Source organism: Pseudomonas sp. FH1 (genome assembly GCF_000510895.2).
In the GTDB taxonomy this organism is placed as follows: domain Bacteria; phylum Pseudomonadota; class Gammaproteobacteria; order Pseudomonadales; family Pseudomonadaceae; genus Aquipseudomonas; species Aquipseudomonas azotoformans_A.
On record NZ_AOHM01000006.1, the window covers coordinates 110,450 to 164,555 of the forward strand.

At 60.2% G+C, this 54,106-nt stretch carries 62 protein-coding genes, 1 tRNA gene and 2 pseudogenes (2 of these 65 cut by a window edge); 24 read left to right on the plus strand and 41 right to left on the minus strand.

What is annotated here, in order from left to right; all coding sequences use genetic code 11:
* On the plus strand, window positions 1-192 hold the 3' end of the coding sequence (locus H096_RS03235; RefSeq protein WP_191982990.1) for an AraC family transcriptional regulator. It extends 696 nt beyond the left edge of the window; 192 of the gene's 888 nt are visible here — the last part of the coding sequence; the start codon falls outside the window, past its left edge; its stop codon occupies window positions 190-192.
* A 41-nt stretch (window positions 193-233) separates the two neighbouring features.
* Here H096_RS03235 and H096_RS03240 read toward each other — a convergent pair whose 3' ends face one another.
* Genes H096_RS03240 through H096_RS03265 form a run of 6 tightly spaced genes read right to left on the minus strand, consistent with a single transcriptional unit; the run spans window position 234 to window position 6,157 of the window.
* Entirely contained in the window at window positions 234-1,976 is a 1,743-nt protein-coding gene (locus tag H096_RS03240; RefSeq protein ID WP_033896777.1) for an ABC transporter substrate-binding protein, read from the minus strand.
* A gap of 32 nt (window positions 1,977-2,008) precedes the next feature.
* Window positions 2,009-2,281: a DUF2160 domain-containing protein gene (locus H096_RS03245; RefSeq protein ID WP_016977309.1), complete on the minus strand. Its 273-nt coding sequence runs from the start codon at window positions 2,279-2,281 to the stop codon at window positions 2,009-2,011.
* Between the two features lie 10 nt (window positions 2,282-2,291).
* The gene (locus H096_RS03250) at window positions 2,292-3,092 is read right to left on the minus strand and encodes a carbohydrate ABC transporter permease (protein WP_003174634.1); all 801 of its coding nucleotides are present in this window, start codon (window positions 3,090-3,092) and stop codon (window positions 2,292-2,294) included.
* A 10-nt stretch (window positions 3,093-3,102) separates the two neighbouring features.
* Window positions 3,103-3,969, minus strand: coding sequence for a sugar ABC transporter permease (locus H096_RS03255; protein WP_010209674.1), 867 nt, complete (start codon window positions 3,967-3,969; stop codon window positions 3,103-3,105).
* Complete coding sequence (locus tag H096_RS03260) at window positions 3,966-5,063, minus strand: ABC transporter ATP-binding protein (protein ID WP_033896778.1); 1,098 nt, start codon at window positions 5,061-5,063, stop codon at window positions 3,966-3,968. The genes H096_RS03255 and H096_RS03260 overlap by 4 nt, the downstream gene beginning before the upstream one ends.
* Window positions 5,063-6,157 (minus strand): ABC transporter ATP-binding protein, encoded by a 1,095-nt coding sequence (locus tag H096_RS03265; protein ID WP_033896779.1) that lies wholly within the window; start codon window positions 6,155-6,157, stop codon window positions 5,063-5,065. Before H096_RS03265 ends, H096_RS03260 begins: the two co-directional genes overlap by 1 nt.
* 248 nt (window positions 6,158-6,405) lie before the next feature.
* Here H096_RS03265 and H096_RS03270 point away from each other — a divergent pair, with 248 nt between their 5' ends.
* Entirely contained in the window at window positions 6,406-8,223 is a 1,818-nt protein-coding gene (locus H096_RS03270; protein WP_033896780.1) for a sigma-54-dependent Fis family transcriptional regulator, read from the plus strand.
* Here H096_RS03270 and H096_RS03275 read toward each other — a convergent pair.
* The 3 genes from H096_RS03275 to H096_RS03285 all read right to left on the minus strand — a co-directional run bounded on the left by H096_RS03275 (window position 8,220) and on the right by H096_RS03285 (window position 11,884).
* Window positions 8,220-9,152: a FecR family protein gene (locus H096_RS03275; protein ID WP_033896781.1), complete on the minus strand. Its 933-nt coding sequence runs from the start codon at window positions 9,150-9,152 to the stop codon at window positions 8,220-8,222. The genes H096_RS03270 and H096_RS03275 overlap by 4 nt on opposite strands.
* Complete coding sequence (locus H096_RS03280) at window positions 9,149-9,691, minus strand: sigma-70 family RNA polymerase sigma factor (protein ID WP_033896782.1); 543 nt, start codon at window positions 9,689-9,691, stop codon at window positions 9,149-9,151. Before H096_RS03280 ends, H096_RS03275 begins: the two co-directional genes overlap by 4 nt.
* 75 nt (window positions 9,692-9,766) lie before the next feature.
* A complete protein-coding gene (locus H096_RS03285) occupies window positions 9,767-11,884 on the minus strand; it encodes a TonB-dependent receptor (protein ID WP_033896784.1) in 2,118 nt (705 codons plus the stop codon).
* Window positions 11,885-12,107: 223 nt separating this feature from the next.
* On the opposite strand from H096_RS03285, the gene H096_RS34185 reads away from it, so the two are divergent.
* Together H096_RS34185 and H096_RS03290 are read left to right on the plus strand one after the other, a co-directional pair.
* Window positions 12,108-12,266 carry a hypothetical protein gene (locus H096_RS34185; RefSeq protein WP_167351269.1) on the plus strand — a complete coding sequence of 53 codons (159 nt, stop codon included), beginning with the start codon at window positions 12,108-12,110 and terminating at the stop codon, window positions 12,264-12,266.
* Between the two features lie 5 nt (window positions 12,267-12,271).
* Entirely contained in the window at window positions 12,272-12,898 is a 627-nt protein-coding gene (locus H096_RS03290) for an XRE family transcriptional regulator (RefSeq protein ID WP_033896785.1), read from the plus strand.
* Between the two features lie 50 nt (window positions 12,899-12,948).
* Here H096_RS03290 and H096_RS34450 read toward each other — a convergent pair whose 3' ends face one another.
* From H096_RS34450 to H096_RS34195, 5 genes are all read right to left on the minus strand, one after another.
* A complete protein-coding gene (locus H096_RS34450; protein ID WP_082461382.1) occupies window positions 12,949-13,446 on the minus strand; it encodes a hypothetical protein in 498 nt (165 codons plus the stop codon).
* 749 nt (window positions 13,447-14,195) lie between these two features.
* The gene (locus tag H096_RS03300) at window positions 14,196-14,465 is read right to left on the minus strand and encodes a hypothetical protein (RefSeq protein WP_033896786.1); all 270 of its coding nucleotides are present in this window, start codon (window positions 14,463-14,465) and stop codon (window positions 14,196-14,198) included.
* Window positions 14,466-14,599: 134 nt separating this feature from the next.
* Window positions 14,600-15,349 (minus strand): hypothetical protein, encoded by a 750-nt coding sequence (locus tag H096_RS03305; RefSeq protein ID WP_033896787.1) that lies wholly within the window; start codon window positions 15,347-15,349, stop codon window positions 14,600-14,602.
* A gap of 478 nt (window positions 15,350-15,827) precedes the next feature.
* Window positions 15,828-16,145: a hypothetical protein gene (locus H096_RS03310; protein WP_033896870.1), complete on the minus strand. Its 318-nt coding sequence runs from the start codon at window positions 16,143-16,145 to the stop codon at window positions 15,828-15,830.
* 5 nt (window positions 16,146-16,150) lie between these two features.
* Window positions 16,151-16,312 (minus strand): hypothetical protein, encoded by a 162-nt coding sequence (locus H096_RS34195; RefSeq protein ID WP_167351270.1) that lies wholly within the window; start codon window positions 16,310-16,312, stop codon window positions 16,151-16,153.
* 193 nt (window positions 16,313-16,505) lie between these two features.
* Between H096_RS34195 and H096_RS03315 the strand changes: the two genes are divergently transcribed.
* A complete protein-coding gene (locus tag H096_RS03315) occupies window positions 16,506-17,363 on the plus strand; it encodes a GGDEF domain-containing protein (protein WP_033896788.1) in 858 nt (285 codons plus the stop codon).
* Window positions 17,364-17,467: 104 nt separating this feature from the next.
* Here the strand turns inward: H096_RS03315 and H096_RS34455 are convergent, their stop codons facing one another.
* The 3 genes from H096_RS34455 to H096_RS03330 form a co-directional block, all read right to left on the minus strand.
* Window positions 17,468-17,944, minus strand: coding sequence for a hypothetical protein (locus H096_RS34455; protein WP_237142505.1), 477 nt, complete (start codon window positions 17,942-17,944; stop codon window positions 17,468-17,470).
* 312 nt (window positions 17,945-18,256) lie between these two features.
* Window positions 18,257-18,898 carry a glycoside hydrolase family 25 protein gene (locus H096_RS03325; RefSeq protein ID WP_033896789.1) on the minus strand — a complete coding sequence of 214 codons (642 nt, stop codon included), beginning with the start codon at window positions 18,896-18,898 and terminating at the stop codon, window positions 18,257-18,259.
* Window positions 18,899-19,785: 887 nt separating this feature from the next.
* Window positions 19,786-20,466, minus strand: a complete 681-nt coding sequence (locus H096_RS03330) for an EcsC family protein (protein WP_033896790.1) — start codon at window positions 20,464-20,466, stop codon at window positions 19,786-19,788.
* A gap of 165 nt (window positions 20,467-20,631) precedes the next feature.
* Here H096_RS03330 and H096_RS03335 point away from each other — a divergent pair.
* Together H096_RS03335 and H096_RS03340 are read left to right on the plus strand one after the other, a co-directional pair.
* Window positions 20,632-21,141 (plus strand): annotated as a pseudogene (locus tag H096_RS03335) (integrase); the annotation flags it as partial.
* A gap of 457 nt (window positions 21,142-21,598) precedes the next feature.
* Window positions 21,599-21,871: a hypothetical protein gene (locus H096_RS03340; RefSeq protein WP_033896791.1), complete on the plus strand. Its 273-nt coding sequence runs from the start codon at window positions 21,599-21,601 to the stop codon at window positions 21,869-21,871.
* A 122-nt stretch (window positions 21,872-21,993) separates the two neighbouring features.
* On the opposite strand, the pseudogene H096_RS34460 reads toward H096_RS03340, so the two are convergent.
* From H096_RS34460 to H096_RS03350, 4 genes and pseudogenes are all read right to left on the minus strand, one after another.
* Window positions 21,994-22,207 (minus strand): annotated as a pseudogene (locus H096_RS34460) (terminase small subunit); the annotation flags it as partial.
* A 74-nt stretch (window positions 22,208-22,281) separates the two neighbouring features.
* Window positions 22,282-22,587 carry a hypothetical protein gene (locus H096_RS03345; RefSeq protein ID WP_033896792.1) on the minus strand — a complete coding sequence of 102 codons (306 nt, stop codon included), beginning with the start codon at window positions 22,585-22,587 and terminating at the stop codon, window positions 22,282-22,284.
* 284 nt (window positions 22,588-22,871) lie between these two features.
* Window positions 22,872-22,967 (minus strand): phage holin family protein, encoded by a 96-nt coding sequence (locus H096_RS34710; protein ID WP_156487830.1) that lies wholly within the window; start codon window positions 22,965-22,967, stop codon window positions 22,872-22,874.
* A gap of 193 nt (window positions 22,968-23,160) precedes the next feature.
* Window positions 23,161-23,251: transfer RNA gene (locus tag H096_RS03350), tRNA-Ser, on the minus strand.
* Window positions 23,252-23,403: 152 nt separating this feature from the next.
* On the opposite strand from H096_RS03350, the gene H096_RS03355 reads away from it, so the two are divergent.
* Window positions 23,404-24,075: a Bax inhibitor-1/YccA family protein gene (locus H096_RS03355; protein WP_025858161.1), complete on the plus strand. Its 672-nt coding sequence runs from the start codon at window positions 23,404-23,406 to the stop codon at window positions 24,073-24,075.
* Between the two features lie 62 nt (window positions 24,076-24,137).
* Here H096_RS03355 and murB read toward each other — a convergent pair whose 3' ends face one another.
* The 8 genes from murB to H096_RS03395 form a co-directional block, all read right to left on the minus strand.
* Window positions 24,138-25,157 carry a UDP-N-acetylmuramate dehydrogenase gene (murB, locus tag H096_RS03360; protein WP_033896793.1) on the minus strand — a complete coding sequence of 340 codons (1,020 nt, stop codon included), beginning with the start codon at window positions 25,155-25,157 and terminating at the stop codon, window positions 24,138-24,140.
* Window positions 25,154-25,618 (minus strand): low molecular weight protein-tyrosine-phosphatase, encoded by a 465-nt coding sequence (locus H096_RS03365; protein ID WP_033896794.1) that lies wholly within the window; start codon window positions 25,616-25,618, stop codon window positions 25,154-25,156. Before H096_RS03365 ends, murB begins: the two co-directional genes overlap by 4 nt.
* Window positions 25,618-26,382 carry a 3-deoxy-manno-octulosonate cytidylyltransferase gene (gene kdsB, locus H096_RS03370; protein ID WP_028616766.1) on the minus strand — a complete coding sequence of 255 codons (765 nt, stop codon included), beginning with the start codon at window positions 26,380-26,382 and terminating at the stop codon, window positions 25,618-25,620. The genes H096_RS03365 and kdsB overlap by 1 nt, the downstream gene beginning before the upstream one ends.
* Entirely contained in the window at window positions 26,379-26,564 is a 186-nt protein-coding gene (locus tag H096_RS03375; protein WP_003174668.1) for a Trm112 family protein, read from the minus strand. Before H096_RS03375 ends, kdsB begins: the two co-directional genes overlap by 4 nt.
* Before the next feature lie 24 nt (window positions 26,565-26,588).
* Window positions 26,589-27,599, minus strand: a complete 1,011-nt coding sequence (lpxK, locus tag H096_RS03380; RefSeq protein WP_033896795.1) for a tetraacyldisaccharide 4'-kinase — start codon at window positions 27,597-27,599, stop codon at window positions 26,589-26,591.
* Window positions 27,599-28,027, minus strand: coding sequence for a biopolymer transporter ExbD (locus tag H096_RS03385; RefSeq protein WP_010209650.1), 429 nt, complete (start codon window positions 28,025-28,027; stop codon window positions 27,599-27,601). The genes lpxK and H096_RS03385 overlap by 1 nt, the downstream gene beginning before the upstream one ends.
* The gene (locus H096_RS03390) at window positions 28,024-28,659 is read right to left on the minus strand and encodes a MotA/TolQ/ExbB proton channel family protein (RefSeq protein WP_033896796.1); all 636 of its coding nucleotides are present in this window, start codon (window positions 28,657-28,659) and stop codon (window positions 28,024-28,026) included. The genes H096_RS03385 and H096_RS03390 overlap by 4 nt, the downstream gene beginning before the upstream one ends.
* A gap of 73 nt (window positions 28,660-28,732) precedes the next feature.
* Window positions 28,733-30,958: a DNA internalization-related competence protein ComEC/Rec2 gene (locus H096_RS03395; RefSeq protein ID WP_241495478.1), complete on the minus strand. Its 2,226-nt coding sequence runs from the start codon at window positions 30,956-30,958 to the stop codon at window positions 28,733-28,735.
* A gap of 135 nt (window positions 30,959-31,093) precedes the next feature.
* Between H096_RS03395 and H096_RS03400 the strand changes: the two genes are divergently transcribed.
* Window positions 31,094-31,609, plus strand: a complete 516-nt coding sequence (locus H096_RS03400) for a DUF2062 domain-containing protein (RefSeq protein WP_033896799.1) — start codon at window positions 31,094-31,096, stop codon at window positions 31,607-31,609.
* On the opposite strand, the gene H096_RS03405 is transcribed toward H096_RS03400, so the two are convergent.
* Complete coding sequence (locus tag H096_RS03405; protein WP_033896800.1) at window positions 31,606-32,976, minus strand: sensor histidine kinase; 1,371 nt, start codon at window positions 32,974-32,976, stop codon at window positions 31,606-31,608. The two genes, H096_RS03400 and H096_RS03405, sit on opposite strands and share 4 nt — an antisense overlap.
* On the minus strand, window positions 32,963-33,691 hold the full coding sequence (locus tag H096_RS03410) for a response regulator transcription factor (protein ID WP_033896801.1): 729 nt from the start codon (window positions 33,689-33,691) through the stop codon (window positions 32,963-32,965). The genes H096_RS03405 and H096_RS03410 overlap by 14 nt, the downstream gene beginning before the upstream one ends.
* Before the next feature lie 206 nt (window positions 33,692-33,897).
* Here H096_RS03410 and H096_RS03415 point away from each other — a divergent pair, with 206 nt between their 5' ends.
* From H096_RS03415 to H096_RS03430, 4 genes are all read left to right on the plus strand, one after another.
* Window positions 33,898-36,651, plus strand: coding sequence for a response regulator (locus tag H096_RS03415; protein WP_033896802.1), 2,754 nt, complete (start codon window positions 33,898-33,900; stop codon window positions 36,649-36,651).
* Window positions 36,652-36,674: 23 nt separating this feature from the next.
* A complete protein-coding gene (locus H096_RS03420; protein ID WP_033896803.1) occupies window positions 36,675-37,664 on the plus strand; it encodes a 2-hydroxyacid dehydrogenase in 990 nt (329 codons plus the stop codon).
* Between the two features lie 71 nt (window positions 37,665-37,735).
* On the plus strand, window positions 37,736-38,176 hold the full coding sequence (locus H096_RS03425; protein ID WP_033896804.1) for a hypothetical protein: 441 nt from the start codon (window positions 37,736-37,738) through the stop codon (window positions 38,174-38,176).
* Window positions 38,173-38,577 carry an META domain-containing protein gene (locus H096_RS03430; protein ID WP_033896805.1) on the plus strand — a complete coding sequence of 135 codons (405 nt, stop codon included), beginning with the start codon at window positions 38,173-38,175 and terminating at the stop codon, window positions 38,575-38,577. The genes H096_RS03425 and H096_RS03430 overlap by 4 nt, the downstream gene beginning before the upstream one ends.
* A 32-nt stretch (window positions 38,578-38,609) precedes the next feature.
* Here H096_RS03430 and H096_RS03435 read toward each other — a convergent pair whose 3' ends face one another.
* On the minus strand, window positions 38,610-39,071 hold the full coding sequence (locus H096_RS03435; RefSeq protein ID WP_033896806.1) for a TlpA disulfide reductase family protein: 462 nt from the start codon (window positions 39,069-39,071) through the stop codon (window positions 38,610-38,612).
* A 115-nt stretch (window positions 39,072-39,186) separates the two neighbouring features.
* Between H096_RS03435 and arsC the strand changes: the two genes are divergently transcribed.
* The 3 genes from arsC to H096_RS03450 are packed head-to-tail and all read left to right on the plus strand — an operon-like array spanning window position 39,187 to window position 40,539.
* Window positions 39,187-39,540 (plus strand): arsenate reductase (glutaredoxin), encoded by a 354-nt coding sequence (gene arsC, locus H096_RS03440; protein WP_028616776.1) that lies wholly within the window; start codon window positions 39,187-39,189, stop codon window positions 39,538-39,540.
* Window positions 39,537-40,151: an NAD(P)H:quinone oxidoreductase gene (gene wrbA / locus H096_RS03445; protein ID WP_028616777.1), complete on the plus strand. Its 615-nt coding sequence runs from the start codon at window positions 39,537-39,539 to the stop codon at window positions 40,149-40,151. Before arsC ends, wrbA begins: the two co-directional genes overlap by 4 nt.
* The gene (locus H096_RS03450; RefSeq protein ID WP_033896807.1) at window positions 40,135-40,539 is read left to right on the plus strand and encodes a DUF2069 domain-containing protein; all 405 of its coding nucleotides are present in this window, start codon (window positions 40,135-40,137) and stop codon (window positions 40,537-40,539) included. Before wrbA ends, H096_RS03450 begins: the two co-directional genes overlap by 17 nt.
* A gap of 40 nt (window positions 40,540-40,579) precedes the next feature.
* On the opposite strand, the gene H096_RS03455 is transcribed toward H096_RS03450, so the two are convergent.
* Window positions 40,580-41,251 (minus strand): DNA-3-methyladenine glycosylase I, encoded by a 672-nt coding sequence (locus tag H096_RS03455; protein WP_028616779.1) that lies wholly within the window; start codon window positions 41,249-41,251, stop codon window positions 40,580-40,582.
* Between the two features lie 67 nt (window positions 41,252-41,318).
* Complete coding sequence (gene ttcA / locus H096_RS03460) at window positions 41,319-42,143, minus strand: tRNA 2-thiocytidine(32) synthetase TtcA (protein ID WP_033896808.1); 825 nt, start codon at window positions 42,141-42,143, stop codon at window positions 41,319-41,321.
* Between the two features lie 262 nt (window positions 42,144-42,405).
* On the opposite strand from ttcA, the gene H096_RS03465 reads away from it, so the two are divergent.
* Together H096_RS03465 and H096_RS03470 are read left to right on the plus strand one after the other, a co-directional pair.
* Entirely contained in the window at window positions 42,406-43,008 is a 603-nt protein-coding gene (locus tag H096_RS03465) for a Yip1 family protein (RefSeq protein WP_016977555.1), read from the plus strand.
* A gap of 128 nt (window positions 43,009-43,136) precedes the next feature.
* Window positions 43,137-43,631 (plus strand): SprT family zinc-dependent metalloprotease, encoded by a 495-nt coding sequence (locus H096_RS03470; RefSeq protein WP_010209629.1) that lies wholly within the window; start codon window positions 43,137-43,139, stop codon window positions 43,629-43,631.
* A 3-nt stretch (window positions 43,632-43,634) separates the two neighbouring features.
* On the opposite strand, the gene H096_RS03475 is transcribed toward H096_RS03470, so the two are convergent.
* The gene (locus H096_RS03475; protein WP_033896809.1) at window positions 43,635-44,798 is read right to left on the minus strand and encodes a CaiB/BaiF CoA-transferase family protein; all 1,164 of its coding nucleotides are present in this window, start codon (window positions 44,796-44,798) and stop codon (window positions 43,635-43,637) included.
* A 157-nt stretch (window positions 44,799-44,955) separates the two neighbouring features.
* Between H096_RS03475 and tusD the strand changes: the two genes are divergently transcribed.
* The 6 genes from tusD (at window position 44,956) to H096_RS03505 (ending at window position 48,392) form a co-directional block, all read left to right on the plus strand.
* Window positions 44,956-45,348, plus strand: coding sequence for a sulfurtransferase complex subunit TusD (tusD, locus tag H096_RS03480; protein ID WP_033896872.1), 393 nt, complete (start codon window positions 44,956-44,958; stop codon window positions 45,346-45,348).
* A gap of 1 nt (window position 45,349) precedes the next feature.
* Window positions 45,350-45,700 carry a sulfurtransferase complex subunit TusC gene (gene tusC, locus H096_RS03485; protein ID WP_033896810.1) on the plus strand — a complete coding sequence of 117 codons (351 nt, stop codon included), beginning with the start codon at window positions 45,350-45,352 and terminating at the stop codon, window positions 45,698-45,700.
* Window positions 45,700-45,978 carry a sulfurtransferase complex subunit TusB gene (tusB, locus tag H096_RS03490; protein WP_033896811.1) on the plus strand — a complete coding sequence of 93 codons (279 nt, stop codon included), beginning with the start codon at window positions 45,700-45,702 and terminating at the stop codon, window positions 45,976-45,978. The genes tusC and tusB overlap by 1 nt, the downstream gene beginning before the upstream one ends.
* Window positions 45,975-46,310 carry a TusE/DsrC/DsvC family sulfur relay protein gene (locus H096_RS03495; protein WP_033896812.1) on the plus strand — a complete coding sequence of 112 codons (336 nt, stop codon included), beginning with the start codon at window positions 45,975-45,977 and terminating at the stop codon, window positions 46,308-46,310. Before tusB ends, H096_RS03495 begins: the two co-directional genes overlap by 4 nt.
* Window positions 46,307-47,308: a glycosyl transferase family protein gene (locus H096_RS03500; RefSeq protein ID WP_033896813.1), complete on the plus strand. Its 1,002-nt coding sequence runs from the start codon at window positions 46,307-46,309 to the stop codon at window positions 47,306-47,308. The genes H096_RS03495 and H096_RS03500 overlap by 4 nt, the downstream gene beginning before the upstream one ends.
* An 88-nt stretch (window positions 47,309-47,396) precedes the next feature.
* Complete coding sequence (locus H096_RS03505; RefSeq protein ID WP_033896814.1) at window positions 47,397-48,392, plus strand: glutathione S-transferase family protein; 996 nt, start codon at window positions 47,397-47,399, stop codon at window positions 48,390-48,392.
* Between the two features lie 47 nt (window positions 48,393-48,439).
* On the opposite strand, the gene cysG is transcribed toward H096_RS03505, so the two are convergent.
* The 6 genes in view from cysG to H096_RS03535 are tightly spaced (at most 54 nt apart) and all read right to left on the minus strand, a layout consistent with a single transcriptional unit that may run on beyond the window.
* Window positions 48,440-49,834, minus strand: coding sequence for a siroheme synthase CysG (gene cysG / locus H096_RS03510; protein WP_033896815.1), 1,395 nt, complete (start codon window positions 49,832-49,834; stop codon window positions 48,440-48,442).
* Window positions 49,835-51,115, minus strand: coding sequence for a serine--tRNA ligase (gene serS, locus H096_RS03515; protein ID WP_033896816.1), 1,281 nt, complete (start codon window positions 51,113-51,115; stop codon window positions 49,835-49,837).
* A 16-nt stretch (window positions 51,116-51,131) separates the two neighbouring features.
* On the minus strand, window positions 51,132-51,506 hold the full coding sequence (gene crcB / locus H096_RS03520; RefSeq protein WP_033896818.1) for a fluoride efflux transporter CrcB: 375 nt from the start codon (window positions 51,504-51,506) through the stop codon (window positions 51,132-51,134).
* Entirely contained in the window at window positions 51,506-52,828 is a 1,323-nt protein-coding gene (locus tag H096_RS03525; protein WP_033896819.1) for a replication-associated recombination protein A, read from the minus strand. Before H096_RS03525 ends, crcB begins: the two co-directional genes overlap by 1 nt.
* A gap of 10 nt (window positions 52,829-52,838) precedes the next feature.
* The gene (gene lolA, locus H096_RS03530) at window positions 52,839-53,462 is read right to left on the minus strand and encodes an outer membrane lipoprotein chaperone LolA (protein ID WP_016975527.1); all 624 of its coding nucleotides are present in this window, start codon (window positions 53,460-53,462) and stop codon (window positions 52,839-52,841) included.
* 54 nt (window positions 53,463-53,516) lie between these two features.
* Window positions 53,517-54,106: the 3' portion of a DNA translocase FtsK gene (locus tag H096_RS03535; protein WP_033896820.1), read on the minus strand. It continues 1,819 nt past the right edge of the window; only the last 590 of its 2,409 coding nucleotides appear in the window; the start codon falls outside the window, past its right edge — the gene reads right to left on this strand; it ends in the stop codon at window positions 53,517-53,519.

The following is a 54,106-nucleotide window of genomic DNA, read 5'->3' on the forward strand; positions in this document are numbered from 1 at the left end:
CAGTACCAGAAACGCGTGCGGCTGTTGCAGGCGCGCACGTTGATGGTGGCCAGTGCCAGCAGCGTGACCAGTGCGGCGTTTGAGGTGGGGTATGAAAGCGCGACCCAGTTCAGCCGGGACTATGCGCGGGTGTTCGGGTTGCCGCCGGCACGGGATACGGCGCGAATCTTGGCCAACAGCCGAGGATTGTAGTGAGCGGGCTTGCCCGCTCACCACAATTTACCCTGGTAGAGTTATTTGCGCGCAGCCTCCCACTGTTTGAGCAAGTCGCCGTAAGCCACGGTCTCGCCCTTCGGCTTCTCGTTGGCCAGTTTCGGTTTCGGCGCGCCCGGCTGGTCGAACCAGTATTGCGCGTCACGCTCGGGGTTCATTTTCGGGCCGCACACCGGTTGCACTTTGGAGCGCTCCAGGCGCGTCATGATCGCGTCCTGTTCCTTGGCCAGGTTGTCCAGTGCTTGCTGCGGGGTTTTCTCGCCGCTGGCGGCGGCGGCGATGTTGCTCCACCACAGTTGTGCCAGGCGTGGGTAGTCCGGCACGTTGGTGCCGGTCGGCGACCATTCGGTACGGGCCGGGCTGCGATAGAACTCCACCAGGCCGCCCAGTTTCGGCGCCATGTCGGTCATGGCCTGGGAGTTGATGTCGGACTCACGAATCGGCGTCAGGCCGACAATGGTTTTCTTCAGCGAGACGGTTTTCGAGGTCACGAACTGCGCGTAGAGCCAGGCCGCGAGTTTCTGCTTCTCAGGCGTCGACTTGAGTAAGGTCCAGGATCCTACATCCTGATAGCCCTTCTTCATGCCCTTTTCCCAGTAAGGTCCGACGGGCGACGGCGCCATGCGCCATTTTGGCGTGCCGTCGGCATTCACCACCGGCAAGCCCGGTTTGACCATGTCGGCGGTAAACGCGGTGTACCAGAAGATCTGCTGGGCGATGTTGCCTTGCGAAGGCACCGGGCCGGATTCGGAGAAGGTCATGCCCGCCGCTTCCGGTGGCGCGTAGGCTTTCATCCAGTCCACGTATTTCTGGGTGGCATACACGGCGGCCGGGCCGTTGGTGTCGCCGCCACGGGTGACGCTGGAGCCGACCGGGTGGCAGTCCTCCACGCGAATGCCCCACTCGTCCACCGGCAAGCCGTTGGGCAAGCCCTTGTCGCCGCCACCGGCCATGGAGAACCAGGCATCGGTGAAGCGCCAGCCCAGGGACGGGTCTTTCTTGCCGTAGTCCATGTGCCCATACACGCGTTTGCCGTCGATTTCCTTGACGTCTTCGCTGAAGAACTTGGCGATGTCTTCATAGGCCGACCAGTTCACCGGCACACCGAGGTCATAGCCGTACTTTTCCTTGAACTTGGCTTTCAGGTCCGCGCGTTCGAACCAGTCGGCGCGGAACCAGTACAGGTTGGCGAACTGCTGGTCGGGCAGTTGGTAGATCTTGCCGTCCGGCGCAGTGGTGAATGAGAGGCCAATGAAGTCCTTCAGATCCAGGGTCGGCGAGGTGAAGTCCTTGCCTTCGTTGGCCATCAGGTCGGTGATGGATTCGGTCTTGCCGTAGCGAAAGTGCGTACCGATCAGGTCCGAGTCATTGACCCAGCCGTCATAGATGTTCTTGTCGGACTGCATCTGGGTTTGCAGCTTCTCCACCACGTCGCCTTCCTGCAGCAGGTCGTGGGTCAGCTTGATCCCGGTGATTTCGCTGAAGGCCTTGGCCAGTACCTTGGACTCGTACTCGTGGGTGGTGAGGGTTTCCGACACCACGTTGATCTTCATCCCACGGAACGGTTCCGACGCTTTGATAAACCACTTGAGTTCCTCAAGCTGCTGTTCAGCCGTGAGGGTGGACGGTTTGAATTCGCTGCCGATCCATTTTTTCGCGGCATCTTCGTACGCATCGGCCCAGGCCGAAGCGCTCAAACCACTGAGGGCCAGTACGGCGGCCAATGAAATGCTATGTCGCAGCTTATTGTTCTTATTCAACATAGAGACCTCCAGGTTGTTTATTCACAAGGGCATCAGCCCCAACGCATCACACTCAACAGCCATACCAGGGAGAGCGCGGACGCCACCCAGATGCTCCAGTCGGTAGCGCCGATCACCAGCAAATGCAGGTAGGCGCTGCCGAGAAGACCGATAAACAAACGATCACCACGGGTGGTACTGATCGGTAACAAACCACGCCGAGGGATGCTCGGCGAACGCAATTCCCAGGTGGTCATGCCCGCCAGGATCAGGGCTATGGCACCAAAGAACAGCGCGGTGGGGGTGGTCCAGGCCATCCATTCCATCATCGACTCCTCAGACCCGGCCCAGGGCAAAGCCCTTGGCCACGTGGTTGCGAACAAACCAGATCACCAGCATGCCGGGAAGGATAGTCAACACCCCCGCCGCCGCCAGCACGCCCCAATCGATACCCGACGCCGAGACCGTGCGCGTCATTACTGCCGCGATGGGCTTGGCGTTGACCGAGGTCAGCGTGCGCGCCAGCAGCAGTTCTACCCAGGAAAACATGAAGCAGAAAAACGCGGTCACACCGATGCCGGAGCCGATCAACGGGATAAAGATCTTCACGAAGAACTTGGGAAACGAGTAGCCATCGATGTAGGCGGTTTCGTCGATTTCCTTGGGCACCCCAGACATGAAGCCCTCCAGGATCCACACCGCCAACGGCACGTTGAACAGGCAGTGCGCCAGCGCCACCGCGATATGCGTGTCAAACAGACCAATCGACGAATACAGCTGGAAGAACGGCAGCAAGAACACCGCCGGCGGCGCCATGCGGTTGGTCAGCAGCCAGAAGAACAGGTGCTTGTCGCCCAGGAAGCGGTAGCGCGAAAACGCATAGGCCGCCGGCAGCGCCACGCTCAGGGAGATCACCGTGTTCAGGCTTACGTAGTACAGCGAGTTGAGGTAACCGGTGTACCAGCTCGGGTCAGTGAAGATCACCTTGTAGTTAGCCAGCGTGAAGTCCTGTGGAAACAGCGTCAGTCCGCCAAGGATTTCGGTGTTGCTCTTGAAGGACATGTTCAGCAGCCAGTAGATCGGCACCAGCAGAAACAGGATGTAGATCAGCAGCGGAATAACCTTGCGCTTGCTCATGTTGGCGGCCTCAGCGGTTGGCGTCGGAGTGGGTCATGGCGGTGTAGAACAGCCAGGACACCAACAGGATGATCAGGAAGTACACCAGCGAGAAGGCGGCCGCCGGGCCCAGGTCGAATTGACCTACAGCCATCTGGGTCAGCGTCTGACTCAGGAACGTGGTGGCGTTACCCGGCCCGCCGCCGGTGAGGACGAACGGCTCGGTGTAGATCATGAAACTGTCCATAAAGCGCAACATCACCGCGATCAACAGCACGCTTTTCATCTTCGGCAACTGGATATGTCGGAAAACCGCCCAGGGCGATGCACGATCAATCCGCGCGGCCTGGTAGTACACGTCCGGAATCGCCCGTAGGCCTGAGTAGCAGAGCAGCGCCACCAGCGACGTCCAGTGCCATACGTCCATTACCAACACCGTCACCCAGGCGTCCATGGTGTTGGCGGCGTAGTTGTAGCTGATGCCGAGGGCGTTGAGGCTGTAACCCAGCAAACCGATATCGGCGCGGCCGAAAATCTGCCAGATCGTACCCACCACGTTCCACGGGATCAGCAGCGGAATGGCGAGGATGATCAGCACCAGCGACGACCAGCGCCCCTTGGTCGGCATGGTCAGGGCGATGGCGATGCCCAGCGGGATTTCGATCAGCAGCACGCAGGCCGAGTAGATGAACTGGCGCAGCAGCGAGTCATGCAAACGTGGGTCGAGCAGCACCTGCTTGTACCAATCGGCACCGACAAAGTAGCGGCTGGATTGGTCGAAGATGTCCTGCACCGAGTAGTTGACCACGGTCATCATCGGGATCACCGCACTGAACGCCACCAGCAGGAACACCGGCAACACCAGCCACCAGGCCTTGTTGTTCTGCACCTTATTCATGGCTGCACCTCCAGCAGGTAATCGTCGGCGTACACCATCAGCCACTGCGCGGGAAAGCTGATGGAGGCCTGGTCTTCGGGCACCGGTTTGTCTTCGGCCAGGCGCACCTTGAGCACGGCGCCATCCAGGTTGAGGGTAATGATCTTGTAGGTGCCGAGGTCTTCCAGGTGTGTGAAATCGGCCTGCAGCGCGTCAGGGTTGTGCTCGTCCCACACGTGGATGAATTCCGGGCGGATGCCCACCTGCAATTTCTTGTAATCGGTGTTGGCAATGCGTTGCTGCAAGGCTTCGGACAACGGCAGATGGGTGCCGGCAAAGCGCACCCCGCCCGCCTCGGCCTGCACCTCAATCAGGTTCATCCCAGGGCTGCCGATGAAATAGCCGACAAAGGTGTGGCTCGGCCGTTCGAACAGGTCACGGGGCGTGCCAAATTGCACGATTTGCCCGCCGTACATCACCGCAATCTTGTCGGCGAAGGTCGAGGCCTCCAACTGGTCGTGGGTGACATAGACCATGGTGATGTTGAACTGCTCGTGGATCTGCTTGAGCTTGCGCCGCAGCTTCCACTTGAGGTGCGGGTCGATCACCGTCAGCGGTTCATCGAACAGGATTGCCGACACGTCGTCACGCACCAGGCCACGGCCCATGGAGACTTTCTGTTTTTCGTCGGCGGTGAGGTTGCGCGCCTTTTTGCTCAGCAGGTTTTGCAGGTCGAGGACTTCGGCAATTTCCTGCACCTTGCTGTGAATCTTCGCCTCGGCCATGCCCTGGTTGCGCAGCGGGAACGCCAGGTTGTCGAATACCGTCATGGTGTCGTACACCACCGGGAACTGGAACACCTGGGCGATGTTGCGTTTTTCCGGGGTGAGGTCGTTGACCACTTTGGTGTCGAACAACACCTGGCCTTCGGACGGGCTGAGCAGGCCGGAGATGATATTGAGCAAGGTCGACTTGCCGCAGCCCGACGGCCCGAGCAAGGCGTAGGCCCCGCCCTGCTCCCACACGTGGTTCATTTCCCGGATGGCGTAGTCCTCAGGGCCGCTCGGCGTAGGGCTGTAGCTATGCGCCAGGTTCTGCAAATGGATCTCGGCCATCAGGCAACCCTCGCGACACGGCGTCCGGGGGCTTGGACCAAACGGCCCTGACCATCGAACACAAACAGTTTATGGGTGGGGATGTACACGCGGATCGGCGCGTCGACGTCGTATTCGTGCACCCCCGGCAGGTGCAGCACCAGCAGGAAATGCTCGCTGCGCACGTGCAGAAAGGTTTCCGAACCGCTGATCTCCGCGACTTCCACGGTGACCGCCAACTCCAGGTCGTCATCGTTGCTCGGCACCAGGCTGATATGGCTGGGGCGTACGCCGAAACGGAACTCGCCTTCACCAATGGGACGCAGGTCGACGTTCAGCGGGAAGTGCACGAAATTGGCGAAGCTAACTTCATTGCCACTGATGCGCCCCGGCATCAGGTTGATCGGCGGCTCGGAAAACAGCTCGGCGGCCAGCACCGTCTGCGGCTGGTGATACACCTCGGCGGCCTTGCCGCTCTGGATCACCCGGCCTTCGTGCAGGATCGTGGTGGTGCCGCCCAGGGCAAGGGCCTCATTGGGCTCGGTGGTGGCGTAGATGGCAATGGTGTGGCGCGCGGCGAACAGCTCGCGCATTTCCTGACGCAGCTCTTCGCGCAGTTTGTAGTCCAGGTTCACCAGCGGCTCATCGAACAGGATCAACTCGGCATCCTTGACCAGCGCGCGGGCCATGGCCGTGCGTTGCTGCTGGCCGCCGGAGAGTTCCAGCGGGTGGCGCTGGAGGAATTTTTCGATGCGCAGCATTTTCGCGGTTTCCAGCACCTTGCTCTGGATCACCTCGTGGGACACACCGGCCTGGCGCAACGGCGAGGCGATGTTTTCGAACACGGTCATGGTCGGGTAGTTGATGAACTGCTGGTACACCATCGACACGTTGCGCAGGCGCACCGGTTTTTGCGTGACATCCACGCCGTTCATCAGGATGCGGCCGCTGTTGGGCTTGTCCAGGCCGGCCATCAGGCGCATCAGGCTGGTTTTGCCGGACAGGGTGCGACCGAGCAAGACGTTGAAGGAACCCGCTTCGAAACGCAGGGTGGCGTCGTCGATCCAGGTCTGGCCTTCGACAACGCGGGAGACATTTTCCAGGGTCAATGACATGACACGACCTTTTTTATTATTGGAATGAATCTGGCAATCAGCTAGAGCGAGTTTCGTGCCAGAACCGGCAGGTGCTTGATCCGCAAGGAAATGGCAAGAATTCTATGTTCAGGAGTGAACAGAAATGAACAACTCTGGCTGAACAACTGAACACTCAGGGGGTTGACAATGAACAGTACTGAACAACACTAATTAGGCCCCCGCGCCTGCGGGGCCCCATAAAAACAATAAAAAGCAGAAGGTCGCCCATGGCCGAACCCTTGGCTCACGACACCCTTATCCAGGAATCCTGGCGCCGTTGCCGCGCCTTCGGCCTGGACCATCAGAGCACGCCCAGCTTCGACCAACTCCCCGCCGAGGGCATCAGCCAATTGCTGGAAAGCCAGCACTCGCTGGTGCAGACCACCCATCAGGAAGTGCTGCCCTACTACGAGAACATCCTCAGCAATTCCAATTGCCTGATCATGTTGGCCGACAACCAGGGCCAGGTACTGACCAGTTGGGGCACCCAGCGATTTATCGAGCCCAAGCTGGCGCGCGGTTTCAACCCTGGCGCCAGTTGGATGGAGCGCTCCAGCGGCACCAATGCCATCGGCACCGCGCTGGCGTGTGCCCAGGCCGTGCATATCGAACACGATGAACACTTCCTCAAGGCCAACCGTTTCATGACCGGCTCGGCGGCGCCGATCTTCGATGCCCAGCGCGAAATCATCGCGGTGCTGGATGTGTCCAGCGACAGCTACCTGCCGCCCTCCCACACCCTGGGCATGGTCAAGATGATGAGCCAGACCGTGGAAAACCGGCTGATCCTCAACCTGTTTCGCGGAGAGCACTTCCAACTGACCTTCAACACTGGCCTGAGCAACCTCGACAGCCAGTGGGCCGGCCTATTGATTTTTGATGAGAGCGGCCAGGTGCTGTCGGCCAACCGGCGTGCCGACAACCTGCTGGGCATCAGCTTGTCGCGGGTGATGATCGACAGTTTGTTCAAGGTGTCATTGCTGGAGCTGTTGAACCAGCCAGAAGGGCTGCCCTTCTCTCTGCAAGCCGCGGGACGCAACCGTTTCCAGTGCTTGCTCAGACGCCCCAAGCAGATGCCGGTGCAGGCGCGTGTGTTCACCGAGCCGACGCCACCGAAGCCGGCGTCGATTGGCCTCAAGACCTTGCATTTTGGCGATGTGCGCGTGGAAAAAGCCGTGCGCCAGGCCGAACGTTTACTGGAGAAGGACATTCCGCTGCTGATCCACGGCGAGACCGGCGTGGGCAAGGAAGTGTTCGTCAAAGCCCTGCACCAGGCCAGTTCGCGCAGCCAGAAGGCATTTATCGCGGTGAACTGTGCGGCGATTCCCGCTGAGCTTGTGGAATCGGAACTGTTCGGCTACGAAAAAGGCGCCTTTACCGGCGCGAATCAGAAAGGCAGCATCGGCCTGATCCGCAAGGCCGACAAGGGCACGCTGTTTCTAGATGAGATCGGCGATATGCCCCTGCCAACCCAGGCGCGTCTACTGCGGGTGCTACAGGAACGTTGCGTGCAACCGGTCGGCAGCAGCGAGTTGTTCCCGGTGGATTTGCGCATCATCTCGGCCACCAACCGCGCACTGCGGGACTTGGTGCAGGCCGGGCGTTTCCGTGAGGACTTGTACTACCGCATCGGCGGCCTGACCCTGGAACTGCCGCCGTTGCGCGAACGCACCGATAAGCAGGCACTGTTCCAGCAACTGTGGCAGCAACACCGCGAGCCGACTCAATGGGCGGGCCTGAGCGCCGAAGTGCTGGCGCTGTTCGAGCAGCATCCGTGGCCGGGGAACCTGCGTCAGGTGAGCAGCGTGTTGCAGGTGGCACTGGCCATGGCTGAAGAACAGCCGATCCGTGCAGAGCACCTGCCGGATGATTTTTTTGTGGACTTGAAGGTGGAGCCGCCGCTGCCCACCAGTGAATATCTGGATGACAGCATCGACCTGAACCAGCGCTTGAAGGCGGCGGGCGGCAACATCTCCCACCTGGCGCGGGAGCTGGGGGTGAGCCGCAACACCTTGTACAAGCGCCTGCGCCAGCACGAAAGCTAACGCGGCTTGACCACCACCAACAGGTCGGTGAAGTACTCCACCTGGATCGGCAAGTTGTCCGCCAGTGACGACAGCGCCGCCGCCGTGTCATCCAGCTTGAACACGCCGGACACCCGCAAGTTTTGCAGGGCCTGGGGATCGAAGCGCAGCATGCCGTGGCGGTAGCTGGCGAGGGTTTGCAGCACCTCGCTCAGGGGTTGGTCGTTGACCTTGAGCAGGCCACGGGTCCAGGCGTCCGGGTCGCTGTTGCCGATGGATTGCGGCGGCTGGGCGCGACCGTGGTCGAGGACCGAACGCTGGCCGGCGGTGACCTTCACACCGTCACTGGCATCACCTTGGACCGCGACGGTGGACTCGATCACCGTGACCACCGTGGTGCCGTCTGCCGCACGCTTGACCAGATATCGCGTGCCCAAAGCCGTCGCCGTGCCCTGGTCGGTACACACCACGAAGGGCCGTTGCGCATCCTTGGCCACGTCCACCCAGAGCTCGCCTTGCAGCAGTTCGATGACCCGTTGATGGCCGTCAAACTTCACGTCCACCGCCGAATTGCTGTTGAGCTGCAACTGGCTGCCGTCTTCGAGGGCAATCTGGCGGCGCTCGCCAACGCCGGTGCGTTGGTCGGCCATCCAGACCGGCAGGTGTTGCAGGCCCAGCCAGCCGCACAGGACTACGCCGAGCAAGCCCACCACTTGCGCACCGCGTGGACGTCGCGGGGCGAATGCGCGGTTCAGGGCCATGCGTGCGGGTTTGGCCGGCAGCGTATCGAGGCTGCCCCAGAGTGCGCCCATGCGTTCGATGGCCACGGCGTGGCGCGGGTCGGCCGACCGCCAGGCGTTGAACGCCTGGCGGTCGGCTTCGTTGACGTTTTCATCGTGCAGGCGGGTCAGCCACTGCGCCGCTTGCTGGATGATCTGTTCGGAACTCATGCCAGCGGGTCTGCCGGGTGCAGGCTGTGATAACAGTGCACCAAGGCGCTGGAGATATAGTTTTTGACGGTGCTGGAGGACACGTCCAGGCGCGTGGCGATTTCGCTGTAGGTCAGCCCATCGAGGCGACTCAACAGAAACGCTTCACGCGCCTTGGCCGGCAACCCGGCGAGCATTTCTGCGATGCGCTCCAGGGCTTGCAGTGCCACATGAATGGCCGCCGGGTCGGGCATGCCGGCGTCTTCGCACTGGATCACCAGGGCTTCCATGTAGGCTTTTTCGATGCGACGACGACGGGCGCTGTCGATCAGCAACCGCCCTGCCGTGGTGGCCAGGAACGCGCGCGGCTCTTTGATCTGTTGGGGTTCGGCCAGCATCAATACGCGAATGAAGGCGTCATGGGCAAGGTCGGCAGCATGTTGGGAACACCCGAGTTTCTTGCGCAGCCAGCCGTGCAACCAGCCGTGGTGCTCGCTGTACATCGCCGTGAGGGTCTGCTGCCGGACGGAGTCGCCCAGCGCGGCCGGAATGTCATGCATGCGCAAAAAGATCTCAAATGGGAAGAGTTACCAATTGCGCAGACAATGCCAGTAAATCGGGGTTTGGGCAAGGGCTCAGCGCCAGCTCCAAGAGACGCCGGTGTAGATGCCACGGCCATCCGCAGGCGTGGAACGCGCGACGTCCAGGCCTTTATCGTCATACCCCGGCGTTACGGTATTGGCATAACGACGGTTGGTGAGGTTGCGCAGGTCGACCCAGGCTTGCCAATCCTGCTGGGGGGCGTCGTAGCCGAAGGTGGCGCCGAGAAGGGTGTAGGACGCGGCGTAGTAGGAGTTGGCGTAGTCCACCGCCACTTTTGATGAATGCTCGGTGTTGAGGCTGGTGTAGAAACCGGTCGGATGGCTGTAGCGCACTTGCGCCTGATAGTAGTGCTTGGGGATGCCCGGCAAGGTGTTGTCGCCGAAACGGTCGTCATCACGGTAATGGAAGTCACTGAAGGTGTAGGCCTGGCGCAGGGTGAGCCGGCCGTTGCGGCCGCCCTCCCACAACGGGCTCAACAGGCTCAGTTCCACGCCCTGGTGAATCGTCGGACTGGCATTGTTTTCAGCGACGATAGCGTTGCTGGTTGACGTCTGGGCCTGGGTCTCCACGGTGAGCAATTCATGGCGCACTTCGGAGCGGTACAGCGCCAGGTCCCACTGGCCGAGCCATGCTTCACCACGGCCACCGATTTCCAGGGTGGTGGCGGTCTGGTTTTTCAGGCTCACGCCTTCGCGCTGCAGGCCGGTGGCCGCTCCACTGCCTGCCGGGAAGTATTTGTTGGAACCCCAGATCATCGACCACGCATGCGGCGGCTCGACCGAACGGCTCAGGTTGCCGTACACCTGTAGTTGCGGGGTGAAGTCATACCGCAGCCCAATGCGAGGGGCGTAGTCCCAGTCGTGCTGGCTGAGCGGCGCCTGCCCCTCAGGATAGGTAACTTGGGTTTCGCGACGGGTGTAGATCGCCGCCAGGCCGGTGGTCAGCCACAGGTCCGGAACCAGTTCGAGGTCGTTGCCGATATGCAGCACAGTATCGGAGCCCAGGTAGCTGTAGTCACGGGTCTTGGTGCCTGGCGCGTAGCCAGCGGTGTTGCCGGCCGGCGTGCGCACGTATTCCGAGGCACCGTTGTTGGGCATCGCCTGGGTGGTGCGCAGGCCGACGGTGGTTTTGCTGTCGTGGCCGAACAGCGTGTCCTGGCGGATGTAATTGAGGGTGCTGCTGATGTCGGTGTAGGCGACTTTCAGCCGGTTGGTGCCTTCGCGCAGGTCCATCGGGTAGTCGTGGTACGCCAGGCCAACTTCGACCCGGGAGCTGTCATCCAGTTGCAAGGTGGTTTTGTTGGCGATCCAGGTCGACCCCGGTTGCAGGCGCTTGGAATCGCGGGCGGCGTTGAGGCTGTTGGCCGCGCGTGGGTCGTGGCTGATCTGGCTGCGCGTGAGTTTGCCAGGGGTGTCGTTGGTGGTTTCGCGGTAGCGGAAGTAGAAGCGGGTTTCCAGGTCCGGGTTGAACCGGTAGCCGAAGTTCGCCGCCACGCCCTTGCCGGTGGCGGCGCTCTGCCGTTGGTAGCCGTCGGACTCGGAGTCGGTGAGGCCAATGTAGTAGTCGGCATCCCCGAGCACCTGGCCCGAGCTGATTTCGCGCTGGGCATAACCTTTGCTGCCGGCTTCATAGCGCAGTTGCAGCTTGGGCGCGTCGTAGCCGGTACGCGTCACGTAGTTGACGGCGCCGCCGAGGGCCAAGGCGCCCTGGTCAAAGCCGTTGGCGCCACGCAGCACCTCGACGCGGCTTTGCCACAACGGGTCTTTCAGCTCATAAGGTGTGCCGCCGGGGCCGGTCAGCGGCAGGCCGTCGAACATTTCGTACAGGCCGGAGGCATGGGAACCGGGGCTGCGGTTCAGGCCCGAACCACGAATCGAGAGTTTCACCCCTTCGTTGTTCGCCGCCTTGGCGTATACCCCGGCCTGGTACTTGAATACGTCTTCGTTGGTGCTCACCCGCCCCTGCTGCACGCTGTCCATGTCGATGTAATTGGTGCCGCCGGGCACGCTCTTGAGCTGTGCCTCGGCCACTTCCCCCGCACTGGCTTCGCTGCTGGTGACTTCGACCGGGGCTAATTGCAGGTCTTCGGCATGCACCAGTGAGCTTAACGTCAGGGCGGCAAACAGCAACGGAGGGTGGCGCAACAGCATCGGGCAGGTCCTTGGAATTCGGGGGGCACGTGGTGGGAAGGCTGGGACGCCCGCCAGGTCACTCCTTATTAACGGACCAGACCCTTCCGACAACAGTGTCGGATCGGGATTATTTGCTAAGTCCGAAATCGAATTACCACATGCAAACTCAGTATTTAAAGAAATAACCGCCACGCATTACTGTGGAGTCACTGAGTCACCCACGCACCCCGAGATCGCCCCCATGCAAGTATCCGCCACCGTCATCGACTTCACTCTCCACCGTAAACGCCGCCAAGCGCGTGCAGCGGCCGAGTTGATGTGGGCGATGTACGCAGCGCGTGCCGGCCTGGCGGTGTTTGCCGCTCAAGCCGCCTCGTCCAGCGATACCCGCCGGGCGTAAGGCCGATGAACTTCCTGCACGTGATTCCCGAACCACCTGAACCGCTGCCCAAGCCCAGCACTGACGATGATGTGATCAGCCAGTGCGTCGCCCACAACCTGCAACGCCTGCGCAGTAAACGCCATTTGTCCCTGGATGGATTGGCGCGCGCCTGTGGCGTGAGCAGGGCGATGCTGGCGCAGATCGAATCCGGGCGTAGCGTGCCGTCGATCAAGGTGCTGTGCAAAATTGCCAAGGGTCTGAAGGTGTCGGTGGCGGCGTTTCTGGAGGACCGAGCATTTGAGGGGGTGGAGGTGCTGCCGGCGCAACAGAGCAAGCGCCTGGTCAGTGCCGATGGTGCGTTTATCAGCCGAGCGTTGTTCCCCTACGATACGGCGCGCCAGTCAGAGTTCTACGAGATCCGCCTGCGGGCGCTGGGCGAGGAAATTTCCGAAGGCCACGGGCCCGGTATCCAGGAAAACCTGGTGGTGGCCCAAGGGGTACTGGAGGTCAGTGTCAACGATGAGCGCTACCTCCTTTCTACCGGCGACTCGATCCTGTTCTACGCCGATCAGCCCCACCGCTACCGCAACCCGGCAGACAGCGAGGCGGTGGCCTTCCTGGTGATCACTTACCCCGAGCGCCTGGACTGAAATGCAAAACGCCCCGAATCATCGGGGCGTTTTTTAGTGCGCCGGACCTATCAGCAGGTGCAGCACATCATCGGCATGCCGTTGCAGCTCATCATCATCGGCATGGCGCAGTCGTTCATCATTTTGCTCATCAGCATGCAGCAGTTTTTCATCATGTCCATGCTCATGCCCGGCATTGGCATCATTTTGCACATCATGCTGTCACCCATCAGGGTGCATTCCATCACGCACTTCATCATCGGCATTGGCATGCCCATCATCGGCATCATGTTCATGCCAGTCATCATGGCCATGGCATCGGCCGACATGCACATCATCGACATGTTGGCGCACTGCATCATCATCGGCATGCCGCAGTTCATCATCATCGCCATCATTTCGGCGTTGGTCTTGAACTGAGCCATGTCCATGCCGGCGGCCGGCTTCATGGTGCACATCATGGCATCCGCGGCCATTTCGCATTTCATGGTGGCCATCATCATCGGCATGCCCATCATCGGCATCATTGGCATGGCGGTGTTCATTGGCATCTGCATGGCATTCATCATCTTCGAAACTCCGTAATCGACAGGAAATGAGCAAGTTCTGGCGCCGATTCTAAAGCCGGAGAACGGCGACGCAAGACGGCGGCAGAGCAGCAGGAATGGGTGTTTGAAGGGAAGCTTAGTTTAAGGAAACAGCTGCAACGGTTGTAAAGGCGACGATTTCGACACTATTGCAACGTCAATGACTGCTGTATTTCTTCATTTGACGCTATGGATATTCGATAAAGGAATAGCGACCAATCTTAAGGAAATAAACGTTCTAACGGATTGGGAAGAAGTAAAAAATCGACACCTCATGACCTGGGAAGCTAAAACCTAGCCTCCCGACAACGTCATCTAAATCCAGCGTTTAGTTACACTGCACGCTGACATTACTCGCGCTGAACTGTGACCACCCACCTCGCGTAGAGTGAATCACTTGATTTTGGATTCCTGGGTGCGCGGTTGCCTGGGTGCTAACACTTTGACCTCCAGGGCTGTTTTCTGTAGTAAATCTGAAGCTGATATGACAAGTATGGGGCTTATCGTCGGTATTGGTCGCGAATACATCCAATCCGGACTGGTCCTGGCGAACCGCTGTAGAAAACTGCGCATGGGCCAAGGTTGAAAACAATACTGCAAGTGTGCCTATCAGTAATTTCTTCATTGGAAACGTCTCCGTTCATTGATCGAAATACTGTGAAAGCCAAACTGCAGCACAGTACGTACAACTGTAGCTGGTTCGTAGACGCTGTCGCGCCCTCGCAAAATCCTCAACTATCGAAAATTTTCAGCGCCTGCATCAGTTCTTCCGCCTCTGATCCCGGAACAAACCGGAATCCATACATCTCATCAGTGCTGAGGATTTCTCCCAGTACCTCCAGCAATTGCGCCTCAGTCGGGGAATCACGCAGTAACTTGTGCGCGGGCAGTAGCAAATCGGACGAAACGCCTTGAACACTCGCCACATCGATCACGGCAAACAGGATAAAGCGCAAACGAATTTCTCTTTCAGTAGGCCAAACCGTTTTTCGCTTACCCATGGTAAAGGCCTCACATTTCAGAAAAATCCGAGGCTATTGATGACTGAGGGGTGTTTCAAGCATTGGGCTGCAAGATAGGCCAATTCCTACGTGGGAAAGGGAAACACCGCACCTTTATGCTGACGCTGCGCTGTTTATTGCACCGGCAGGAAGTTCATCAGCAACAAACTCTGCGCATAGTTCAAACCGATACGGCGGTAGCGTTCATCGAGCATCTGGGTCAGCAGGTCTAGGCGCGCGACGATCTTGCCGAACTCCACCGCGAAACTGAGGTTGCTGCCCTCCTCCGAAATCTCGTTGGAAAACAGCAGCAGCACGCCATTCGCATCCTGGCGCTTGCTCAGCAGCCAGGTGGCCTTTTCGATATTACGCGCGGCATTGCTGACGAACTGCGGGTTGATCGAATCGGTGATATAGAACTCGGTGCGTCCACCGTGCGCGGTCACGATCATGCTGCCAATGGCATAGATGAAAGCGCCGACCCGGTCGCCCTTGAAGTCCGGCCCCAAGGAATAACTCAGCGCCGCCAGGTCACGACGATCGCCCAGTGCCGGCAGGGATCGACGTTGCTCGATGGCCTGGCGAATCTCCCGCGCTGCGGTCACCGCGTCCGGGTACCCCGACTGCCGCCACTGGCTGGGATTACGCAGATAGAGCTTGTTCATCAGCAGATACAAGCTCTGCAGGTTGTCGCGCATGCCCAGCGTCGCCATGCGATCGACACTGGTCTGGAAGAACTCATCGGGCTTGCCATTGCTGAACTGCTTGGCGATATCCCGGCCCTGTTGCTGGCTGCAACCGGCGGCACAGAGCATCAGCAAGGCTGCCAGCAGCAAAGGCTGGCGAATCCGTCGACGGTTGAAACAAGGAAACGTGCGATCCATCGGCACCCGATCTGGCTCATCTGCCCACGCGGGGGATCGGCGGGGCTGGGACAAGGATAGAGCGGAGAAATCCAGAAAAGTGCGGTGGCCGCAGGCAGATAGTTGTAACCAGAGACCGCTGGGCCGATGAATCCGCCCAAACGTGAAGAATTTTTTCCAGGCTCTATACTGATTGCAACAGTTGCGTGTGTTGTTGGCGATCCAGGGTGGAATCTCAACCTTTGAACGGCCTGGCGCGTTTGTCTACATCGCCCACGGCATACTCACCAGCAGCTGTACATGAGGGTGACGGCAATGAAACATCCAATTCGTGCACAAATGGTTGTTCAAGTGATTTGCCTGCTTTCGGTGGCCCAGCTTTTTTGCTGAGCTGCGTTTCACGGCGTTAAAACCCAGCCGCCGTTGCGGCGGTGGAAGGTATTGCCAACGACAACCCCGCCTCTGGCCCGACAAGTGATTGCCGGGCCAGACCGTGCAGCTACAACAAGACAGTGGCCAGCATGCCCAAGGCGCCCAGGCAAAACCCGATCAATGCGCCTCGTCCGGGGAACTCCTGGAACAGCCCCCAGATCACGACCGGCTCCAGCAGCAATAACGAAGTCACGGAAACCACCGTGACCACCCAGATATCACCCACCGCCCGATAACCCAGCCAATACGCCCCCAACAGACAAAGCCCCGCGAAACACATCACCACTACCGGCATGATGAAGGCTTGCCATGAGCCGTCGCCAGCCTGGGCCAGCCTGGCGGTAACGACCTCGCTGTAGATTGCACACAACTCACCAACGATCATCAAGCCTAGAGCAGAAACTCCGAGTAATTCTTTGGACATATCAAAAACTCCTTCGTATTCAACGCACTGTTTTTCAACGCCCAGCGGGCAATGCCGCAGCCGAGGGTTTCGTCGCAGAGATACGAAGCAGCCTTGAACAGGCCTGAATTGCCGAAGTGCTTTTGCATGCTCATGTCCTTATATAGGGGGTGAGTCTCGGCGCCTCGATAAGACGCTGGCTCCGATCATACGGTTGGCCGGCGGTTTTGAACACTCGGGGCACAATTGGCATGAGCGGCATTAAAAATTTGCAATCCCCCTAGCCGCCTTACGTGATGATCGGGCTATGATCGGCCATCTGAACCGGACGCCCTATGCCCCATGCCCGTTGACCTGCAAGCCCTTTATCCCAAACTGATCCACTTGATGCTGGATACGGTCTTCGTCGTCGACAGCGATAACCAGATTGTCTTCGTAAGTGATGCCTGCGAGGCACTGCTCGGTTACCGCGCCCAAGAGCTCACCGGCACCCTGATCACCGACTACATGCACCCTGAAGACCTGGCGCGCACGCGTGCCTCCATTGTTCGGGTCATGAATGGCCAACCCCATGTCGACTTCCGCAATCGTTACCTGCGCAAGGACGGCAGCGTCGTGCACATCCTGTGGGCGGCCTTCTGGTCCAAGGACGTCGGTGCGCGGATCGGTGTCGCACGGGACGTCACGGCGCTCACCCAGGCCGAGGAAGAACTACGCTTCCTTGCTCATCATGATCCACTGACGGCCCTTACCAATCGCTCGCTGTTCAATGATCGGCTGGACCAGGCCCTGCACGCTGCGCGGCGTCACAACCACACGCTTGCGTTGCTGTTTCTGGACATCAATGACTTCAAGGCCATCAATGATGTCCACGGCCATGCCATGGGCGATCGCGTACTGTGCGTGATTGCCCGACGACTGGAGCGCTGCGTACGCGAAAGCGACCTGGTGGCGCGGATGGGCGGGGATGAATTCACGGTGCTGATCACGGACATCCAGTCGCAGGACGCAGTAGCCGGGAAAGTGGCGCAGATCCTGGCGGTCATGGCTGAGCCGTTGGGCGCTGAGTTTGGCGGGGTGAAGATGCCGTCCTGCAGCGTCGGCGTGGCGTTTTATCCGGGGGATGGAGAGGATGCGGATACGCTGTTGAGTCATGCGGATGGGGAGATGTATCGGGTGAAAAGGTTGCGCTGCAACTGACCGACACCAAGCAAATGCCCCGACAGGTCAGGGCATTTTCAATGCCTTACGCGACTCACCAGAGCTTCTTGGACCAAGAAGCACTCGCGGTGGGTCTGCCTGCATTACTTGGCTTGGCGCAGCACAAGCTCAGACAGACGGGTCTTCACCCGGAAGCAGAATTCACGGATTTGAAATTGATAGGCGGGCATGACCATATAGTTCAAATCAGGACCCAATGAGTCTTTGATTTCCATGTATTTAGCGGTCTTGGCAGCAATGGCTTGGTATTCCGCCTCGTATTTAACGTAGGACGGCTTGTTGTAAACCTTCAGAACATCCAGCTCTTTACGGCATTGCTCGGCGCGAGTTGTTTCCGACTCTGGCTGAGCGGCCTCTGGAGAGGTATGGGCTGGAGCGTCAGCAACAGGGGCAGCCTCATATCGCACGGTGTAATTGGCAGACGACGCAGGTGCGACTTCAGGTGGTACTTCATGGACGACGGCGGGGGGCGGAGTCACTTCAGTTTTTTCTGGAGTTTTCGTAGCGCATCCCGCGAGGGCAAGTCCTACCACTACAACGATGCCACACATTTTATCCATCGGTTTCACCAAGAAGTAATTATGGTTGGCTGAGTCGTTAGGTTCTGGGTAAAAGCAATAGCTCACTCAATGTTCGAGTGTAAATTTCTACCAGACTCAAGGCGCTCAGCCTCTCTTCCTTGAGCGCACAGACGGGTAATAGTAGTAAAAAAACAAAGAGATGACGAGAAAAAGCTCGATCGCAGAGCAGATGATAGGGGCCATGCAAGACATGCATCCGCCAAGCCCTTCAAATAGGCAAAATTTCGGAGCACCTATGCTGAAGGTCCTCAATAACAACGGCCCGGAATGGGGCCGTTGTGATGTTGGCCATTAAGACTTGACCCAATCCAAGTCTACCGCCCCCTGAATACCGTCAACCTGGCCCTTGCTGCTGTGCTGCCACCACTCCCAGCTTTTGCCCTTGGCGCTCCAGGTTTCAGGTACCGTGGGCTGAGCCACCTCCCAATGAGCAATCCACAGCGGGCACTCACTGAAGTCGTACTTGCGCCAGGCCACGCGGTTACTCCAGATGCTGGGAGAGGCGTAAATATGCGGGTATGCCCCCTCCAGCAGCGAAACCCTGACCAGCGTCACCAACTGAAACAGGGCATCGGCCATCTGTTCCGGGCTGGCACCTTCGTTGCGATTGGTCTCGACATCAATCACCAGCCTATCCCGCCCGGCTTTGAACGCCACCTCGGCCAAACGCCCCTTGATGTTGTTCAACTGCTCGCACGGAGTACTGCTCAAGGCACGGAAATAATGATAGACCCCGGCTTTCAAACCGTTTGCCTGCATACCTTGAAAGTTCGTGACAAATTTTGGATCGGTGTAGTCTCCACCCTCCGTCATTTTGGCGATTGCATGGGTGATGCCCGCCTTCGCAACGCGGCTCCAGTCAATATCGCCCTGCCAGCGCGACACATCGATGCCCCGCGCATTGTCGTTTTTTATCGGTTCGTTGCAATTCATCTGTGCGTTCCTGCCATGGATGTCGGGTCAATTCTTTCATCGACATACATCGGCAATGCACTATGGGGATACCGCACCCGGCGATAACGAAATTGCAGGCATAAAAAATCCCGCAAAGCCTCTGGCTCGCGGGATTTCTCGTTCATGTTTGGCGGGAACCCATGGATTCGAACCCTGGAGACGCTATTAACGTCCACCGGTTTTCGAGACCGATTTGCAAACTCCAGCGGGCTGTGGCCTTGAGGGCTCACGGAGTTCCCTAATTCACCAGTAGCAACTAGGCCTTAAAGCCTCACTCCACAAGGGGTGGATTTTTAGTTTTGGAACTGTCAACCCTTCCCCGCCGCCCTGCAGACCGAGCGTTGCCCCCATTGCAAACCTGCTGCTACCCTTTCTGCTCCACAGAGGAACAGCTATGCCGAACTAAGAACTACTCCCTTTCCTGCGGTCCAAAATCACCGAAAACTAACTCGCCCTTGAAGCGGTCATTATGGAACTGACGAGCTGAGTTGAGCAGTGAGGCGTTACGGGAATCACCGAAAAGGTGCGAGGAGTTCTGGACACACTCGACCGGAACGAGGAACTCATCAAGATATTGCTAACCGTTCTCAACCCCCTCTGATTAATCGTGCGGGCGTCTATCTGACGATTCTGTTGCAAACGTCGATTCTTCTAGACTGACCGCAGAAATTCCATTTTTTTGCGAGCCGCTACGCGAAATCTGGTCCCAGCGTACTCTGCTCAACGCAAAAGTTTGACTATCAAGCGAGTACTTTTCTAAGGAGAAAACCATGGCCGACCTTTTCAACAGAATCGGCCAAAAGGTGTCAATCGAGAAGATGTATTAACTCGACGGGCCTCCTGCACCGCCCAGTTAACGCAGGTAGTTACTCCGCAATTGCCTCTTCCTTCAGACTCAAGCGGAAAGTGTCGCGAGCAGTTTTCCCCACGTAGGTGGTGAGAGCGTAATTCGCCGTGCCGCCGACGATGACCCCGATTCCGAACGGAATCACTTTTGCTGCGGCTTTTTGAGTGAACGAGATGCCGATTTTCGCGAACAGTTCCTTAATGACCTGAAGCGTCGGCCCCTTCAAATATTGATACACCATACGCACGCCGGCCTTGCTGGCGATTTTGGTTGCGCTTGAAGACCCCATCTGCTCCAGCGAGCCGTATAACGCGATGATGTACGACATGTGCTTGGCATCTTCGTTGGACATCTTGCCGTTTATTGCCACCGCCAGGCACATGGTCATATCGATCTGCAGCTTCATGCACACCGAGATATCCGCTAGCCCTCCCCCAACAGCGCTCACCACAGTGCCGATACCGGGAATGACACCCGGAAGAGCCGTGGCTGCGCCAGAGGTCGCTGCTAGCTTTGAATAACGGCTGATAATTTTGTCGACAACTGCGTCTTGAATCTTTTCGTCCGTGGCGGACGGCGCCGAGCTGCGTGCCTGGTTTTCATATTGCGTAACCAGTTCGCGGGCGTCCTGCGGGCTGATGGCGATGGCTTCCACCATCTTCATCAAGGAGGAGCTGTCTTCGTCTTTTTCTGTGGTCATGCCGAATTCCTTTCGAGAGATATTTATCAGCTGTTTTCGAGCCTGAAAGCTGACGCGAAGGTTCGCACAAATGATATCAAAATGACACCTAGCTCATGACCATACTCACTACAACAAACCAATTCGAGCAACCAAAATGAAGATCCCTTTCATCAAGGCTATTGCCTGCCTTTCGACTGCAAGCCTGTGCCAAAGAAGAATGTTGTTCTGGGCCAGCTGTTCGACCGATACGAGAGAGAAATCATCCCCGGCAAAGCGCCGAAGACACAGAGTTATAACCTGCTCTGCCTAAAGCAGATGCACAAAGCCATCGGAGCGGTGACGCCGAAGATCATCGCCCAGTACCGAGACGGCCGAACAGCGAAGGTGCGAGCGAACCGCGAGATCTCCTTGCTATTGCACATCTACAAGATCGCACGGGAGTGGGGATTAACCCAGAACAACTCAGCCGCCGCCGTGCGCAAGAACAAAGAGGCAACACAAAATTTTTATGCGACCGAGGAAATCTCGAGCGCGGTGTATAGCATTGCCGCCTCAGAACTACGTGACGCGATGGACCTCGCGTACCTCACCGGATAGCGCCGCGCCGATGTACGGTCGATGCGTGAGGCGGATGCAATCCATGAGTCCCTGCAGGTCGTTCAGGGAAAGACGGCCAAGAAACTGCGCATCCGTCGTAAAGGAAAGATTGTGAACTATGGACATAGCCACAGAGCAGTCATGGTCTGCTGTTGACTCTGATCTCTGATGTCCATACTTCACCTCCATTTTCCCGCGAAAAATCTAGGGGGTGCCCATACGTCATTGCATTGATCCAACCCTCTATTAGCTAGCTGCATCGCATTTGACCTTTTTTCAGCTGACGTCCCTAAGCACTTGCGCATATGCGTAATTTCATGGACTTGACCGGTCGCTTGCATTGACTTGACCAGCACACTGGTTAGCCTTGACCGTCAGAAATCGGCCAAAAGCGGTCGCCCAACTGCTTCACCCTCGCTTAAGGACCAGCCAAGTGATATACCGCGCTTGGGTCTAATGCATGACACAAACAGGCAGTCTCAAGATGCGATTCTCAATTTATAGCGGATTGGTTTTGGTGGGCTACTCGGCGCTCGATTACGGAGATCCCCCGATGGGCGTTGCTTTCGGCCAATTCGAACCTGCCGATGGGTACGCAGCTATCCAGAACCAGTGCTCCACGAACCATCACGACCAGACCGTTCTGGATCTTTCTGTTCAGACCGAAGCGGGTCTGGTCATTCCATGTGCGGGTCTGGCCATCTTGGATTACTCCGAAGAGCTCGCGCCACCGTGCATCGAAGTGAACATTTTCGGCATTCCACATCCGCTCTATGGCGAGCTGTTTCCTCAGCACGTCACCCTGTATGAGCGTCAATTCAGCTAATCGGAATGTCCCGCCGATGTCCGCTTCGGATTGAGGACTCAACCGGCCATTAGCTGTCCTTCACGAAGGGCAGCTTTGGGTCGTTTTCTGACTCTCACGGCGGCCAGAAAACGGCCAATTGAATCGCACTGGATCCGCTCCTGTTGGTGTCGAGCGGCGACGGCGGCCTAATGGGGTCAGCGGTTTCGAGAATCAGCGCTTCGGTTGCAAGCAACTCGACCGTCTTGCCATCCGGTGGAAACACCCGGCGGTTGTTGTCTTTGAGCCAGGTGTGTAGCCCGACGTCCCGCGAATGCGAGCGGCGAAGGCGCATTTGGAGAGGTAAAGCGGCAGCATTTGAAGAAGATCCCGAGAGGAATTGAAAGGGGATTTACGGACATTCCCCCTCCGATTCGATCTGTGAGTTGGAACTACTTGGCGAAGTGGGCTTCCATGTATGTCAGCAATGTCGAGGTAGTCAATTGGCTCTCGGGAAGCACATCATGCTTAACATCTTCATCAGCTTCCTTGTTTGCCACCGCAATAGCGAATTCGCCTGGCTTGCTTTCCATCGTCATAACGATGATTCGGTTTTTTGTGGCAGTACAGTCGAGCACAGCAGAATGGCCGTCTCGAATATACAAAGGTCCACAAGACACCGATGCTCCGTCGTAAAGTTTGGTAAAAACACTGACAGCCTCCGCCGCCGCCATCATCAGCTGTTCACCAATTGCCATGTGTTCACCTCATGCTTATAAAAAACACATGGAAACACATTCCGAGCGATCATGAATAGCCAAAAGCCACTACCAAAATTCACCTTATAAAGTTCAGAGTTTCAACGCGGCCACTTCAATTGCAAATCATTGAATTTCAGTAAGCTGGCGACCCACCTGCTAACGCTTTCCCGCGGGTTTCATGCCCCGCGTCCCTCGGACTCCGCCAGGGTCACCGGCGACCTATCAGTGCTTCGTTTTGATGCAACAAGCTACAGACCTGGTATTACGTGGCCTTCAAAGCATCACGTCTGACCATTCCTTGAGGGCGGCACATCGTACACGCCCAATCGCTTGGCCGCCCAGCGGTCGTACTGGCCGATGGCGACATCAGAATTCATCGATATTGGCGGCGCCAGCTTACTGCTGGACTTAGCAAACAAGAGATCACGATGTGGGTTTACAGGAGGATTGGCGCCACTGCCAAACCATCAAAATAGGCAAAGTTTCGGAACGCCTATCAAAAACCTCCGTTAACTACCCAAACCCCAGAAACACGAAAGCCCCGCATTCGCGGGGCTTTCGTTTGAATCTTGGCGGGAAACCAGGGATTCGAACCCTGGGAACGCTATTAACGTTCGCCGGTTTTCAAGACCGGTGCATTCAACCACTCTGCCAATTTCCCTTGTGCATCACAGGATTATAGTAGCCCATCCCGTCTCAGCGGGCGCCATAATACCCGAATGAAACACACTGTCAAACTCTTGCCATAGCTTGTTACAGAGCGTCTGTTATGATCTTTGCGACTGAACGTTTCAAAACCGAAGGAGTGTCGCCATGCGCGAACAGAATTACGCAGTGAATGGTAACGCGCAGGCTGAGCAGCTTGAAGTCAGCCGCGTGTTGCGCAACACCTATGGCTTGCTCGCCCTTACCCTCGCATTCAGCGGCGTGATGGCGTTCGTGGCCCAGCAGATGCGCGTCGGCTACCCGAATATCTTTGTCGTGCTGATCGGCTTCTATGGTCTGTTCTTCCTGACCAACAAGCTGCGTGATTCGGCCTGGGGTCTGGTATCGGCATTTGCCTTGACCGGTTTCATGGGCTTTATCCTCGGCCCGATCCTCAACCGTTACCTCGGCATGGCCGGCGGCGCGGAAGTGGTCAGCTCGGCGTTTGCCATGACCGCACTGGTGTTTGGCGGCCTGTCGGCCTACGTGCTGATCACCCGCAAGGACATGAGCTTCCTGGGTGGTTTCATCACCGCGGGTTTCTTCGTATTGCTGGCGGCCGTGGTGGCGAGCATGTTTTTCCAGATCAGCGGCCTGCAACTGGCGATCAGCGCAGGTTTCGTGCTGTTCTCTTCGGTGTGCATCCTGTTCCAGACCAGTGCGATCATCCACGGTGGTGAGCGTAACTACATCATGGCGACCGTCAGCCTGTATGTGTCGATCTACAACCTGTTCATCAGCCTGTTGCAGATCTTCGGCATCATGAGCCGCGACGACTGATTGTCAGCGCAATAAAAAATGCCCCGCATCGAAAGATGCGGGGCATTTTTGTTTCAAGGGACTTAATACTGGTTGGGCTCCATTTCCAGATCGACCTTGAAGCGCTCTGCAATGTCGCGCTGGATACGCTGGGCCAAGTTCGCAATATCGTGCCCCGTGGCGTCGCCGTAGTTGACCAGCACCAGCGCCTGCAATTTATGCACGCCAGCATCGCCGTCACGAAAGCCCTTCCAGCCGGCCTTGTCGATCAGCCAGCCGGCCGCTAGCTTCATCTGCCCATCGGCCTGTGGGTACGCCACCAGGTCCGGATACAGCGCCTGCAGCTCAGCCGCCAGCGCTTGGGACACCAGCGGGTTCTTGAAGAAGCTGCCCGCATTGCCCAGCTCTGCCGGGTCGGGCAGTTTTTCCCGGCGGATGCTGCAGATCGCGCGGCTGACATCACTCGGTGTCGCCTGGGTGATCCCCTGCCCCGCCAGGCGCTGCTGCACCGGGCCGTAGTCGAGTTTGAGATGGCTGGCACGGCTCAGGGCAAAGCGCACCCGCAGGATCAGCCAGCGTCCGGTTTCGTGCTTGAACAGGCTGTCGCGGTAGGCAAAGTTGCACTCTTCCAGGCTGAAGTCGCGCAGTTTACCGGTGTGGCGATCCAGGGCGGTCAGGCCGGCGAATACATCCTTGATCTCGACACCGTAGGCGCCGATGTTCTGCATGGGCGCTGCGCCAACGGTGCCGGGGATGAGGCTGAGGTTTTCCAGGCCGCAGAAACCTTGTTCCAGGGTCCACAGCACGAACGGGTGCCAGGCCTCGCCGGCTTCGGCCTCGACCACCACCTGCGTACCGTCGTCGTGCAACACACGGATACCCTGGCTGGCCATGCGCAGCACCAGCGCCGGAATGTCCTGGGTCAACAGCAAGTTGCTACCGCCACCGATCACCAGCAGCGGCACCGCATGAGCGGCTGAATAGGCCAAGGCTTCACGAACATGATCGTCATTGTGGGCCTCGGCGAACAGCTGGGCGCGCACGTCAATGCCAAAGCTGTTGAATGGCTTGAGCGATACCTGCGCAAGCACCTGCAAGGTCATAACCGCCCCTTCAATTCAATCACCAATAAATCACAAGCGCGTTCGATCAGGTCCAGGACCCGTTCGAAGCCTTGTTCACCTTCGTAATACGGGTCTGGCACTTCGTCCACTTCGGCGTCGTAACGGCGCAGGAACAGGTCCAGCTCCGCCTTGCCCTGGCCCGGTTGCATGGCCTTGAGGTTGCGCAGGTTGCTGTGATCCATGGCCAGGATCAGGTCATAGCGTGCAAAGTCGGCGCGAGAAACCTGCTGGGCACGCTGGGCCGACAGATCGTAGCCGCGCACCAACGCCGCGCGCTGGCTGCGTTGGTCCGGCGGGTTACCGACATGCCATTCGCCCGTGCCGGCGGACGCGACCTCGACTTGCCCCGCCAGCCCCGCTTCGCGCAATTTATGGCGCAGCACGCCTTCTGCGGTGGGCGAACGGCAGATGTTGCCCAGGCAGACAAACAGAACCTCCATCAGGCCCCCAGCAGGCGACGGACGCGCTCAAGGTCTTCCGGGGTGTCGACACCGGCGGGCGGCGCTTCCAGCGCATCGCCCACGTGGATGCGTACGCCGTGCCACAGGGCGCGCAGTTGCTCCAGGGACTCGGTGTTTTCCAGCCAGCACGGACCCCAACTGACGAAGTCATGCAGGAAACCGGCGCGGTAGGCGTAAATGCCGATATGGCGACGGTAAGGCACGCCTTCCGGCAACACGTCAGGCTGCTTGGCGAAAGCGTCGCGCGCCCAAGGCAAGGTCGAGCGACTGAACGTCAGCGCCAGGCCATTGATGTCACTGACCACTTTCACCACGTTCGGGTTGAACAGGGTTTCGATGTCTTCGATTGGCTCGGCCAGGGTCGCCATGCGCGCTTCGCCATGGGCGGCGAGGTTGGCGGCCACCTGGTCGATCACGCTCGGTGGGATCAAGGGTTCGTCGCCCTGCACGTTGACCACGATGGCGTCCGGCGCCAGGCCAAGCTGGGTGGCCACTTCGGCCAGGCGATCGGTGCCGGAGTTGTGGTCTTCGCGGGTCAGCACCGCCTCGGCGCCAAAGCCCTTGCAGGCCTCGATGATGCGCGGGTCGTCGGTGGCAACCACCACGCGCTCGGCGCTGCTTTTGCAGGCCTGTTCCCACACCAACTGGATCATCGGCTTGCTGCCGATCAGTTGCAGCGGCTTGCCCGGCAGGCGGGTCGAGGCGTAGCGGGAAGGAATGACAACGGTAAAGGCGGTGGTCATTTATCCAGGCGCTCATCGGTGGTCAGGGTGCGGGCTTCGCTTTCCAGCATCACCGGGATGCCATCACGGATCGGATAAGCCAGACCGGCGCCTTTGCTGATCAGCTCGGTTTTGTCGGCGCTGAGCTTGAGCGGGCCTTTGCAGATCGGGCAAGCGAGGATGTCGAGCAATTTGGTGTCCATGAGTGTTTCCTGGAAAGCAGCGGTTTAAGGCAAAAGACGGGCAGGCAGCAGACGCATCAGCTGCGTGTCGAACCAGGCGACGAACGCCGGCGACGGCAGCGCATCCACCGCAAGGTACCACCAGTCGGGCTGGGCAAAGGCGCGGCACTTCACCGCGTCCTTCTCGGTCATGACCAGCGGCAATGACGGCGTAAAATTCAGGACCTCGGCGCTGTAGGTCGCGTGGTCGGCAAAGCCATGGGGTATCGGCTGCCAGTGTAGCGTTTCAAGGGTAGTGAAGAAACGTTGCGGGTTGCCGATGCCGGCAACCGCGTGCACCTGCTGGCCGGCTGGAAAATGATCCACCGGCTGCCGTTCGCCGGTCAGCAGGTTGACCAGCGCGGTGGGTTGCAAGCAAAAAGCAAAGCCTTCGTCTCGATCACTGGCGGCGCCGTTGTACAGCAACGCGTCGACGCTCTGCAGACGCTCCACCGGCTCACGCAACGGCCCGGCCGGCAGGCAACGGCGGTTGCCCAGGCCACGGGCGGCGTCGATCAGCACCAGTTCAAGGTCACGGGCCAGGCGGTAGTGCTGCAGGCCGTCGTCGGAAAGGATCAGGTCGAGGGTTTCGCTGGCCAGCAGCGCCTTGACCGCACGGCTGCGATCGGGGTCGATCATCAACGGCACGCCGCAGCGCTGTACGATTAACAGCGGCTCATCGCCGGCCACGTCGGCGCTGTGGCTGGCTTCGACCCGCCAGGGCAACTGCGGCGGCTTGGCCCCATAACCCCGGCTGACCACACCCACGCGCAAGCCGCTGCGTCGGCAGTGTTCGATCAGCCACAGGATCAACGGCGTCTTGCCGGTGCCACCCACGGTGATATTACCGACCACCACCACCGGCACCGGCGATTGATAGATCTCGCCCTCTCCCGCCAGGAAGCGAGCACGCTTGCCCTGCACCACCCGGCGATACAAGGACTCCAGCGGCCGCAACAGCGCAAGTGCCGGATGGCCCTCGTACCAGGCCTTGAGCAAACGATCGGACAGGGCCATCAGGGTTGGCCCGCCGCCTCGACGGTGGTCATGCGCAAATGGCTGAAACCGAGCTTGCCGGCAGCGTCCATCGCAGTGATCACGGCCTGGTGCTGGGTCTTGCCATCGGCACTGATCGACAGCGGCAGCTTAGTGTCGCCGCCGGACTCTTTCTGCAAGGCGTCCATCAGGCTGGCCAAGTCGTTTTTCTCAAGCAACTGGTTATTTACCGAAAACACCCCGTCGGCGCTGATGGCGATGTCCAGTTGCTTGACTTGCTGGTCTTCGGCCGGCGAACCGCTCACGGCTTCCGGCAGGTCGACGCGCAGCTCGGTCTGCCGGGTGAAGGTGGTGGTGACGACAAAAAACAGCAGCAGGATAAACACCACGTCGATCAGCGATGCGAGGTTGATATCGACGTTTTCCCGTTGCTTGCGGCGAAATTTCACGCTTTGCCCCCAACCAGGTCCACGTCACGGTCGCCCTGCACCACTTCCACCAGCTTGATGGCTTCCTGCTCCATGCCCACCACCAGCTCATCGATGCGACGTTGCAGGAAACGGTGGAAGAACACTGAAGGGATACCCACCATCAGGCCGGCAGCCGTGGTGATCAGCGCCTTGGAAATACCACCGGCCAGCACGGCTGCGTTGGTGGTCATGCCGGAGCCCATGAACGAGCTGAAGATATCGATCATGCCCAGCACCGTGCCGAGCAAGCCGAGCAACGGCGCCATGGCGGCGATGGTGCCGAGGGCGTTGATGTAGCGTTCCAGTTCATGGATGACGCGGGCGGCGGCTTCCTCGATGCACTCCTTCATGATCTCGCGACCATGCTTGGAGTTGGCCAGGCCAGCGGCGAGGATTTCACCCAGCGGGGAATTGGCGCGCAGTTCCTTGAGCTTTTCCTTGTCGAGCTGCTTGTTCTTGATCCAGGCCCAGACCTGCCCCAGTAAATGCTCGGGGGTCACGCGGCTGGCGCGCAGGGTCCACAGGCGTTCGGCGACGATGCCGAGTGCGGCGATAGAGCTCATGATGATCGGCAACATCATCCAGCCGCCGGATTTGACCAATTCCCACACAGTGAATGTCCCCTCGAAAAAGTGCGCCACTTTACCATATAGGTGCGTTGACCACAGACCCCATCGGCCGCGCCTAAGGTAACCGCTCGCGCCAGAACCTGCGCTGACTGCGCGCAACAACCGGCGGCGTAAAAGCCCCCAACTGCAGACGCACGGCGCCCTGCTCGGCACTGTCATACACCTGGCTGCCCAACCGCCGGTAGCGTTCCATCACCTGTGGATGAGGATGGCCGAACGCGTTGTGGCGCCCTCGCGAGATCAGCACGGATCGCGGAGCAAGCCGTTCCACAAAGGGCCAGGACGATGAGCTGCGACTGCCATGGTGCGGCGCTTGCAGCCAATCAGTGCGCACCGCCAGGGGTGACGCGAGCAAGGCGTGTTCGGCAGCGCGGTCAATATCACCGGTCAGCAGCAGGCGCTCGCCATTGGCCTGCACCTGCAAGACGCAGGACTTCGCGTTGCCGCTGATGGCGTCCGGCCACTGCCAGAGTTCGAAGGTCACGCCGTCCCAGGTCCATCGCTCGCCGCTGACACAAGGTTGGGTGCCGAGCGATGACGGCAAGCCTTCAGTTTCCCCGCCCACCACGCGCTTGATCGGCATGCCCTTGGCAACGGCTGCCGAACCACCGGCATGATCGGCATCGGCGTGGCTGAGCAACAGCATATCCAGCTCCCCTACCCCGAGTTTTCGCAACGACGGCAGGACAACGCGCGCGCCCAGGTCAAAGCTTCCGGAGCGCGGGCCGGCGTCGTAGAGCAAGGTGTGATGACGGGTGCGCAGAATCAGCGATTGGCCCTGGCCGACGTCCAGTTGCACGACCTCTACTTGTCCATGAGGGACCAATTCTCGCGGGGGAAACACCGCCAACAGTAGCATCGGCAATCCGAGCAGACGAAATGGAACACCCTTTGGCAGCAGGAGCAGCACGGTCCCCAGCAGACTCACCAGCCAATAGCCCATCGGCACTTCGGCCGGAATCCAGGCGGGCATTTGCCCGGCGAGCCACGCCAAGCCCTTGAACAAGACATCCAGTGCCCCACCCGCCAACCACAGCAATCCTTCACCCACGAAGGGCAGCCCCAGCAATGCGCTGCCCAACAAAGCCAGCGGCAATACCACCAGGCTGATCCATGGCACCGCCACCAGGTTAGCGAACGGTGCGCTCAGACTGATGGGCAACCCCAACACCAACAAGACCGGAAACAACCCGATGGCAATCAACCACTGCGGCCGGGTCCACGCCTGCCACAGGCTCCACGGCCCCAGACGGCCACCAAACGCCAGGATCAGCACCGCCACCGCCGCAAATGACAGCCAGAACCCCGGCTGCAAACTGGCCAACGGCTCCAGCACCAACACCCCATTGAGCGCCAGCAAAAAAGGCCACCACAGCCCCAGATGACGAAAGCGCAATCGCCACAACAACACCAACCCGACCATCACACAGGCGCGCTGCACCGGCACGCCAAACCCAGCCAGCAAGCCGTAACCCAGCGCCGTGGTGAACGCCAACCCACAGGCCCACGGCAACCACGGCCAGCTTCGGGGCCAGCACCCATAGCGCGCCAGGCTGGCGATCAAACCGTAGATCAAACCCGCGAGCAAACCGATATGCTGGCCGGAGATGACCAGCAAATGCACCGTTCCTGTGTCCTGCAGCACCTGCCAATCAGCGGCGGTCAATCCAGAGCCATCGCCCAACACCAGGGCAATCAGGCCTGCTTCCCGGCCCTGGGCGTCCACCGCAAGCAAGCGCTGACGCACACCGTCGCGCCAGGCATTGGCAGCCGGTGCCAGGCGTTCTCCGTCCTTTACCGTGCCTGTGGCGCCAATTCGCTGGGCCAGCAACCAGGCCTCCTGATCAAACCCATGGAAGTTCAGCAACCCGGACGGCCGTTTCAGGGTGATTGCCAGGCGCCAGCGTTCGCCACTGCGCACGGGCGGCCCGCCATGCCAGGACACCCGGATACGCTTGGGCAACCGGGCATTACGCGACCGACTGTCGGTCAGCACGAAGCGCACGCCATCACCCGTTTGCTGAGGCAAACCGGTAACCCGTCCTTCTACCCAGCGCGTCTGGCCATCCAACACCGGCCTGAGGCGGTCATCCAGCGCCCACTGCGCACTCATGCACGCCCAACTCAGCCCGAACAGGAAAAACGCCAAGGGATACGTGCGAAACGGCAACAACATCAAGGCCAGCACCAGCAAGGCAATCAGCCAACCGGTCGTCGGCAATGCCGGTAAAAAGCGCAAGGCCAGCAACCCCAGCGCAAACGCGCACATCCCTGTCCTCATGGATCATCCTTTTCCAGTGATCCACTCAGTCTTAGCCGGATACCCAGCACGGCCTATGATGTTTTGTCACAAAGTCTGAATTTTCTGTTTATAGAATGCGGGCATACTTGCCCCTCGAACTGACCTGGACCCCTTATGCCCCGGCGCTTATTCAAACGGTACATGCCTGACCCCAGCAGTATCAGGGAACACAAGTCATTACAGTTTCTCGGCACTTTGCTGCATGACCCGAACCTCTGGCACCTGAACCGGCACTCGGTCGCACGCGCAATGGCCGTGGGTTTGTTCGCGGCATTTATCCCGATTCCGTTGCAGATGCTGCTGGCGGCCGTGCTGGCAATCACCGTGCGCGGCAATATGCCCATCGCGGTCAGCCTGGTGTGGCTGACCAACCCCATCACCATGCCGGTGGTGTTTATCTGCACCTACATGACTGGCGCCTGGCTGATGAATGTGCCGCCGCGCAGCCTGCCGGATGACCTGACCTGGGAATGGATCAGCGGCCAATTGAGCACGTTATGGCAGCCATTCCTGCTGGGTTCAGTGGTGCTGGGGCTGGTGTTGGGTGCGATAGCGTATTGCCTGACCATGGGTTATTGGCGCTGGTGGGTGGCCCACCAATGGAAAAAACGCAAACAGCGTCGCGCCTAGCAAGCCCGCAGGCGCAGATGTACGCGCAGCCCTTTTCCGGTGTTTTCCGCCCACAGGCTGCCGTCCTGGCGCTGCACGGCATTGCGCGCGATGCTCAGCCCAAGCCCGAAGCCACCATCGCCGGGGCGTGATCCGTCCAGGCGCGTGAACGGTGCGAAGATCCGTTCCAGGTCCCCGTCATCAATCCCGCCGCCCTGATCCTCCAGCCACACATGCCAATAGTCACCTTCGCGACGCCCATCCAGGCTGATCACACCGCCCACGGGTGAGTGGCGAATGGCATTGCGCAGGATGTTTTCCAGGGCCTGGGCCAACGCATTCAGGTTGCCCCGCACCCAGCACTCCGGGCCGAGCAGGCACGGCAGGCGCGGTGCAGGCCAATCGCTCTCGAAACATGCGTTTTCGCGCAGCATGTCCCACAGTGCCTGAAGCTGGATATCTTCCTGGGGCAGCGGCGCCCGTTCGGTGTCCAGCCAGGCCAGTTGCAGGCTGTCTTCCACCAGGCGCTGCATGGCGTCGATCTCACGGCCGAGCCGCTCGCGCAGTTGCGTCAGGTCTTGCTCACTGTCACAGGCCACCCGCAGGCGGCTCAGCGGTGTGCGCAGTTCATGGGACATGTCTCGCAGCAGTTGCTGCTGCAACACCACAGTGCCCTGCAAACGCTCGGACATATGGTCGAACGCGCGGCCCAACTCGCCCAACTCATCCTGACGACTGGTGGCGTCGTGGGACAGCCGCGTATTCAACTGGTCGGCCCGCCAGGCGTTGGCCTGCTCGCGCAATTGATTGAGGGGCATGATCAGCAGCCGATACAGACCGACGCACAGCAACAGCGTAAACAGACCGGGAATCACACCATTGGTCACTACCCGCCAGAACAGTTGATAGCGTCCCGGCATGAAACGCTGTGGCAATTCGATCACCAGCGAACCCGCGCTGGGGTCGGCGGGAAACGGGATTTTCAGCCACGGCAGTCCTTTGGTATGCCGGCTCACCGGCCAGTCTAGGCCACGCAGAAAGGTCAGGCGCTGGCTTTCCTTATCGGTCAGCGGGTAACTACTCAGCGATTGCAAGTCATTGCCGATCACACCGATCCAGGTACTTTCGCGCTTGCCCATCTCCTGCAGCCACGCATCGACGCCCGCATTGCCGCCTCGGTTCCATGCCTGTTCCGCACGTACCGCGTAGCCACTCAAGGTGATCCGCGCTTCATCGGACAGGTAGGCGTTCTGCTGCTCCATGTATCGCCCCCACGACCAACTGAGCCAGATCATCAGCAAACAGAAGGCGATCAGCAGGCAGGCCAGCTTCCAGAATAACGAGTGCTTGCCCGGCAGGCGTTTAAAGGGCCGTTTAAAGGCTGTCATCGGCACCGCTCAACACATAGCCCTTGCCCCACACCGTGCGCACTTCGCGCTCGGTGTAGCCGATGGCCCTGAGCTTGCGGCGGATCTGGCTGATATGCATGTCCAGGCTGCGGTCATGGGGCGCGTAACCGCGTTGCAGCACATGCTGGTAAAGGAAGGGTTTGCTGAGGACTTCTTCCGCGTTGCGATGCAGGGTTTCCAGCAGGCGATATTCACTGCGGGTCAGGCCAGCCCAGTGGTCCAGGTGGAAGACATCGCACAGTTCATCGTCAAAACGCAGGGTGCGGGCATCGCCACGTGCGGGCGCCAGGCTCGGCAAGGGGCGTCGGTCCAACGCGACACGGCGCAGGATCGCCTCGATGCGCACGCGCAACTCGATCATGCTGAACGGCTTGGGCAGGTAGTCATCGGCGCCCAGGCGAAAACCGCTGATGCGATCAGCCTCGGCACCGAGTGCCGACATCAGGATCACCGGGATCGAATGGCTCTGGCGCAGATGGGTGAGGATCGACAACCCATCCAGCCCCGGCAGCAAAATATCCATCAACACCACGTCGAATACCTGATCGCGCGCCATCTGCAGGCCTTGCTGGCCGTTCTGGCACCAGGTGACGTGGAAACCACAGCGCCCCAGGTGCTCATGGACATAGGCGCCCAGCACGGGGTCATCTTCGATGGTCAGGATACTGGGCAGGCCAATTGCTACGGGATTCATTAGTATCTGCAAGTCATTCTCAATGACTGATTATTCAAGATAACCCCGCCGCAGGCAATCGCCACTGGCCGCCAAATGCCTTCAAGATTGCCGTATGTCATTAATTTGCAAGATTCCTCGCCGCGCAAATGGCTACACTGCGCAGGTGGCGCGGGCCGGATGCCCGCGCAATTCCGTAGATATCAATGTGGTAGCAGGAGAGTGGCGTGCTGACAAGAATGGGGATAAAAGGCCGCGTACTGTTGCTGACCTTATTACCGACCAGCCTGATGGCCTCGTTGCTGGGCGGCTATTTCACCTGGATGCAGCTCTCGGAACTGCAGACCCAATTGCTGCAACGCGGTGAAATGATCGCCGAACAGTTGGCGCCCCTGGTCGCGCCCGCCCTCAGTGCGCGCAACACCGATTTGCTCGAACGCATCGCCACTCAGTCCCTGGAACAGCCGGACGTGCGTGCCGTGTCCTTTCTCGGCCCAGACCGCGCGCCCCTCGCTCACGCCGGCCCGACCATGCTCAACCAGCCGCCGGTTGGCAACAGCTCCCATTTATTGCAGCGCACTGGCAATGACGCCACCCGCTATTTGCTGCCGGTGTTTGGCCGCCATCGCAACCTCGCGGGCGACCTGATCCCGGATGAAGCCGACCGCCTGCTGGGCTGGGTCGAGGTGGAACTGTCCCACAACGGCATGCTGCTGCGTGGCTACCGCAGCCTGTTCGCCAGCCTGTTACTGATCGCCATCGGCCTGATCTGCACCGCAGCGCTGGCCCTGCGCATCAGCCGCACGATCAACTCGCCCATCGGCCAGATCAAGCAAGCCGTGGCCCAGCTCAAGGACGGCAACCTGGAAACCCGCCTGCCACCCTTGGGCAGCCAGGAACTGGACCAACTCGCCTCGGGCATCAACCGCATGGCCGAGACCTTGCAGAACGCCCAGGAAGAACTGCAACACAGCATCGACCAAGCCACCGAAGACGTACGCCAGAACCTGGAAACCATCGAGATCCAGAACATCGAGCTGGACCTGGCGCGCAAGGAGGCCCTGGAGGCCAGCCGCATCAAGTCGGAATTCCTGGCCAACATGAGCCACGAGATCCGCACGCCGCTCAACGGCATTCTCGGTTTCACCCATTTGCTGCAAAAAAGCGAGCTGACCCCGCGCCAGCTCGATTACCTGGGCACCATCGAAAAATCCGCCGACAACCTGCTGGGCATCATCAACGAAATCCTCGACTTCTCGAAAATCGAGGCCGGTAAGCTGGTGCTCGACAGCATCCCGTTCAACCTGCGCGACTTGCTGCAAGACACCCTGACCATCCTCGCCCCCGCCGCCCATGCCAAGCAGCTGGAACTGGTGAGCCTGGTGTACCGCGACACGCCGTTGGCGCTGGTGGGCGACCCGCTGCGCCTCAAGCAGATCCTCACCAACCTGATCAGCAACGCGATCAAGTTCACCCGCGAAGGCACTATCGTCGCCCGTGCGATGATCGAGGACGAGCAAGAAGACAGCGTGCAATTGCGCATCAGTGTGCAGGACACCGGCATCGGCCTGTCCAGCCAAGACGTGCGCGCGTTGTTCCAGGCCTTCAGCCAGGCCGACAATTCCCTGTCGCGCCAACCTGGCGGCACGGGGTTGGGCCTGGTGATTTCCAAACGCCTGATCGAGCAGATGGGCGGTGAAATCGGCGTCGACAGCACGCCAGGCGAAGGCTCGGAATTCTGGATCAGCCTGAACCTGCCCAAGACCCGCGACGATGTCGAAGACTTGCCTTCCGCACCTTTGCTGGGCCATCGCGTCGCGGTCCTGGAAAACCACGAACTGGCACGCCAGGCGCTGCAACATCAATTGGAAGACTGTGGCCTGGAAGTCACACCGTTCAACAGCCTGGAAAGCCTGACCAACGGCATCACCAGCGCCCACCAGACCGAGCAGGCCATCGACCTTGCGGTACTCGGCGTCACCGCCAATGACATCCCGCCCGAGCGCCTCAACCAGCACCTGTGGGACCTCGAACACCTGGGCTGCAAGGTGCTGGTGCTGTGCCCGACCACCGAGCAGATGCTGTTCAACCAGTCCGTGCCCAACCCCAACAGCCAATTGCAGGCCAAGCCCGCGTGTACGCGCAAGTTGCGTCGCGCGCTGTCCGACCTGATCAGCCCGCGCCCGTCACGCAGCGAACCGGGCGAACCATTGTCCAGCCGTGCACCGCGCGTGTTGTGCGTGGACGACAACCCGGCAAACCTGCTCTTGGTGCAGACGCTGCTGGAGGACATGGGCGCACGGGTGCGCGCCGTGGAAAGCGGGTATGCCGCCATCGACGCCGTAAAACAGGACACCTTCGACCTGGTGCTGATGGACGTGCAAATGCCCGGCATGGACGGCCGCCAGAGCACCGAGGCGATCCGTCAGTGGGAAAGCGAACGCAGCGGCACGCCATTGCCGGTGGTCGCCCTCACCGCCCACGCCATGGCCAACGAAAAACGCGCCTTGCTGCAAAGCGGCATGGACGATTACCTGACCAAACCCATCAGCGAGCGGCAACTGGCCCAGGTGGTGTTGAAGTGGACCGGCCTGGCCCTGCGCAATCAAGGCCCGGAAAGGGCAACAGATGGTCTTGGCCCTGGCGTGCAACTGCCTGTGCTTGACCATGAAGAAGGCCTGCGCCTGGCCGCCGGCAAGGCAGATCTCGCGGCGGACATGCTCGCCATGTTGCTCGCCTCCCTGGAGGCCGACCGCCTGGCTATCACCCTTGCCCGTGACGCCAACGACAACAACGCCCTGATCGAGCGCGTGCACCGCCTGCATGGCGCCACCCGTTATTGCGGCGTACCGCAACTGCGGGCTGCTTGCCACCGCGCCGAAACCTTGCTCAAGCAAGACGACGCCAAGGCCCAGCATGCCCTGGACGAACTGGACATGGCCATCGCCCGACTCGCCAGTGAAGCGCGGGTCAACGCCTGAACTCATCAAAAAGGAAGCCTTTGATGCGCGTCATTCTTTTCAGCAGCCAAACCTACGACCGCGACAGTTTTCTCGGCGAACCCTTGCCGCCCGGCCTGGAACTGCAGTTCCAGCCCGCCCGCCTCAACCTCGACACCGTGGCCCTGGCCGAACACCACGAAGTGGTCTGCGCCTTTATCAACGACGACCTCAGCGCCCCGGTCCTGGAGCACCTGGCCAAGGGCGGCACGCGGTTGATCGCGCTGCGCTCGGCGGGCTACAACCATGTGGACCTGGCCGCCGCCAAGCGCCTGGGCCTGACCATTGTGCGCGTGCCGGCCTATTCGCCCCATGCGGTGGCCGAACATGCGGTCGCGCTGATCCTCGCCCTCAACCGTCGCCTGCACCGCGCCTATAACCGCACCCGCGACGGTGATTTCAGTCTGCACGGCCTCACCGGCTTCGATCTGGTAGGCAAGACTGTCGGCGTGGTCGGCACCGGGCAGATCGGCGCCACTTTTGCCAAAATCATGGCCGGCTTCGGTTGCCAGTTGCTCGCCTATGACCCCTTCCCTAACGTACAGGTGCAGGCCCTGGGCGCGCGCTACGTGAGCCTGCCCGAACTGCTGGCCCAGGCGCAGATCATCAGCCTGCATTGCCCGCTGACCGCTGACAGCAAACACTTGATCAACGCCCGCTCCCTGGCACAGATGCAGCCGGGCGCGATGCTGATCAACACCGGCCGCGGTGGGCTGGTCGACACCCCGGCGCTGATCGAAGCGCTCAAGGACGGCCAACTCGGCTATCTGGGGCTGGATGTGTATGAAGAAGAAGCCCAGCTGTTTTTCGAGGACCGCTCCGACCTGCCCCTGCAGGACGACGTGCTCGCGCGCCTGCTGACCTTCCCCAACGTGATCATCACAGCCCACCAGGCGTTCCTCACCCGCGAAGCCCTGGCCGCGATTGCCGGCACCACCCTGGCCAACATTGCCGCCTGGGCCGATGGGCAGGCGCAGAACCTCGTCGAAGGATGATCAGCGGTCACATACCAGGCTCATGATGAGCCAGCACCCGTGATAGGATGCCGCGCCTATTTGGAGGATCCATGGCCGAACACGATTTCCGCTTCAGTTTGCTGAGCCCGCAACACACCCTGATCGAATGCCGCGCCCTGGTGCCGGGCCGTTACCAAGTCACCGGCAACGGTGGCTCGATCAAGCATGGCGACATCTTGATCGTCTCCCTGCGCGGCAGTAAAACCCTGTCGATGCGCCTCACCGTCGAAGGTGATGCGCGCTATTCCATCCGCCCGGCGGGCCAATGGGTCGCCATGGCCCAAGGGCCGAAGTTCGGCGAGTTGGAGATTCACACCTGGAAGGTCAACTGCGACAGCTGCGAGGCCGTGTTGGAGTTTGAATTCGCGGTGGAAACCAAGCTGACCAAAGAACCGCTGCAACCGGCCGCCAACGCGCGCATTGCCGAATTGGGCTGGGCCAGCGAGGGCGACAAGCACCGCTGCCCTAAATGCCAAAAGGCCGCGCAATGAAAGGCCTGCTTCTGCTCGCCGCCGTCGGAGCGGCCCTGACGGGCTGCGCCGGGGATGCGGTCAAGCTCAAGCAGGATCACAGCTATGTGGTGGAATGGATTGGTGAACGGCCGCTGATGGACTACGCGCACCTGACCGTTACGCTCGGCGCCGATGGCCGTGCCTACGGCAACGGCGGCTGCAACCACTGGTTCGCGCCCTACACCGTCGACGGCGAAAAGCTCAGCTTCGGCCAGATCGGCAGCACCCGCAAACTCTGCGCCGAGGCCTTGATGGAGCAGGAACACCGCTTCTTCCAGGCCCTGCAAGGTGTGCAACGTTGGGACATCTCGCCGATCGAACAGACGCGTTTCTGGCCGGCCGAGGGCAAGCCGATTCGTTTATGGCTTGAAGAAGGCTGATCGATGGGAGGGGCAAAACCCCTCCCATTTTGTTATCCGCGCAACGCCTTGAGTTTGGCCAGCACCCCTTCCGCCGTCTGCTCGCCCATCAACGTCTCACGTACCTTGCCCTTGTCATCGATGATGTAGGTCACCGGCAAGGCTTCGCTGCGCGGGATATCGAAAATCTCTTCCGGGTTCTGCGCCAGCACCGTGAACTTGATGCCCAGCTTGTCACTGGCGGCTTTCAGCTCTTCGCCCTGCACGTTGTCGAAGTTCACTCCAAAGACGCCCACGTTCTGCGCCTTCAGTTGGTCGGCCAAGGCATTGAGCTCGGGGATTTCCGTGCGGCACGGGCCACACCATTCGGCCCAGTAGTTGACCACCAGCCACTGCTTGTCCAAGCGTTCGGCAGCCACCTTCTTGCCATATTGGTCAACGCCGTAATCGTTACCGCAGCCGCTGAGCAGCAGGGTTGTGATGATCGCCAATGCACCGATCAGTCGCCTTGTCATGGGGTAATCCTTCGCAAAAATGAACGTTGGCTGCGACCTATCGCCTCTTACGGTTTAAGGACAGGTCGCTGCGCGGGTAGAATACCCGCCACCTTACGCAAGATGCGACCCGCACATGACCGATCTGACGCTTTATCACAACCCGCGCTGCTCGAAATCCCGCGGTGCGCTGGAACTGCTGGAAGCCCGCGGCCTCACCCCCAACGTGGTGCGCTACCTTGAAACCCCGCTGAACGCCGCGCAATTAAAGGCGCTGCTGGGCAAGCTGGGCATCAGTGCCCGCCAACTGCTGCGCACCGGTGAAGATGAATACAAGGCCCTCAACCTGGCCGACGCCAGCCTCAGCGAAGCCCAGTTGATTGCGGCCATCGCCGAACATCCAAAGCTGATGGAACGCCCGATCCTGGAAACCGCCGACAAAGCCATCATTGGCCGTCCGCCGGAAAACGTGTTGGAGATCCTGCCGTGACGTCGCCCTATGTGCTGGTGCTGTATTACAGCCGCAATGGCTCGGTGAGCGAAATGGCCCGGCAGATCGCCCGGGGCATCGAGCAAGGCGGCATGGAAGCGCGACTGCGCACCGTGCCGGCGATCTCCACCGAGTGCGAAGCCGTGGCACCGAGCATTCCGGACGAAGGCGCACTGTATGCCAGCCTGGATGACCTGAAGCACTGCTCCGGCCTGGCCCTCGGCAGCCCGACCCGTTTCGGCAACATGGCAGCGCCGCTCAAGTATTTCATCGACGGCACCAGCAACCTATGGCTCACCGGCGCCCTCGTCGGCAAGCCGGCCGGGGTGTTCACCTCCACCGCCAGCCTGCACGGCGGTCAGGAAACCACGTTGATGTCGATGCTGCTACCGCTGCTGCACCACGGCATGCTGATCACGGGCCTGCCCTACAGCGAACAGGCCTTGCTCGACACCCAGGGCGGTGGCACCCCGTATGGCGCCAGCCATCACGCCGGCCCCGACGGCAAGCGCATGCTCGATCAACATGAAATCGCCCTGTGCCGTGCCCTTGGGCTGCGCCTGGCAACGACCGCTACCTTGCTGGAGAGCGGCAGTGGCCAGAAAGCCTAAGGTCCTGCCACCCCAGGCGTGGCTGGAGCCACGGGTCAAGCTGGCACGCGTGGCGAGCCTGCTGGCGTTTTTTGGCCTGGTGGGTCTGCTGTGCGTGTATTACCTGTTCGTCGCCGACCTGCATGGCGCGCGGCCGTGGGTGATCCTGCTGATCGAGCTGGTGCCGTTGCTGGTGCTGGCGCCGGGCATGCTGTTGGGCAGCGCGCGCGGGCATTCGTGGATGTGCTTTGTGGTGAACCTGTATTTCATCAAAGGTGCGCTGGCGGCCTATGACCCGAACCGGCAGTGGTTCGGGGTGCTGGAGATGCTGGCGAGTCTGGCGGTGTTTTGTACGGCGTTGTTGTATGTGCGGTGGCGGCATCAGTTGAATCGGCGGTTGACTGAATAACCTAGCGTAGTGGCGAGCGGGCTTGCCACAGTAAAAGCGGTTAGTGATTGACGGTGTACGCCAACATCATCGACAACTGGCACATCGGCCGCCCGCTCTCGGCATGCCACTGGTTGAATGCGCCCTGCACCGTCGCCAGGTCGCGCAGGCTGGTGGGTGCCTTGTCGACGATCTTCTGCGCGTTCAGCGCCGCCACCACGTCATAACTCGGCACAAAGGTGTCCTTGCCAACCATGCGCAAGAAGCGCGGCGCTGACAGCCCGCCAAGCTGATGGCCATGCTTGCTCAGGTACTTCCACAGCCCGACGATATCGGTCACCGGCCAGTCGGCGATAAACGCGCCGAAGCTGCCCTTCTCCTGCTCGATGTCGAGGATCATCTGCGCATTGCGCGGCACGCTCTTGAGCTTGCCCAGGTGACGGATGATGCTGGTGTCCTGCATCAAGCGCTCCAGATGCTCAGCGCCCATCAACACGACTTTTTCCGGGTCGAAGCCGAAAAACACCTTTTCGAACGCCGGCCACTTGGCATCCACCACGCTGTGCTTCAAGCCCGCACGAAACACGCGCAGCGCCAGGGTCGACAGGTAGCGATCATCGCTGATCTTGCGCAATTGCGCCGGGGTCTTGGCTACAGGCAGATGGGCTTCCAGCTCGGCCGCCGAACCGAAGCGGTTCAGACAGTATTCGTGCAGCCACTTGTAATCGCGCATGCCCTCTCCTGGCAGTTGAATTGAAAACGGCGCCCGCGAGCGCCGTGTGTCAGAGCGTTGAAATGGCTCAGAGGTTCACTACGTTGACGAAGCGCGAGGTGGCGGTTTCATCAATTTTCAGGCTGGTGAAGTCGAACAGGTTGCGGTCGGCCAACTGCGACGGCTGCACATTCTGCAAGCTGCGGAAGATGCTTTCGGTACGGCCTGGGGTCTTGCGCTCCCAATCCACCAGCATTTCCTTGACCACCTGGCGCTGCAGGTTTTCCTGGGAGCCGCACAGGTTGCACGGAATGATCGGGAATTGCTTGAAGTCGGAGTAGGCCTGGATGTCCTTCTCGTTGCAATACGCCAGCGGGCGGATCACCACGTTGCGCCCGTCATCGGCACGCAGCTTGGGCGGCATGGCCTTGAGCGAGCCGTTGAAGAACATATTGAGGAAGAAGGTCTCGACGATATCGTCGCGGTGGTGACCCAGGGCCATCTTGGTCGCGCCGATTTCATCCGCGAAGGTGTACAGCGTGCCACGGCGCAGGCGCGAGCACAGCGAGCAGGTGGTCTTGCCTTCCGGAATCAGCTCCTTGACCACCGAGTAGGTGTCTTTCTCGACGATGTGGTACTCGACGCCCAGCTCCTTGAGGTAGGCCGGCAGCACATGCTCGGGGAAGCCCGGTTGTTTCTGGTCCATGTTGACGGCGACGATCTCGAACTTGATCGGAGCGACCTTTTGCAGGTGCAGCAGCACGTCGAGCATTGTGTAACTGTCTTTGCCACCGGAGAGGCAGACCATGACCTTGTCGCCGTCCTCGATCATGTTGAAATCGGCGACCGCTTCACCGGCCAGGCGACGCAGGCGTTTTTGCAGTTTGTTCTGGTTGACCGTAAGAGTGCCCATGGCGCTTGGATCCGCTAGAGGTGTGTGACGAAAAGCCGGGTATTTTACGCAAAAAAACCATCAAAAGGGCTAGCGGTAAAAGACCCCACCGCGATTAAGCCCAATGTTTACAGCGCAATTTGCTCTAAAGGCCCTACAGTTATTCCGGTCATCACTTCCTATACTGCGACTAGAGGTCGCACATCTATCCAGACCTTTGAGGCCATTTGGCCCGTGGGCGCTCCGATGGGGGGCGATGGTAATAACGACAGGAGTGACTGGCATGATCCATCACGTCGTGGGGCTGTTTACCCATCCCGACCAGGAATGGCGGGAAATCCGTGGCGATAAAGAAGAAAGCATCGGCCACATGTACCTCACTCACACCTTGATTCTTGCGGCGATCCCCGCCGTTTCCGCCTTTATCGGCACCACCCAGGTTGGCTGGGTCATCGGCAACCGTGCGCCCGTGATGCTGACCCAGGAAAGCGCCTTGTGGATGACCATCATGTCCTACGCCGCCATGCTGGGCGGCGTGGCGGTGATGGGCGCGTTCATTCACTGGATGGCGCGCACCTACGACGCCAACCCCAGCATGGCGCGCTGCGTGGCCTTTGCCACCTACACCGCTACGCCGCTGTTTATCGGTGGGCTGGCCGCGCTTTATCCGCATATGTGGCTGGGTATGGTCGTGGGTACGGCGGCCATCTGTTACACAGTGTATTTGCTCTATGTGGGGCTGCCGACCTTCATGAACATCGACCCGGATGAAGGCTTTCTATTTTCCAGCTCGGTACTGGCCGTGGGCCTGGTGGTACTGGTAGCGATCATGGCGTTTACCGTGATCGTGTGGGGGCTGGGCGTGGGCCCGATCTACACCAACTGACCGTTTAAAACCTTAGGCAAAGCCACCGCAAGGTGGCTTTGTGCATCATGCACGACCATTCGGCGCCTGACAGATTCGGAAACACCCAGCTTTGCGGCATACTGGGCGTCTCTGGAGATATGTACAGCATGCCCGAGCAACTCAATACCCGCGTCGAAGATTGTTTCCTACAAGCCGAATCTTTTTTTAAACGAAGCTTCAAACGCCCCCAGGTCAGCCTCAAGCTGCGGGGCCAGAAAGCCGGTGTCGCGCATTTGCACGAGAACCTGCTGCGATTCAACCCACAGTTGTACCGTGAAAACAGCCAACACTTCCTGAAACAGACCGTGGCCCATGAGGTGGCGCATCTGATTGCCCACCAATTGTTTGGCGAACGCATCCAGCCCCATGGTGAGGAATGGCAATTGATCATGCGCGGGGTTTACGAACTGCCGCCGGACCGTTGCCACACCTATGAGGTGAAGCGTCGCCAGGTGACCCGTTACATCTACCGATGCCCGTGTGCGGACAGTGACTTTCCGTTCTCGTCACAACGCCATGGCATGGTGGCTCAGGGGCGGCGGTATTTGTGTCGGCGGTGTCGGCAAACCTTGGTGTTTACCGGCGAAACCCGCGTCGAATAGGCGTCAGGCAATCACGCGAGCGGCGCGCAGCTCGCTGATTCGCTGCGGGCTCAGGCCCAGCTCCGCCAACACTTCATCACTGTGCGCCCCCATCGCGGACCCCATATGCCTCGGTGCCGGTAACCCTTGCGAAAACTTCAGCGGGCAGGCCAATTGCGCCTGAGTCGAGCCATCGCCCCGTGGCACCTGGCTGACCAGTTGCCGCGCCTTGAGCTGTGGATGTTCCACCGCCTCACTCAGGCTCAACACCGGCTCCACGCACGCATCCACCCCGGCGAACAACGTGCACAGCTCATCGAAGCTGCGCTTCTCAAACTCAACCTGCAGCGCCACCTTGAGCTTGGGCGACAAACCCAGCGCCGCCAACTCCGGCCGCCCCAGCGCCTCGCAGAGCTGCTGCATAAACCCAGGCTCCAGGCTGCCCACCGACATCCAACGCCCATCCCGCGAGCGGTAGTAATCGTAAAAGCTACCGCCATTGAGTACATGGCCCTCGCGCTCCGGCTCCACCCCACACGCCAGGTAACCCGCGCCAGCCATGGCGTTCAGGCTGAACGAACAGTCGGTCATGCTCACATCCAGGTATTGACCAACCCCGCTCTGCTGCCGGGCGATGACCGCCGCGAGCAACCCCACCACTGCGTGCAACGAACCACCACCCACGTCCGCCACTTGCACGCCCAACGGCAGCGGCCCGCTGTCCTGGCGCCCGGTGTAACTGGCCACGCCGGCCAACGCCAGGTAGTTGATATCGTGCCCGGCGCGGTCTTTATAGGGCCCTGTCTGGCCATAACCGGTGATCGACACATAAATCAGCCGGGGATTGATCGCCTTCAGTGCCTCATAACCCAACCCCAGACGCTCCATTACACCCGGTCGGAATTGTTCGAGCAGGATGTCGTAGTCCTTCACCAACGCCCGCACGATCTCCAGCGCCTCGGCCTGCTTGAGGTCCAGCGCCAGGCTGCGTTTATTGCGATTGAGGTAGGCATGGCTGGCCGACGTGCCCTGATCATGGGGCGGCAGCACCCGCAACAGGTCCAGGCGCGTGGGCGACTCGATACGCAGCACCTCGGCGCCCATGTCTGCCAGCATCAGGGAGGCAAACGGGCCGGGCAGCAGGGTGGAAAAATCCAGCACTTTGAGGGACGCCAAGGGACCTGACATGGGCACTCCATTTCCGTTTCGACTGCCCACAGACTAGGCAGCCTTGCCCCTCACGGCAATCGCCGAAACAGTCAGCAAAGATGACCGTTTTGATCACGGCGGGCTTTTTCGTGGCGGCGGCTTTATCATTGGCCCACGTTTGCTTGCCGAGTGTTCCATGAAGTTTGCGATTGCCTTGTTTTCCGCCGCCCACGCGCCCTCCTCGCGCCGCGCCCTGCTGTTCGCCCAGGCGGCGCTGGCCGGTGGGCATGAGATTGTGCGGCTGTTTTTCTATCAGGATGGCGTGCACAGCGCATCCAATAACATCGTTGCGCCCCAGGACGAGCAAGACATCGCCCGCCAATGGCGTGAGTTTGTCAGCCAGCACCAGCTTGATGGCGTGGTGTGCATTGCCGCTGCGTTACGCCGTGGCGTTCTCAACCAGGAGGAAGCCACGCGGTATCAGCGCACAGCGGTGAATCTGGATGCGCCCTGGGCGCTGTCTGGCCTGGGGCAGTTACATGATGCGATCCAGGATGCCGACCGCCTGATCTGTTTTGGAGGGCCGTGAGATGTCTAAATCCTTGTTGGTGATCAGCCGCCAGGCACCGTGGTCCGGGCCGAGCGCACGGGAAGCGCTGGATATCGTGCTGGCCGGTGGCGCATTCGATCTGCCCATCGGCTTGCTATTCATGGATGACGGCGTGTTCCAGCTCGCTGCGCACCAGAACGCCAAGGCCGTGCAACAAAAGGACCTCAGTGCCAACCTGCAGGCACTGGAGCTGTTCGGCATCGATGATGTCTTTGTCTGCCGCCACAGCATGGCCGTGCGTGGCTTGACGCCGCCCACTGAGGCGCAACCGTTGAGCAACGACGCTATTTCCCAATTGATTGACCGTTACGACCAGGTGATTACCCTCTGATGTCGACTTTACACGTGGTGTCTCACTCCCCGTTTTCCGACAGTCGCCTCGACAGCTGCCTGCGTATCTGCGGCGCCGAGGACGCGATCCTGCTGTGCGGCGACGGCGCCTATGGGCTGCACGTCCCTGCCCTGCACACCCAGGGCGTGAAGGTGTTCGTGCTGGCCGAAGACATGCAGGCGCGCAACCTGCCGCTCCCGGACTGGGCCGACAGCGTGGACTACCCAGGTTTCGTGCAGCTGTCGATTGACTACGACAAGGTCAACACCTGGCTATGAACACCCTGACCGTAGGCGCACGTACCCTGGAACTGGACAAGGACGGTTATTTAGCCGACTTGGACGACTGGTCCGCTGACGTCGCCCATGCCCTGGCCGCCGCCGAAGCCATGGAGCTGACGCCGGCCCACTGGGAAATCCTCGAACTGCTGCGCCAGTTCTATGCCGAATTCCAACTGTCCCCGGCCACACGTCCGCTGATCAAGTACACCGCCTTGAAGCTCGGCCCGGAAAAGGGCAACAGCCTGCACCTCAACAAACTGTTCAACGGCACTCCCGCCAAACTCGCCGCCAAGCTGGCGGGCCTGCCCAGGCCGACGAATTGCTTATGACCGACTTTGCCCCGCTGACCCTTGAAACCCCTGCCGAGCACCCGTTTGCCCAGTTCGTGCGCATCCTGGGCAAAGGCAAGCGCGGCGCGCGCAACCTCACCCGCGAGGAAGCCCGCGAAGCCATGGGCATGCTGCTCGATGAAAAAGTCGAAGACACCCAGCTCGGCGCCTTCCTGATGTTGTTGCGCCACAAGGAAGAAAGCCCGGAAGAACTCGCCGGCTTCACCGAAGCCGTTCGCGAACGCCTGGATGCACCGGCGCTGAACGTGGATGTCGACTGGCCAACCTACGCCGGCAAGAAGCGCCACCTGCCGTGGTACCTGCTGGCGGCCAAGTGCCTGGCGCAGAATGGTGTGCGCATCCTTATGCATGGCGGCGGCGCACACACGGCGGGCCGGCTGTACACCGAACAACTGCTGGAAGGTTTGCAGATCCCGCTGTGCCGCAACTGGCAGCAGGTCGAGGCCGCCTATGCGCAAGGCAACCTGGCGTTTATTCCACTGGGCGACTGGGCGCCGCAATTGCAACGCATGATCGACCTGCGCAACACCCTGGGCCTGCGCTCGCCGATCCACTCCCTGGCGCGTTTGCTCAATCCCTTGAATGCGCGCCTGGGCCTGCAAAGCATTTTCCATCCGGGTTATCAGGGCGTGCACCGCGATGCCAGCGGCCTGCTCGGCGACAACGTGATCGTGGTGAAGGGCAACGGCGGCGAGATCGAGATCAACCCCGACTCGGCCAGCCACCTTTACGGCACCACCGGCGGCGAAAGCTGGGACGAAGAGTGGCCCGCCCTCTCCGCCCAGCGCCACGTCAAACCCGCCACACTTGAACCGGAACACCTGAAGGCGTTGTGGCGCGGTGATGTCGAAGACAGCTACCCGCAACTGGCCTTGATCGCGACCATGGCCCTGGCCCTGCGCGGCCTGGGCCATTCACGGGAACAGGCGTTCGTCCTGGCCCAGCAATACTGGGACGCGCGGGACAAATCGATTTAATCGATCATTAACGCCCGGTCTTTGCGCTTTTAAATCGAACTCAGCCCTTTAGACTGGCCTCCAACGCTTATTAGCCAAGGAGCCAGTCATGGGTTTGCTGATCGAAGGACGCTGGAAAGACCAGTGGTACGAAAGTAGCGCAGACGGCGCATTCCAACGGGAGCAGGCGCAACGCCGCAACTGGGTGACCGCCGATGGCGCGCCGGGCCCGAGTGGCGAAGGCGGCTTCAAGGCTGAGGCTGGCCGTTATCACCTCTACGTCTCCCTTGCCTGCCCCTGGGCCCATCGCACTCTGATCCTGCGTAAGCTCAAGGGCCTGGAAAGCCTGATCGACGTGTCCGTGGTCAGTTGGTTGATGCTGGAAAACGGCTGGACGTTCGACAAGGCTCACGGCTCCACCGGCGACAAGCTGGATGATTTCGACTTCATGCACCAGCGCTACACGGCTGACACGGCCGACTACACCGGGCGCGTCACCGTGCCAGTGCTGTGGGACAAAAAGCTCAAGCGCATCGTCAGCAATGAATCGGCGGAGATCATCCGTATGTTCAACAGTGCGTTTAATGAGGTGACCGGCAACACCCTGGACTTCTACCCCGAGCCACTGCGCCCGAGCATTGACGCACTGAATGAGCGTATTTACCCGGCCGTGAACAACGGCGTGTACCGCGCGGGCTTCGCGACGTCGCAGCAGGCGTATGAACGTGCGTTTGAGGATGTGTTTGCGGAGCTGGATCATCTGGAGCAGCATCTGGGTGAGCATCGCTACTTGGCCGGTGAATACCTGACCGAGGCGGATGTACGGCTGTTCACCACGCTGATTCGCTTTGATGCGGTGTATTACAGCCACTTCAAATGCAACCTGCGCAGGATTGCGGATTATCCGCACCTGTCGAATTGGCTAAGGGAGCTGTATCAGTGGCCGGGCGTGGCTGAGACGGTGGATTTTGCGCATATCAAGGGGCATTACTATGCCAGTCACCGCACGATCAACCCGACGGGGATTGTGCCGAAGGGGCCGTTGCAGCATTTTGATGCTGCCCATGATCGTCAGCGCCTGGTCGGTAACGGCATCTTGAGCTGAAAACACCTTGTGGCGAGGGAGCTTGCTCCCTCGCCACAGGTACAGTGTCAGACTTGAGACTGCGCGCCTTCAAACCACTTGAGCTTCTCGCGCAACACCACCACCTCACCCACGATCACCAGTGTCGGTGCATGCACTTCATGCTCCGCCACCATGCGCGGCAGGTCCGCCAGCGTGCCGGTAAACACGCGCTGGTTGGAGGTGGTGCCCTGCTGGATCAACGCTGCAGGGGTATCCGATGCACGGCCATGTTTGATCAGCTGTTCGCAGATGATCGGCAAGCCAATCAATCCCATGTAGAACACCAGGGTCTGCGATGGCCCCACTAGGTCATGCCAGGGCAGGTCCGAAGTGCCGTCCTTTAAATGCCCGGTGATGAACCGCACCGACTGTGCGTAGTCGCGGTGAGTCAGCGGAATCCCGGCATACGCCGCGCAACCGCTGGCCGCCGTGATCCCCGGCACCACCTGGAACGGAATGCCGTGGGCCGCCAGTTCCTCGATCTCTTCGCCACCACGGCCAAAGATGAACGGATCGCCACCCTTGAGGCGCAGCACGCGCTTGCCTTGCTTGGCCAGGTCCACCAATTGCTGGTTGATCTGGTCTTGCGGCACGGCGTGGTCGGCGCGGCGTTTGCCGACGTATACACGTTCGGCGTCACGGCGGCACAGTTCGAGAATCGCGGGGGCTACGAGGCGGTCATACAGCACCACATCGGCTTGCTGCATCAGGCGCAGGGCGCGGAAGGTCAGGAGGTCCGGATCACCCGGGCCTGCGCCCACCAAGTAGACTTCGCCCGGTGCATTCGGCGGCGCGCCGTTGACCTTTTCGATCAACAGGCGCTCGGCTTCAGCACCCTGCCCGGCCAATTGACGGTCGGCAATCGGGCCCTGGAACACGTCTTCCCAAAATGCGCGGCGCTGCTGCACATCCGGGTACAAGCTTTTGACCTGGGCACGAAAACGCGCCGCCAAACCGGCCAGTTGGCCATAGGTGGACGGAATCCAGGTTTCCAGCTTGGCGCGGATCAGGCGCGCCAGCACCGGCGCATCGCCGCCGCTGGACACCGCGATCACCAAGGGTGAACGGTCGACAATCGCCGGGAAGATCACGCTGCACAAGGCCGGTGCATCCACCACATTGACCGGCACGCAACGGCGCTTGGCATCGCTGGACACTTGCGCGTTCAACGGCTCATCGTCGGTGGCCGCGATGATCAGGGTGCAACCGTCGAGGTCCGCCTCCTGATAACCGCGCAAAATCAGTTCCCCGCCACTGCCCAGTACCAGTTCACGCAACTGGTCTTCGATCTGGAGAGCAACCACCCGCAGCAACGCACCGGCATCGGCCAGCAGCCGGGATTTGCGCAAGGCAATCTCCCCGCCACCGACGACCAACACACGACTGCCGCGCAGGTTATGAAACAGCGGCAGAAATTCCATTTAGCGGATGACCTCAACGCCCGCCATGTACGGCTTGAGCACTTCCGGTACACGGATCGAGCCGTCAGCCTGCTGGTAGTTTTCCAGCACCGCCACCAGGGTACGGCCTACGGCCAAACCGGAACCGTTGAGGGTGTGCACCAGCTCAGGCTTGCCGGTTTCCGGGTTGCGGAAACGCGCCTGCATGCGACGGGCCTGGAAATCACCGCAGTTGGAGCACGACGAAATCTCGCGGTACTTGTCCTGGCTCGGCACCCACACTTCGAGGTCGTAGGTCTTCACGGCGCTGAAACCCATGTCGCCGGTGCACAGCGCCAGCACGCGGTACGGCAGCTCCAGCAATTGCAGAACGCGTTCGGCGTTGGCGGTCAGGCCTTCCAAGGCTTCCATGGAAGTCGACGGCTCGACCACCTGCACCATCTCGACCTTGTCGAACTGGTGCTGGCGGATCATGCCGCGGGTGTCACGGCCAGACGCACCGGCTTCGCTGCGGAAGCACGGGCTGTGGGCCACGAACTTCAACGGCAGCTCTTTAGCGTCGAGGATCTCGCCAGACACGATGTTGGTCAGCGACACTTCAGCGGTCGGGATCAGGTACAGGTCGGCTTCGCCGTCGCGGCTGATCTTGAACAGGTCTTCTTCGAACTTCGGTAGCTGGCTGGTGCCCATCAGCGCCGGCGCCTGCACCAAGTATGGAGTGTAGGCTTCTTCGTAACCGTGTTCGCCGGTGTGCAGGTTGATCATGAACTGCGCCAGGGCACGGTGCATGCGCGCAATCGGGCCGCGCAGCAAGGCAAAGCGCGCGCCGGACATCTTGGCGGCGGTTTCGAAATCCAGGCCGCCGGTCAATTCGCCCAAGGCAACGTGGTCCTTGATCTCGAAATCAAAGGCGGTTGGCGTACCCCAGCGACGCACTTCAACGTTGCCGTCTTCGTCTGCGCCAATCGGCACGGATTCGTGCGGGATGTTGGGGATGCCCAGCAGGATCGAATCCAGCTCGGTCTGGATCTTGTCCAGCTCGACCTTGCCGTCGGACAGCTCAGTGCCCATGCGCTCGACATCCGCCATCAGCGGGGCGATGTCTTCGCCGCGCTGCTTGGCCTGACCGATGGATTTGGAACGCGCATTACGCTCAGCCTGCAGTGCTTCGGTGCGGGTCTGGACGGTCTTGCGCTGTTCTTCCAGCGCTTCGATGCGCGCAACATCCAAGGCAAAGCCACGGGATGCCAGGCGGTCCGCTACGTCCTGAAGGTTGCTACGTAACAGTTTGGAATCGAGCATGTCGGTCTCTCGTTTATCAAAGTTTGGTCAAGGACAGGCCAGCCCAAGTGGCGAGCAGCCCGCCGAACACGCTGATGCCCAGATACCCGAAGGCTATCAGGGCCTGCCCGCTTTCCAGCAGGCGCAGCGTATCCAGTGAAAAGGATGAAAAGGTCGTCAGACCGCCTACAAAGCCGACAATCAAGCCAGCGCGAATTTCAATCGGTACTTCCGGGCGCAACAGGAACCAGCCGTACAACAGCCCGATGATCAGGCAGCCGATCAGGTTGACCGCCAGGGTCGCCGCATAAAAATGCTTCGGCCAGTTGGCGCTGACCCATGTGCCAGCGGCGAAACGCAATAATGTACCAGCGATGCCGGCTGCGGACACGGCAAGAATCGTCTTGAACACTACTTTCTCCGCTGTCTGGGGCTGAGTCGATCGAGTTGGGCGAGGTGATTGAGCTTTTCGCCGATCTTCAACTCCAGGCCGCGGGGCACCGGCTGATAGAGCGGGAGTGGCTCAAGGTCATCGGGGAAGTAGTCTTCACCGGCCGCATAGGCGTCCGGTTCATCGTGGGCGTAGCGGTATTCATCACCGTAGCCCAACTGTTTCATCAGCTTGGTCGGCGCGTTACGCAGGTGCATCGGTACTTCGAGGGAGCCGTGTTCGGCGGCGGCGCGCAGGGCCGACTTGAAGCCCATGTACACCGCGTTGCTTTTCGGCGCGCAGGCCAGGTAAGTGATGGCCTGGGCCACTGCCAACTCGCCTTCCGGGCTGCCGAGGCGTTCCTGCACGTCCCACGCCGCCAGGCACAGGCTCAGAGCGCGCGGGTCGGCATTGCCAATGTCTTCGCTGGCCATGCGCACCACACGGCGGGCGAGGTACAGCGGGTCGCAGCCGCCGTCGATCATGCGCGCGAACCAGTACAGCGCGCCGTCCGGGTTGGAGCCGCGCACGGATTTATGCAGCGCCGAAATCTGGTCGTAGAAAGCTTCGCCACCCTTGTCAAAGCGCCGGCGTGTGTCGCCGAGCAGGCTTTGCAGGAGGTCGACGCCGATCTCGCTGCCGTCTTCGGCCAGGTCGGAGGCGTTCTCCACCAGGTTGAGAAAGCGGCGCCCATCGCCATCGGCGGCGGTAAGCAGAATCTTGAAGCCCTCTTCGCTCACACTCAGTTGCCGTTTGCCCAGCCCTTTGTCTTCACTCAGGGCGCGGTGCAGCAACTTCTGCATCGCCGCCTCGTCCAGGCTTTTGAGCACATAGACCCGCGCCCGCGACAGCAAAGCGTTGTTCAATTCAAACGAAGGGTTTTCCGTGGTGGCGCCGATAAAAATCAGCGTGCCGTCTTCCACATAAGGCAGGAACGCATCCTGCTGCGACTTGTTGAAGCGGTGCACTTCATCGACAAACAGGATGGTGCGCTTGCCGTATTGGCCGGCCTGCTGCTTGGCGACTTCCACCGCCTGGCGGATCTCCTTGACCCCCGCCAGTACCGCCGAGACCGTTTCGAAGTGTGCATCCGAGACCTTCGCCAGCAGCCGCGCCAGGGTAGTCTTGCCCACCCCCGGCGGCCCCCAGAAAATCATCGAGTGCAGCGCACCCTGCTCCAGGGCTTCGCGCAACGGCTTGCCGCGAGCCAGCAGGTGTTCCTGACCGACGTACTCGTCCAGGTTGGTCGAACGCAAGCGCGCGGCCAGTGGCTGGGCAATCGGGTCACTTCGAAACAGGTCCATGGGCAGCGATTTATTCCTGGATCACATCGGCACCCTTGGGGATGTCGAACTTGAACTTGGAGGCAGGCACCGGCTGGTTGGCCTTGACCCCGGAGAACAGGATGTCGGTGCGTTGGCCGACGCTGTCGACCAGGCGCATGTTGTTGATCACGCCATTGCCGAACGACAGGGACAGCGTGTCGAACAGCGTGTCCTTGGATTTCGGCTTGAGGGTGAACTCGATCACGTTGCTGGTTTGCTTGGAGGTGATGTCGAAGCTGTCGTTGATCTTCGACACATCACCCGACAGCAGCAGCGCCGGGGTCTGGTTCAGGCGCGGGTCGAGCTTCTTGATGGTCGCCTGCTCCAGGTCCGGGTCCCACAGGGTGACCTTCTGGCCGTCAGACACGATGGTCTGCTCGGCCTTGCCTTCAGTGTGCCAGTAGAACAGGCCAGGACGCTGCACGGCCATTTCACCTGCGGTTTCCTGCAACTGGGTGCCGCCGGCATCCAGGGTCAGCTGGGAGAAGCGCGCGGTCAGGGTCTGGGATTTGTCCAACAGGTTCTTCAGGCTGGCGACGGAGGCCGGATCAGCGTGGGCCGAAACAGCGGTCAGGGCCAGAGCCGGCAACAACAGCATGCGGATAAGGCGCATGGGAGTCCTCATTGAGTGTTCAGGGCGGGCCGCGTGTTGCCACGCGGCACGGGATCAGTCGCGCATCTGCCCGGGGGCGATGACTTCACGCGAGCCGTTGGTGTTCATTGCGGTCACGACGCCGGCCATTTCCATGGCTTCGATCATGCGGGCGGCGCGGTTATAGCCGATTTTCAGTTTACGTTGCACCGCGGAAATCGACGCGCGACGGCTTTCCAGCACGAAGGCCACGGCCTCGTCGTACAGCGCGTCGGTTTCAGCATCGTCGTCACCACCGCCGCCGCCGTTTTCAAAGCCGCTGCCGGCTTCTTCAACGCCGTTGAGGATGTCGTCGTTGTACTCGGGTGCGCCACGCAGCTTCCAGGCTTCAACGACACGGTGCACTTCATCATCGGAAACGAAGGCGCCGTGGACCCGGATCGGCAGGCTGGTGCCCGGTGGCATGTAGAGCATGTCACCGTGGCCGAGCAGTTGTTCGGCGCCGCCCTGATCGATGATGGTCCGCGAGTCGATCTTGCTCGATACCTGGAACGCCATTCGCGTAGGAATGTTGGCCTTGATCAAGCCCGTGATCACGTCCACCGAAGGACGCTGGGTGGCGAGGATCAAGTGGATACCGGCGGCACGGGCCTTCTGGGCGATAC

Excerpts from the sequence above, each read along its gene's own strand:
- H096_RS03240 (WP_033896777.1), bottom strand. The coding sequence starts at position 1,976 with ATGTTGAATAAGAACAATAAGCTGCGACATAGCATTTCATTGGCCGCC.
- H096_RS03245 (WP_016977309.1), bottom strand. The coding sequence starts at position 2,281 with ATGGAATGGATGGCCTGGACCACCCCCACCGCGCTGTTCTTTGGTGCC.
- H096_RS03250 (WP_003174634.1), bottom strand. The coding sequence starts at position 3,092 with ATGAGCAAGCGCAAGGTTATTCCGCTGCTGATCTACATCCTGTTTCTG.
- H096_RS03255 (WP_010209674.1), bottom strand. The coding sequence starts at position 3,969 with ATGAATAAGGTGCAGAACAACAAGGCCTGGTGGCTGGTGTTGCCGGTG.
- H096_RS03260 (WP_033896778.1), bottom strand. The coding sequence starts at position 5,063 with ATGGCCGAGATCCATTTGCAGAACCTGGCGCATAGCTACAGCCCTACG.
- H096_RS03265 (WP_033896779.1), bottom strand. The coding sequence starts at position 6,157 with ATGTCATTGACCCTGGAAAATGTCTCCCGCGTTGTCGAAGGCCAGACC.
- H096_RS03270 (WP_033896780.1), top strand. The coding sequence starts at position 6,406 with ATGGCCGAACCCTTGGCTCACGACACCCTTATCCAGGAATCCTGGCGC.
- H096_RS03275 (WP_033896781.1), bottom strand. The coding sequence starts at position 9,152 with ATGAGTTCCGAACAGATCATCCAGCAAGCGGCGCAGTGGCTGACCCGC.
- H096_RS03280 (WP_033896782.1), bottom strand. The coding sequence starts at position 9,691 with ATGCATGACATTCCGGCCGCGCTGGGCGACTCCGTCCGGCAGCAGACC.
- H096_RS03285 (WP_033896784.1), bottom strand. The coding sequence starts at position 11,884 with ATGCTGTTGCGCCACCCTCCGTTGCTGTTTGCCGCCCTGACGTTAAGC.
- H096_RS34185 (WP_167351269.1), top strand. The coding sequence starts at position 12,108 with ATGCAAGTATCCGCCACCGTCATCGACTTCACTCTCCACCGTAAACGC.
- H096_RS03290 (WP_033896785.1), top strand. The coding sequence starts at position 12,272 with ATGAACTTCCTGCACGTGATTCCCGAACCACCTGAACCGCTGCCCAAG.
- H096_RS34450 (WP_082461382.1), bottom strand. The coding sequence starts at position 13,446 with ATGATGAATGCCATGCAGATGCCAATGAACACCGCCATGCCAATGATG.
- H096_RS03300 (WP_033896786.1), bottom strand. The coding sequence starts at position 14,465 with ATGGGTAAGCGAAAAACGGTTTGGCCTACTGAAAGAGAAATTCGTTTG.
- H096_RS03305 (WP_033896787.1), bottom strand. The coding sequence starts at position 15,349 with ATGGATCGCACGTTTCCTTGTTTCAACCGTCGACGGATTCGCCAGCCT.
- H096_RS03310 (WP_033896870.1), bottom strand. The coding sequence starts at position 16,145 with ATGATCGTTGGTGAGTTGTGTGCAATCTACAGCGAGGTCGTTACCGCC.
- H096_RS34195 (WP_167351270.1), bottom strand. The coding sequence starts at position 16,312 with ATGCAAAAGCACTTCGGCAATTCAGGCCTGTTCAAGGCTGCTTCGTAT.
- H096_RS03315 (WP_033896788.1), top strand. The coding sequence starts at position 16,506 with ATGCCCGTTGACCTGCAAGCCCTTTATCCCAAACTGATCCACTTGATG.
- H096_RS34455 (WP_237142505.1), bottom strand. The coding sequence starts at position 17,944 with ATGGATAAAATGTGTGGCATCGTTGTAGTGGTAGGACTTGCCCTCGCG.
- H096_RS03325 (WP_033896789.1), bottom strand. The coding sequence starts at position 18,898 with ATGAATTGCAACGAACCGATAAAAAACGACAATGCGCGGGGCATCGAT.
- H096_RS03330 (WP_033896790.1), bottom strand. The coding sequence starts at position 20,466 with ATGACCACAGAAAAAGACGAAGACAGCTCCTCCTTGATGAAGATGGTG.
- H096_RS03340 (WP_033896791.1), top strand. The coding sequence starts at position 21,599 with ATGGGCGTTGCTTTCGGCCAATTCGAACCTGCCGATGGGTACGCAGCT.
- H096_RS03345 (WP_033896792.1), bottom strand. The coding sequence starts at position 22,587 with ATGGCAATTGGTGAACAGCTGATGATGGCGGCGGCGGAGGCTGTCAGT.
- H096_RS34710 (WP_156487830.1), bottom strand. The coding sequence starts at position 22,967 with ATGAATTCTGATGTCGCCATCGGCCAGTACGACCGCTGGGCGGCCAAG.
- H096_RS03355 (WP_025858161.1), top strand. The coding sequence starts at position 23,404 with ATGCGCGAACAGAATTACGCAGTGAATGGTAACGCGCAGGCTGAGCAG.
- murB (WP_033896793.1), bottom strand. The coding sequence starts at position 25,157 with ATGACCTTGCAGGTGCTTGCGCAGGTATCGCTCAAGCCATTCAACAGC.
- H096_RS03365 (WP_033896794.1), bottom strand. The coding sequence starts at position 25,618 with ATGGAGGTTCTGTTTGTCTGCCTGGGCAACATCTGCCGTTCGCCCACC.
- kdsB (WP_028616766.1), bottom strand. The coding sequence starts at position 26,382 with ATGACCACCGCCTTTACCGTTGTCATTCCTTCCCGCTACGCCTCGACC.
- H096_RS03375 (WP_003174668.1), bottom strand. The coding sequence starts at position 26,564 with ATGGACACCAAATTGCTCGACATCCTCGCTTGCCCGATCTGCAAAGGC.
- lpxK (WP_033896795.1), bottom strand. The coding sequence starts at position 27,599 with ATGGCCCTGTCCGATCGTTTGCTCAAGGCCTGGTACGAGGGCCATCCG.
- H096_RS03395 (WP_241495478.1), bottom strand. The coding sequence starts at position 30,958 with ATGAGGACAGGGATGTGCGCGTTTGCGCTGGGGTTGCTGGCCTTGCGC.
- H096_RS03400 (WP_033896799.1), top strand. The coding sequence starts at position 31,094 with ATGCCCCGGCGCTTATTCAAACGGTACATGCCTGACCCCAGCAGTATC.
- H096_RS03405 (WP_033896800.1), bottom strand. The coding sequence starts at position 32,976 with ATGACAGCCTTTAAACGGCCCTTTAAACGCCTGCCGGGCAAGCACTCG.
- H096_RS03410 (WP_033896801.1), bottom strand. The coding sequence starts at position 33,691 with ATGAATCCCGTAGCAATTGGCCTGCCCAGTATCCTGACCATCGAAGAT.
- H096_RS03420 (WP_033896803.1), top strand. The coding sequence starts at position 36,675 with ATGCGCGTCATTCTTTTCAGCAGCCAAACCTACGACCGCGACAGTTTT.
- H096_RS03425 (WP_033896804.1), top strand. The coding sequence starts at position 37,736 with ATGGCCGAACACGATTTCCGCTTCAGTTTGCTGAGCCCGCAACACACC.
- H096_RS03430 (WP_033896805.1), top strand. The coding sequence starts at position 38,173 with ATGAAAGGCCTGCTTCTGCTCGCCGCCGTCGGAGCGGCCCTGACGGGC.
- H096_RS03435 (WP_033896806.1), bottom strand. The coding sequence starts at position 39,071 with ATGACAAGGCGACTGATCGGTGCATTGGCGATCATCACAACCCTGCTG.
- arsC (WP_028616776.1), top strand. The coding sequence starts at position 39,187 with ATGACCGATCTGACGCTTTATCACAACCCGCGCTGCTCGAAATCCCGC.
- H096_RS03455 (WP_028616779.1), bottom strand. The coding sequence starts at position 41,251 with ATGCGCGATTACAAGTGGCTGCACGAATACTGTCTGAACCGCTTCGGT.
- ttcA (WP_033896808.1), bottom strand. The coding sequence starts at position 42,143 with ATGGGCACTCTTACGGTCAACCAGAACAAACTGCAAAAACGCCTGCGT.
- H096_RS03465 (WP_016977555.1), top strand. The coding sequence starts at position 42,406 with ATGATCCATCACGTCGTGGGGCTGTTTACCCATCCCGACCAGGAATGG.
- H096_RS03470 (WP_010209629.1), top strand. The coding sequence starts at position 43,137 with ATGCCCGAGCAACTCAATACCCGCGTCGAAGATTGTTTCCTACAAGCC.
- H096_RS03475 (WP_033896809.1), bottom strand. The coding sequence starts at position 44,798 with ATGTCAGGTCCCTTGGCGTCCCTCAAAGTGCTGGATTTTTCCACCCTG.
- tusD (WP_033896872.1), top strand. The coding sequence starts at position 44,956 with ATGAAGTTTGCGATTGCCTTGTTTTCCGCCGCCCACGCGCCCTCCTCG.
- tusC (WP_033896810.1), top strand. The coding sequence starts at position 45,350 with ATGTCTAAATCCTTGTTGGTGATCAGCCGCCAGGCACCGTGGTCCGGG.
- tusB (WP_033896811.1), top strand. The coding sequence starts at position 45,700 with ATGTCGACTTTACACGTGGTGTCTCACTCCCCGTTTTCCGACAGTCGC.
- H096_RS03495 (WP_033896812.1), top strand. The coding sequence starts at position 45,975 with ATGAACACCCTGACCGTAGGCGCACGTACCCTGGAACTGGACAAGGAC.
- H096_RS03500 (WP_033896813.1), top strand. The coding sequence starts at position 46,307 with ATGACCGACTTTGCCCCGCTGACCCTTGAAACCCCTGCCGAGCACCCG.
- H096_RS03505 (WP_033896814.1), top strand. The coding sequence starts at position 47,397 with ATGGGTTTGCTGATCGAAGGACGCTGGAAAGACCAGTGGTACGAAAGT.
- cysG (WP_033896815.1), bottom strand. The coding sequence starts at position 49,834 with ATGGAATTTCTGCCGCTGTTTCATAACCTGCGCGGCAGTCGTGTGTTG.
- serS (WP_033896816.1), bottom strand. The coding sequence starts at position 51,115 with ATGCTCGATTCCAAACTGTTACGTAGCAACCTTCAGGACGTAGCGGAC.
- H096_RS03525 (WP_033896819.1), bottom strand. The coding sequence starts at position 52,828 with ATGGACCTGTTTCGAAGTGACCCGATTGCCCAGCCACTGGCCGCGCGC.
- lolA (WP_016975527.1), bottom strand. The coding sequence starts at position 53,462 with ATGCGCCTTATCCGCATGCTGTTGTTGCCGGCTCTGGCCCTGACCGCT.